The sequence below is a fragment of the Collinsella aerofaciens genome (assembly GCF_040910265.1).
GTDB classification, from domain to species: Bacteria; Actinomycetota; Coriobacteriia; order Coriobacteriales; family Coriobacteriaceae; genus Collinsella; species Collinsella aerofaciens_BK.
This window is the reverse complement of sequence record NZ_JBDGAW010000014.1, coordinates 1-56,129: the sequence shown is the minus strand read 5'-3', so window position 1 is coordinate 56,129 and position 56,129 is coordinate 1. Positions and strand designations below refer to the sequence as shown.

At 59.5% G+C, this 56,129-nt stretch carries 49 protein-coding genes and 1 riboswitch; of the genes, 21 read left to right on the top strand and 28 right to left on the bottom strand.

The genetic code is table 11. The annotated features are described in order from the left end of the window. Positions 1–582: 582 nt before the first annotated feature. From ppk1 to AB5Z14_RS06940, 5 genes are all read left to right on the top strand, one after another. A complete protein-coding gene (ppk1, locus tag AB5Z14_RS06960; protein WP_368130868.1) occupies positions 583–2,979 on the top strand; it encodes a polyphosphate kinase 1 in 2,397 nt (798 codons plus the stop codon). Between the two features lie 98 nt (positions 2,980–3,077). Then, positions 3,078–4,406 carry a 23S rRNA (uracil(1939)-C(5))-methyltransferase RlmD gene (gene rlmD, locus AB5Z14_RS06955; protein ID WP_368130867.1) on the top strand — a complete coding sequence of 443 codons (1,329 nt, stop codon included), beginning with the start codon at positions 3,078–3,080 and terminating at the stop codon, positions 4,404–4,406. 106 nt (positions 4,407–4,512) lie between these two features. Continuing rightward, on the top strand, positions 4,513–5,055 hold the full coding sequence (locus AB5Z14_RS06950) for a DJ-1 family glyoxalase III (protein ID WP_368130866.1): 543 nt from the start codon (positions 4,513–4,515) through the stop codon (positions 5,053–5,055). Beyond that, positions 5,052–5,633 carry a Maf family protein gene (locus AB5Z14_RS06945; RefSeq protein ID WP_117786881.1) on the top strand — a complete coding sequence of 194 codons (582 nt, stop codon included), beginning with the start codon at positions 5,052–5,054 and terminating at the stop codon, positions 5,631–5,633. The genes AB5Z14_RS06950 and AB5Z14_RS06945 overlap by 4 nt, the downstream gene beginning before the upstream one ends. Before the next feature lie 100 nt (positions 5,634–5,733). Then, the gene (locus AB5Z14_RS06940) at positions 5,734–6,735 is read left to right on the top strand and encodes a P1 family peptidase (RefSeq protein ID WP_368130865.1); all 1,002 of its coding nucleotides are present in this window, start codon (positions 5,734–5,736) and stop codon (positions 6,733–6,735) included. 376 nt (positions 6,736–7,111) lie between these two features. On the opposite strand, the gene AB5Z14_RS06935 is transcribed toward AB5Z14_RS06940, so the two are convergent. Both AB5Z14_RS06935 and glf read right to left on the bottom strand, forming a co-directional pair. Continuing rightward, positions 7,112–8,143, bottom strand: coding sequence for a glycosyltransferase family 2 protein (locus AB5Z14_RS06935; RefSeq protein WP_368130864.1), 1,032 nt, complete (start codon positions 8,141–8,143; stop codon positions 7,112–7,114). Then, positions 8,136–9,338 carry a UDP-galactopyranose mutase gene (glf, locus tag AB5Z14_RS06930; protein WP_368130863.1) on the bottom strand — a complete coding sequence of 401 codons (1,203 nt, stop codon included), beginning with the start codon at positions 9,336–9,338 and terminating at the stop codon, positions 8,136–8,138. Before glf ends, AB5Z14_RS06935 begins: the two co-directional genes overlap by 8 nt. A gap of 232 nt (positions 9,339–9,570) precedes the next feature. On the opposite strand from glf, the gene pta reads away from it, so the two are divergent. Continuing rightward, complete coding sequence (pta, locus tag AB5Z14_RS06925; RefSeq protein ID WP_368130862.1) at positions 9,571–10,551, top strand: phosphate acetyltransferase; 981 nt, start codon at positions 9,571–9,573, stop codon at positions 10,549–10,551. A 347-nt stretch (positions 10,552–10,898) separates the two neighbouring features. On the opposite strand, the gene AB5Z14_RS06920 is transcribed toward pta, so the two are convergent. The 9 genes from AB5Z14_RS06920 to rnd form a co-directional block, all read right to left on the bottom strand. Next, positions 10,899–12,077 carry an acetate/propionate family kinase gene (locus tag AB5Z14_RS06920; RefSeq protein ID WP_368130861.1) on the bottom strand — a complete coding sequence of 393 codons (1,179 nt, stop codon included), beginning with the start codon at positions 12,075–12,077 and terminating at the stop codon, positions 10,899–10,901. 164 nt (positions 12,078–12,241) lie between these two features. Then, a complete protein-coding gene (locus AB5Z14_RS06915; protein WP_006234305.1) occupies positions 12,242–13,420 on the bottom strand; it encodes an acetate/propionate family kinase in 1,179 nt (392 codons plus the stop codon). 120 nt (positions 13,421–13,540) lie between these two features. Then, entirely contained in the window at positions 13,541–14,701 is a 1,161-nt protein-coding gene (locus tag AB5Z14_RS06910; RefSeq protein ID WP_368130860.1) for an MFS transporter, read from the bottom strand. Between the two features lie 119 nt (positions 14,702–14,820). Next, positions 14,821–15,711 (bottom strand): LysR family transcriptional regulator, encoded by an 891-nt coding sequence (locus tag AB5Z14_RS06905; RefSeq protein WP_368130859.1) that lies wholly within the window; start codon positions 15,709–15,711, stop codon positions 14,821–14,823. Positions 15,712–15,752: 41 nt separating this feature from the next. After that, positions 15,753–16,088: a histidine triad nucleotide-binding protein gene (locus tag AB5Z14_RS06900; protein ID WP_329737845.1), complete on the bottom strand. Its 336-nt coding sequence runs from the start codon at positions 16,086–16,088 to the stop codon at positions 15,753–15,755. A gap of 49 nt (positions 16,089–16,137) precedes the next feature. Next, complete coding sequence (xseB, locus tag AB5Z14_RS06895; protein ID WP_006234311.1) at positions 16,138–16,404, bottom strand: exodeoxyribonuclease VII small subunit; 267 nt, start codon at positions 16,402–16,404, stop codon at positions 16,138–16,140. Positions 16,405–16,446: 42 nt separating this feature from the next. After that, positions 16,447–17,898 carry an exodeoxyribonuclease VII large subunit gene (gene xseA / locus AB5Z14_RS06890; protein WP_368130858.1) on the bottom strand — a complete coding sequence of 484 codons (1,452 nt, stop codon included), beginning with the start codon at positions 17,896–17,898 and terminating at the stop codon, positions 16,447–16,449. A 115-nt stretch (positions 17,899–18,013) separates the two neighbouring features. After that, positions 18,014–18,718 carry a zinc metallopeptidase gene (locus AB5Z14_RS06885; RefSeq protein WP_368130857.1) on the bottom strand — a complete coding sequence of 235 codons (705 nt, stop codon included), beginning with the start codon at positions 18,716–18,718 and terminating at the stop codon, positions 18,014–18,016. A gap of 64 nt (positions 18,719–18,782) precedes the next feature. Beyond that, positions 18,783–19,916: a ribonuclease D gene (rnd, locus tag AB5Z14_RS06880; protein WP_368130856.1), complete on the bottom strand. Its 1,134-nt coding sequence runs from the start codon at positions 19,914–19,916 to the stop codon at positions 18,783–18,785. Between the two features lie 98 nt (positions 19,917–20,014). Between rnd and AB5Z14_RS06875 the strand changes: the two genes are divergently transcribed. From AB5Z14_RS06875 to AB5Z14_RS06850, 6 genes are all read left to right on the top strand, one after another. Further along, positions 20,015–20,932 (top strand): diacylglycerol/lipid kinase family protein, encoded by a 918-nt coding sequence (locus AB5Z14_RS06875; protein ID WP_368130855.1) that lies wholly within the window; start codon positions 20,015–20,017, stop codon positions 20,930–20,932. Between the two features lie 409 nt (positions 20,933–21,341). Further along, a complete protein-coding gene (locus tag AB5Z14_RS06870) occupies positions 21,342–23,300 on the top strand; it encodes a C69 family dipeptidase (RefSeq protein WP_368130854.1) in 1,959 nt (652 codons plus the stop codon). Between the two features lie 400 nt (positions 23,301–23,700). After that, positions 23,701–24,273, top strand: a complete 573-nt coding sequence (locus AB5Z14_RS06865; protein WP_368130853.1) for a hypothetical protein — start codon at positions 23,701–23,703, stop codon at positions 24,271–24,273. 208 nt (positions 24,274–24,481) lie between these two features. Beyond that, positions 24,482–25,033, top strand: a complete 552-nt coding sequence (locus AB5Z14_RS06860) for a hypothetical protein (protein ID WP_195535865.1) — start codon at positions 24,482–24,484, stop codon at positions 25,031–25,033. Positions 25,034–25,162: 129 nt separating this feature from the next. Further along, positions 25,163–26,914 (top strand): ABC transporter ATP-binding protein, encoded by a 1,752-nt coding sequence (locus tag AB5Z14_RS06855; RefSeq protein ID WP_368130852.1) that lies wholly within the window; start codon positions 25,163–25,165, stop codon positions 26,912–26,914. Continuing rightward, entirely contained in the window at positions 26,907–27,653 is a 747-nt protein-coding gene (locus AB5Z14_RS06850) for an energy-coupling factor transporter transmembrane component T family protein (protein WP_368130851.1), read from the top strand. The genes AB5Z14_RS06855 and AB5Z14_RS06850 overlap by 8 nt, the downstream gene beginning before the upstream one ends. Positions 27,654–27,776: 123 nt before the next feature. Here the strand turns inward: AB5Z14_RS06850 and AB5Z14_RS06845 are convergent, their stop codons facing one another. Together AB5Z14_RS06845 and AB5Z14_RS06840 are read right to left on the bottom strand one after the other, a co-directional pair. Next, the gene (locus tag AB5Z14_RS06845) at positions 27,777–28,523 is read right to left on the bottom strand and encodes an aspartate/glutamate racemase family protein (RefSeq protein WP_368130850.1); all 747 of its coding nucleotides are present in this window, start codon (positions 28,521–28,523) and stop codon (positions 27,777–27,779) included. Positions 28,524–28,607: 84 nt separating this feature from the next. Further along, the gene (locus AB5Z14_RS06840) at positions 28,608–29,864 is read right to left on the bottom strand and encodes a carboxylate--amine ligase (protein WP_368130849.1); all 1,257 of its coding nucleotides are present in this window, start codon (positions 29,862–29,864) and stop codon (positions 28,608–28,610) included. 225 nt (positions 29,865–30,089) lie between these two features. Between AB5Z14_RS06840 and AB5Z14_RS06835 the strand changes: the two genes are divergently transcribed. Then, a complete protein-coding gene (locus AB5Z14_RS06835; protein ID WP_368130848.1) occupies positions 30,090–30,722 on the top strand; it encodes an MOSC domain-containing protein in 633 nt (210 codons plus the stop codon). Between the two features lie 234 nt (positions 30,723–30,956). Then, the gene (locus AB5Z14_RS06830) at positions 30,957–32,090 is read left to right on the top strand and encodes a coiled-coil domain-containing protein (RefSeq protein ID WP_368130847.1); all 1,134 of its coding nucleotides are present in this window, start codon (positions 30,957–30,959) and stop codon (positions 32,088–32,090) included. Between the two features lie 38 nt (positions 32,091–32,128). Here AB5Z14_RS06830 and AB5Z14_RS06825 read toward each other — a convergent pair whose 3' ends face one another. From AB5Z14_RS06825 to AB5Z14_RS06795, 7 genes are all read right to left on the bottom strand, one after another. Then, positions 32,129–33,517 (bottom strand): serine/threonine protein kinase, encoded by a 1,389-nt coding sequence (locus tag AB5Z14_RS06825; RefSeq protein ID WP_368130846.1) that lies wholly within the window; start codon positions 33,515–33,517, stop codon positions 32,129–32,131. Between the two features lie 99 nt (positions 33,518–33,616). Next, positions 33,617–34,039 carry a transcriptional regulator gene (locus AB5Z14_RS06820; RefSeq protein WP_099431495.1) on the bottom strand — a complete coding sequence of 141 codons (423 nt, stop codon included), beginning with the start codon at positions 34,037–34,039 and terminating at the stop codon, positions 33,617–33,619. A 32-nt stretch (positions 34,040–34,071) separates the two neighbouring features. Further along, positions 34,072–34,515: an FxLYD domain-containing protein gene (locus AB5Z14_RS06815; protein WP_035137903.1), complete on the bottom strand. Its 444-nt coding sequence runs from the start codon at positions 34,513–34,515 to the stop codon at positions 34,072–34,074. Positions 34,516–34,678: 163 nt separating this feature from the next. Then, positions 34,679–34,912: a hypothetical protein gene (locus AB5Z14_RS06810; RefSeq protein WP_368130845.1), complete on the bottom strand. Its 234-nt coding sequence runs from the start codon at positions 34,910–34,912 to the stop codon at positions 34,679–34,681. A 119-nt stretch (positions 34,913–35,031) separates the two neighbouring features. After that, on the bottom strand, positions 35,032–35,373 hold the full coding sequence (locus tag AB5Z14_RS06805) for a HigA family addiction module antitoxin (protein WP_195239125.1): 342 nt from the start codon (positions 35,371–35,373) through the stop codon (positions 35,032–35,034). Further along, the gene (locus tag AB5Z14_RS06800) at positions 35,345–35,626 is read right to left on the bottom strand and encodes a type II toxin-antitoxin system RelE/ParE family toxin (protein WP_006234335.1); all 282 of its coding nucleotides are present in this window, start codon (positions 35,624–35,626) and stop codon (positions 35,345–35,347) included. Before AB5Z14_RS06800 ends, AB5Z14_RS06805 begins: the two co-directional genes overlap by 29 nt. Positions 35,627–35,728: 102 nt before the next feature. Next, positions 35,729–36,916, bottom strand: coding sequence for an N-acetyldiaminopimelate deacetylase (locus AB5Z14_RS06795; RefSeq protein WP_368130844.1), 1,188 nt, complete (start codon positions 36,914–36,916; stop codon positions 35,729–35,731). 144 nt (positions 36,917–37,060) lie between these two features. Continuing rightward, a riboswitch (Lysine riboswitch) is annotated at positions 37,061–37,229 on the top strand. A 65-nt stretch (positions 37,230–37,294) separates the two neighbouring features. Here AB5Z14_RS06795 and dapA point away from each other — a divergent pair. From dapA to dapD, 3 genes are read left to right on the top strand one after another with little or no spacing between them, the layout of a single operon-like run. Continuing rightward, the gene (gene dapA / locus AB5Z14_RS06790) at positions 37,295–39,604 is read left to right on the top strand and encodes a 4-hydroxy-tetrahydrodipicolinate synthase (protein ID WP_368130843.1); all 2,310 of its coding nucleotides are present in this window, start codon (positions 37,295–37,297) and stop codon (positions 39,602–39,604) included. Then, positions 39,597–40,337, top strand: a complete 741-nt coding sequence (gene dapB, locus AB5Z14_RS06785) for a 4-hydroxy-tetrahydrodipicolinate reductase (protein WP_368130842.1) — start codon at positions 39,597–39,599, stop codon at positions 40,335–40,337. The genes dapA and dapB overlap by 8 nt, the downstream gene beginning before the upstream one ends. Before the next feature lie 39 nt (positions 40,338–40,376). Next, positions 40,377–41,096 (top strand): 2,3,4,5-tetrahydropyridine-2,6-dicarboxylate N-acetyltransferase, encoded by a 720-nt coding sequence (gene dapD / locus AB5Z14_RS06780; protein ID WP_117797991.1) that lies wholly within the window; start codon positions 40,377–40,379, stop codon positions 41,094–41,096. A gap of 292 nt (positions 41,097–41,388) precedes the next feature. On the opposite strand, the gene AB5Z14_RS06775 is transcribed toward dapD, so the two are convergent. The 5 genes from AB5Z14_RS06775 to AB5Z14_RS06755 form a co-directional block, all read right to left on the bottom strand. After that, the gene (locus AB5Z14_RS06775; protein ID WP_368130841.1) at positions 41,389–42,393 is read right to left on the bottom strand and encodes a nucleoid-associated protein; all 1,005 of its coding nucleotides are present in this window, start codon (positions 42,391–42,393) and stop codon (positions 41,389–41,391) included. A gap of 111 nt (positions 42,394–42,504) precedes the next feature. Continuing rightward, positions 42,505–43,665, bottom strand: coding sequence for a DUF2974 domain-containing protein (locus tag AB5Z14_RS06770; RefSeq protein ID WP_368130840.1), 1,161 nt, complete (start codon positions 43,663–43,665; stop codon positions 42,505–42,507). A 114-nt stretch (positions 43,666–43,779) separates the two neighbouring features. After that, on the bottom strand, positions 43,780–44,730 hold the full coding sequence (locus AB5Z14_RS06765) for an L-lactate dehydrogenase (protein WP_089573042.1): 951 nt from the start codon (positions 44,728–44,730) through the stop codon (positions 43,780–43,782). A 201-nt stretch (positions 44,731–44,931) separates the two neighbouring features. After that, a complete protein-coding gene (locus tag AB5Z14_RS06760) occupies positions 44,932–46,095 on the bottom strand; it encodes a pyridoxal phosphate-dependent aminotransferase (RefSeq protein ID WP_195644743.1) in 1,164 nt (387 codons plus the stop codon). A gap of 118 nt (positions 46,096–46,213) precedes the next feature. Continuing rightward, entirely contained in the window at positions 46,214–48,193 is a 1,980-nt protein-coding gene (locus tag AB5Z14_RS06755) for an NAD(+) synthase (RefSeq protein WP_368130839.1), read from the bottom strand. Between the two features lie 203 nt (positions 48,194–48,396). Here AB5Z14_RS06755 and AB5Z14_RS06750 point away from each other — a divergent pair, with 203 nt between their 5' ends. Together AB5Z14_RS06750 and AB5Z14_RS06745 are read left to right on the top strand one after the other, a co-directional pair. Then, positions 48,397–49,350, top strand: a complete 954-nt coding sequence (locus tag AB5Z14_RS06750; RefSeq protein ID WP_368130838.1) for a hypothetical protein — start codon at positions 48,397–48,399, stop codon at positions 49,348–49,350. Between the two features lie 139 nt (positions 49,351–49,489). After that, on the top strand, positions 49,490–50,788 hold the full coding sequence (locus AB5Z14_RS06745; RefSeq protein ID WP_368130837.1) for a hypothetical protein: 1,299 nt from the start codon (positions 49,490–49,492) through the stop codon (positions 50,786–50,788). A 211-nt stretch (positions 50,789–50,999) separates the two neighbouring features. On the opposite strand, the gene ettA is transcribed toward AB5Z14_RS06745, so the two are convergent. From ettA to AB5Z14_RS06730, 3 genes are all read right to left on the bottom strand, one after another. After that, the gene (ettA, locus tag AB5Z14_RS06740) at positions 51,000–52,679 is read right to left on the bottom strand and encodes an energy-dependent translational throttle protein EttA (RefSeq protein WP_368130836.1); all 1,680 of its coding nucleotides are present in this window, start codon (positions 52,677–52,679) and stop codon (positions 51,000–51,002) included. Between the two features lie 184 nt (positions 52,680–52,863). After that, positions 52,864–53,568: an SdpI family protein gene (locus tag AB5Z14_RS06735; protein ID WP_368130835.1), complete on the bottom strand. Its 705-nt coding sequence runs from the start codon at positions 53,566–53,568 to the stop codon at positions 52,864–52,866. Beyond that, positions 53,561–53,839 (bottom strand): autorepressor SdpR family transcription factor, encoded by a 279-nt coding sequence (locus tag AB5Z14_RS06730; protein ID WP_022094448.1) that lies wholly within the window; start codon positions 53,837–53,839, stop codon positions 53,561–53,563. Before AB5Z14_RS06730 ends, AB5Z14_RS06735 begins: the two co-directional genes overlap by 8 nt. 463 nt (positions 53,840–54,302) lie before the next feature. Between AB5Z14_RS06730 and AB5Z14_RS06725 the strand changes: the two genes are divergently transcribed. Further along, positions 54,303–55,100 carry a tRNA threonylcarbamoyladenosine dehydratase gene (locus AB5Z14_RS06725; protein WP_368130834.1) on the top strand — a complete coding sequence of 266 codons (798 nt, stop codon included), beginning with the start codon at positions 54,303–54,305 and terminating at the stop codon, positions 55,098–55,100. Between the two features lie 14 nt (positions 55,101–55,114). After that, a complete protein-coding gene (locus tag AB5Z14_RS06720) occupies positions 55,115–55,897 on the top strand; it encodes a TatD family hydrolase (RefSeq protein ID WP_368130833.1) in 783 nt (260 codons plus the stop codon). Positions 55,898–56,129: the final 232 nt, after the last annotated feature.

Here is a 56,129-nt window from a genome sequence, read left to right as displayed (position 1 = left end):
GCACGTGCAGACCTTTCGTCATGGCCTCCTACCTTTCTTTCGGGCCCCTGTCAGGGCCGATTCGTTAGCGCCCCTCCATATGAGACGCTGCTTGCTGACAGCTCTAGTTATATCCAAAAATCACCCGCAATTCCACCTCGCCCCCGAACGGTCAACAAAGTGCGATGAACGGTATATCGCATGTGATTCCCCCATGATGTACTTCGGCGTTCTAAAGTAACTTTTCTAAGGTAAACGCTCTTTTTTCTCAAAAATCATTCGCAATTACAACTCCAATCTTTCGATTAGGAATTGCATATCTAAAACGGTTTTATGTATATAAATGACGCTTGTTCGTGTTTCTGTCTGTATTCGATGATATTCAGCTACCTATCATTCTTATTCACACATACTCACCAGTTGAGTGAGGATATAGACCGTTTTTCACAACGCGACGGGCGTCAGCTCTATGGCTTGTCAGCGTAAGAAGTAGGTAAAGATACCGTTCACGCGATACGTCCGTGCCATAGGTCGACTAAATTGAGACAATAGTGAATAGTGTTAGGCAACCGTCCCCTGCGGGGACTGAACGGACAGATGCATATGCCGAGCAAAATCGAAAAAAAGCAAGCCGCCGCAAAGCTGCGCAAACCGCCGCGCGACTTCTCGTACACGCAGAACCGAGAGCTCAGCTGGCTACGCTTTGACAACCGTGTGCTTGACGAAGCCTTCGACGAGACCGTTCCGCTGTTCGAGCGTCTAAAGTTCGTGTCGATTTTCGAGTCCAACCTCGACGAGTTTCTCATGGTGCGCGTGGGCGGCCTGTCCGATCTGGCAGAGCTCAAAAAACAGCCTGTCGACAACAAGAGCAATATGACCGCCTCCGAACAGGTCGATGCCGTCATGGCCGAAATGCCCGGGCTCCTTACCCGATGGGAGTCCATCTTTAAGAGCATCGAGGGCAAGCTCGACGCCCTGGGCGTTCACCGCGCGCGTGTCGATTCGCTTACGCCCGAGGAGCGCACCTTTGTAACCCGCTACTTCCAGGCCTACGTGTCGCCGGTCATCTCACCGCTGGTGATTGACCCGCGCCATCCCTTCCCCAACCTGCGCAACGGCGCACTCTACCTGGCCTGCGGCCTGGACGGCGTCACCGACGAGGAAAGTCTGCTGGGCCTAATCGAGATTCCCGCCTCGATGAACCGCGTGGTCGAGATCCCCTCGCCCGCCGGCACCTACTCCTACATTCTGCTCGAGGACGTCATCCTCGCCTGCCTGGACAGCTGCTTTGGCTCCTATAAGCCGCTCGACCGCGCGCTCATCCGCGTCACCCGCAACGCCGACATCGATCCGGACGGCGAGGGCGTCGAGGAGGAAGAGGATTACCGTCAGCACATGAAGCGCATCCTCAAGAAACGCTTGCGCCTGCAGCCGGTGGTGCTCGCGGTCTCGGGGTCGCTCGAGAAGGCGACGCTCAAGACCATCCGCAAGGCGCTCGAGCTTTCGCGCCGCTCTGTCTTTACCTGCGATATCCCGCTCGACCTAGGCTACGTCTTTGGCATTGAGGGCAAGATTCCCGAGCACCTGCGCAACGAGCTGCTCTTTACGCCGTTTAAGCCGCAGCCCAACCCCACTATCGATATGACCCGCTCCATCCGCGAGCAGGTACTTCAGCACGACAAGCTGCTCTTTTATCCCTATGAGGCCATGAACCCCTTCCTGGATCTGGTGCACGAGGCCGCCTACGACCCCGAGTGCATCTCACTGCGCATCACGCTCTACCGCGTGGCCAAGCAGAGCCGCCTGTGCGAGTCGCTGATCGATGCCGCCGAGAACGGCAAAGAGGTCACGGTGCTCATGGAGCTCCGCGCGCGCTTTGACGAGCAGAACAACATCGAGTGGGCCGAGCGCCTGGAAGAGGCCGGCTGCACCGTCATCTACGGCTCCGAGGGCTTTAAGTGCCACTCCAAGATCTGCCAGCTCACCTATCGCGAGGGCATGGCGCTAACGCGCCTGACGCTGCTGGGCACCGGCAACTTTAACGAGAAGACGGCCAAACTCTACAGCGACTTTATGCTCATGACCGCTCACCCCGGCATCGGCGAGGACGCCAACCTGTTCTTCCGCAACCTGTCGCTGGGCAACCTGCGCGGCGATTACCGCTTCCTGGGTGTGGCGCCCGTCGGACTGAAACCGCTCATCATGCGCGGGCTTGACCGCGAGATCCAGCGCGCCCTCGCCGGCGAGCCCGCCCGTGTGTTCTTTAAACTCAACTCGCTCACCGACCGCGAGGTCATCGACAAGATCGCCGAGGCATCGTGCGCAGGAGTCCGCGTGGACATGATCATCCGCGGCATCTCGTGCCTCAAGCCGGGCGTTCCTGGCAAGACCGAGAACGTGCATGTCCGTTCTATCGTCGGACGCTTTTTGGAGCATGCGCGCGTTTACGCCTTTGGCGTGGACTCGGACATGATCTACCTGAGCTCGGCCGACATGATGACGCGCAACACCGAACACCGCGTGGAGATCGCCTTCCCCGTGCTCGACCCCACCTGCCGCGCCCTGGTGCACGAGTACATGGGCATGCAGCTGCGCGACAACGTGAAGGCCCGCAGCCTCACGAGCGACGGCACTTGGGTCCCCGTGGAGCGTGCAGAGGGCGAGAAGCCCTTCAACTCGCAGGAAGCCCTGCTGGAGCGTGCCTATCGCAACGCCGAGGCCGCGCCCGAGCCCGTCATTGAGGCAAAGCCTGCTCCTGAGCCGCAGCCGGCCACACCCGAGGTTCAGAAGGTCCAGGCGACCGTCATTGAGCCCGAGCCCGCACCTGTACCTCAGCCCGAGCCGCAGGTCACCAAGCCCGCACCCGCGACGAGCGCCCGTCGCGATAAGCCCGCCGGCAGGACCAAGGCCATCGAGCGCCATCGCCCCGGTCGCGTGCGCATGGGCCTGGGCCTGATCGGCCTGGGTCTTAAGACGCTCATTACCGGCAAGACGAAATAGTCGTTTGTAGAAGCAGTTTGTAGAAGCGCCCCGCATTTGAGGAAAGCCTCGGATGCGGGGCGCTTTTCCCTGCTACCATGGTGCGAACAACAACACGAATGACAGGCAGGGATATGAAGCTCACTATAGAATCGATGACCTACGGCGCCGACGGGCTGGCGCACGCCGACAACGGCAAGGCCGTCTTTGTGCAGGGCGCCGTGGCAGGCGACACCGTCGAGGCCGAGGTCGTACAGGACGGCAAGTCGTTCATGCGCGCCCGCACGACCGAGATTCTGGAGCCGAGCCCCGATCGCATTCAGCCTCCCTGCCCCTACGTGGGCATCTGCGGCGGCTGCTCGTGGGGCAATCTCTCACGCACGGCACAGCTTGCCGCCAAGGAGCAAAACCTGCGCTCCACGCTCGAGCGCATCGGCAAGTTCAGCCCTGAGCAAGTCGACGAGCTGGTGCAGCCCATCTGCCACACCAAGGACGACTGGGGCTACCGCAATAAAATCGAGCTCGAACCGACCGTCGTCAACGGTCGCGTGCGCCTTGGCATGCACGGTGTCGACCCCAGCAAAATCGTGACCGTCGATGCGTGCCCGCTGTTCGATAAACGTTTTCCCAAGGCGCTCAAATCGGTCGTCGGCGCACTCAACTATCTAAGCGGCAGCCATGACTTGGGACTCGAACGCGTGGGCATTCGTGCATCGCGCCGTACCAAGGCACTCGAGGTCGCACTCTGGACGCCCACAGGCTCTTTTCCGCGCTCGCAGGTCTCCCGCGTGCTGGCGGACGCCGCTCATCCCACGAGCATCGTGCGCGTGATGAGCAAGGGCGAAAAGAAGGCCCGCCGTGTCTCCAAGGTCGAAATGCTCGCCGGAGAGGGCTCATGGACCGAGAATATCGCCGAGGGTCAGATGCGCTTGTCTGCCCCGTCTTTTTTCCAGGTCAACACCAAGGGTGCCGAGATTTTGATCGAGCTTGTCATGGAAGCGCTCGACCCGCAAGAAGACGAGCTTGCCGTGGACCTGTACTGCGGCGCCGGAACCTTTACCCTGCCGCTCGCCCGCCGCTGCGACTTCGTCGCCGCCGTCGAGGCCTACGGCCCGGCCGTGCGCGACCTGCGCCGTAACCTGGAGATCAACAAGCTTGATAACGTCGACGCCATTGGCGGAGACGCGGTGCGCGAGTTCCCCGACCAGGATGCCGACGTCTTGGTGGTCGACCCGCCGCGCGCAGGCCTCGCCCCCGAGGCGATCGACCTTATCGCCAGCACGAGTGCTCGCGATGTAGCCTACGTGAGCTGCGACCCGGCCACCCTGGCGCGCGATCTCAAACGCTTTGTCGAAGAAGGCACCTTCTCCCCCGTAAAGATCACGCCAGTCGATCTGTTCCCACAAACCTTCCACTGCGAGACCGTCGTCCACCTTAGGCGCAACTAGTCACTCAATCATTGCTCAGATAAATCATTGAGAAATCGAGCGTGGCAAGCGGAGGTCTTCGGGGTATAAGACGGCTAATTGTATGCCGCCTATGAAAGGAACCCTCATGCCCAGCGTTGCCGTTCTCGCCGCCGATGGCTTTGAAACTATTGAATGCTTGACCATGGTCGATGTCATGCGTCGCGGCGGTGTGCGTGCTACGCTCGTCTCGATTATGCCCACACGTGAGGTCGTAAGCTCGCTGCAGATCCCCGTGACCTGCGATGCGCTCTTTGATGAGATCAACTTTGACGAGTACGACTGCGTCGCGCTGCCCGGCGGCTTGCCCGGTGCCACCAACCTGCGTGCCGATCAGCGCGTCTGCGACGTGGTCTGCGAGTTCGCCGCGACCAAGCACGTTGCCGCCATCTGCGCCGCCCCGTTTATCCTGGGCGAGCTCGACCTACTCGAGGGGCGCCACGCCACGTGCTTCCCTGGCTTTGAGAAAAGCTTCCCCGAAGGCGCCTATACCGGCGAGAAGGTTACGCAAGACGGCAACATCATCACCGCCAGCGGCATGGCCCAGTCGCTCCCCTTTGCGCTTGAGCTGCTGCGCACGCTCGCCGGCGACAAGGCCGTCGAGAAGGTCGCCGAGGGCATTCAGCTATGATTTTGGCTTCGCAATCACCGCGCCGCATCGAGTTGATGCGCGAGGCGGGCTATGACATTCGCGTGATTCCCGCAGATATCGACGAAACGCCTTTTGATGGCGAAGCTCCGCTTACACTCGTCGAGCGCTTGGCGCGTGCCAAAGCCGCCGCCGTTGCCGCCGAGCATGCCGAGCCCAACGAACTGACCGTCGCGGCCGATACTATTGTCACCTTCGATGGCAAGATTCTGGGCAAGCCGGCAACCGAGGACGAGGCGCGCACCATGCTCCGCGAGCTTTCGGGCCGCACGCACCAGGTCGCAACCGGCGTCTGCATCGTTAAGGCAGGCGACACGGCCGCTCCGCATGCCGCCGAGAGCCTGTCGTTTGTCGATGTGACCGACGTGACGTTCTATGAGCTTACCGAAGAGCAGATCGAGCGCTATGTTGCCTCCGGCGAACCCATGGACAAGGCCGGGGCCTACGGCATCCAAGGCACAGGCGGCCGCATGCTTGTGCACGATATTTCGGGTGACTTCTACAACGTGGTGGGCTTGCCCATCGCTCGCGTCGCACGCGCGATTCAAAAACTCTCGTAATTGCATCTGGCGCTGGTTATCCCCCAGCGCCTACAATTTTGCCGTACCGTACGGATCCCGACCGGGCATAAGGCCCGGCGGAAAACCGATAGGAGAAAACATGGACACACTGCTCGAAGCCATCGATGTTTGCAATGTCGATGGCTTTTGCTTTGGCAACTATACGGACGAGGAGGCTGGCACCGGCTGCACCGTAATCGTGGCGCCCGAGGGTGCCACCGGCGGCGTTGACGTTCGCGGCGGTGCTCCAGCATCGCGCGAAACCGACCTGCTGCGACCCGAGAACACCGTCGACAAGGTTCACGCCGTCTGCCTTTCGGGCGGATCGGCCTTTGGCCTCGAGGCTGCAAGCGGCGTCGCTCGCGAACTCGAGAGCCGCGGCATTGGTCTGCCCGTCGGCCCCACGCAGGTGCCCATCGTGTGCTCCAGCTGTATCTTCGACCTTGCCTTTGGCGACCCCACCGTACGCCCCGACATAGAGGCCGGCATCGCCGCCGTGCGCGAGGCACTCGACAACACCCCCACCACGCTCGAGCAAGGCAATGTGGGCGCCGGCACCGGTGCCACCGTAGGTAAGCTCATGGGCCCTGCCACCTGCATGAAGGCCGGCCTTGGCACTGCCGCCGTGGCGCTCGGTCCCGTTAAGGTAGGCGCCGTGGTTTCGGTCAACGCCTGCGGCAACGTTGTCGACCCCCTCACCGGCGAGTGGGTCGCCGGCATGCGCGCCGGAGCCGATAGCGACCAAATCGTCGATATGGAACTCGCAGCCTTTGCCGCCGCCGGATCCATGCAGATGCCGCTCGACCGCACCAACACCACCATCAGCTGCATCGTCACCAACATGGAGCTCACTAAGGCCCAGGCCACCAAGGTCTCCCAAATGGCCGCAGACGCCTACGCACACGCCATCCGTCCCACGCACACCACCAACGACGGCGACACCATCTACACCCTCGCCAGCGGCAAACTGGGCGCCCAGGCAAGCGCCGCCGTTCCCCTAGACCTGCTGGGCATGCTCGCCGTAAGGGCTTTGCAAACCGCCATCGTAAACGGAGCCAAAACCGCCAAAACCTCCCACGGCATCCCCGGCGCCGCAAAGTAATCTCACTCGACCGTCGGTCGGAGGCGGGCGGGCATTACGTTTGCTGCTCTACAGTCCTATGCAAGACGAAGGCCACATTAAGTGGCCTTCTTTGCATGCGGAACTCGCGACAAACGTAATGCCCGCCCGCCTCCGACCGACTTCCAATCTAATTCTTTTCAGCCCAGGCCCCTGTGTACCGCGCGTCGAAGATCTTCAAATTCAAATAACCTGACAATCGATTCTTATAGCAGAGGCCCCTTGGCCTTTAGTTTGATACAAGTTCCGCACGAGCCGGAAAGCACTCAATGTGCTCTCCGTGCGAGCAGGACTGTTCGCAGTAGCAAACTAAAGACCAAGGGGCCCAGTCAACCTATCAGCAGCGATTACTCAGCAGCTAGTTGAATTTGAAGATCTTCGAGGCAAGACGGTATAGGCCGAGTGTGGTTTTGTCTCCGGCACGACCGCGGAGGTTAGTGAAGAAGCCGACCACACCGTAACGTGCACGACGATACATACGCTCGTCATAGGCCTTCAAATCATTCCACAGCGTCTTCAGACGCTCATCGGCACAATCCTCGTCGGAAAGCTTGGTCAGCACCGAGCAGATCGCCATCATCATGGTGAAGTAGCCCATCATGTACGAACGCAGACGCGACGACTCGACATCGCCGTACAGGTGGTACGACTCCATCATGATACGCGTAACACGGAACTGCTGGTCCAGACGCTTGACCATCGTGGCCTCGTTGACACTCTGGCCCTCGCGACCGATAAAGTAGCGATAGAGGTCGATGTCGGCGTAGTACATGGTCTTGCAACGCGGCAGCGGCACGTAGGCGTAGATGTTGTCCACATAGAACGTGTGCGGCGGCATGGGCAGGTTGGACTCGCGCAGCACATCCGTGCGATAGCACAGGCTGTGCATGAGCAGATTCTGGTCCAGGCGGAAATGGCCGATCTGGTCCCAGGTAAAGATCTTTTTTCGAGGCAGGGCAAACTTGTAACCAATGGCCGTATGCGTACCCTCGTAAACCTTCTCGTACACGTAGTTCGAGATAAACAGGTCAACGCGCTGGTCGCGCTCTTCAAAGCCGCGCAGAATCGACAGCATGGTCGAAAGGGCAGCGCCGTCAAGCCAGTCGTCCGAGTCGACAACCTTGTAGTAGGTGCCCTGCGCCTCGCGCAGACCCGAAAGGACGGCAATACCGTGGCCGCCATTCTCCTGGTGCACCGCGCGGATGATTCCAGGATAACGGGCCTCCCACTCGTCGGCCTTGGCGGCCGTCTCATCCTTGGAGCCGTCGTCCACCACGATAATCTCGATATCGGTGGCGTAATTGCTCCCCTCCAGAATGGAGGTGACGCAATGGTCCATGTCCTTGGCGGCGTTATACGAGGGAATACCGAATGTTATGACTTTATGCATGGCAGGCGATAATCTCATCCGAAAGATCGAGGGCAGAATTGGTCACGGCGTCCATGTCGTAGTAACGATACTCGGCCAGACGACCCACCGGGTGGAAGTTTGTCAGGTTCTGGACGCGCTCAAGATAGCGCTCGTAGAGCTCGCGGTTCTCGGGCTCAAGAATGGCGTAGTACGGCGTCTCACCCGAGCCAGGCGTATAGGCCTTGGAGTATTCCTTCATGATGGTGGTCTTGCCGGGCAGGACCTGACCGGTCATGTTCTTGAACTCGGTAATGCGCGTGTAGTCCTCGCTCGTGGTGTAGTTGACGGTGCCCACGGGCTGGAACTGATCCATATCGAGCGTCTCGAACTTCATATCGAGCGTGCGGTACGGCAGGGCACCCAGGTCGAGGTTGAACAGCTCATCGAGCGGACCGGTGTAGACGATCTCGCCGCCATAGACCTTGCCGTCAACTTTAACGGTGGTCTCGTCAATCTCAAACAAATCGCGAGCGTCAACGTCGCAGAACACATCGATCAGATCATGATCGAGCATATGCTCGAACAGCGCGGTGTAGCCGTCCTGCGGCATACCCTGGAAGGGGGCCTGCGGGAAGTAGCGATCGTCATCGCCCACAAAAACGGGAACGCGACCAGTGATCGAGGGATCGATCTGGTCGGGCGTCTGACCCCACTGCTTCATGGTGTAATGCAAAAAGACGTTCTCGTAGACGTAGTCGGCGACCTCGGCAAGATCCGGGTCGTTCTTCTTGCGCAGCTCCATAATGGGCACCTTGACATCCTTGCCAAAGGTCTCCACGAGCTTCTGATACAGCTCCTCGCCGCGCTCATCGCCAAAAGCAAGCTTGAGGCTCGCGTGGTTGAAGGGCACGGGCATAAGAGTGCCGTTGATGTTGGCAAGCACCTTGTGCTGATAGTCCGTCCACCTGGTAAAGCGCGATAGGAAGTTGTGCACGCGCTCGTTAAAGGTGTGGTAGATGTGCGGACCGTACTCGTGGATCAGGATTCCAGCCTCGTCAGCGCAGTCGTAGGCATTGCCTGCAATGTGGCTACGACGCTCCAGAACGGCAACGCGATAGCCGATAGTCTCGGCAAGACGGCGGGCACAAACGGCACCAGCGTACCCGGCACCGACGACGATCATGTCGTACGCACCGGCATTAAAGCCTTCAGGCAGGCCTGAGGTAATCTGCATCGATACTCCTTGTCAAAAGCCACACGCTTTTTAACTGGGCTTTTTCTCGAACATACGTCGAGACATATTTATCAGAGCGATTATAGCGCTAATGCGTCCTATAATGAGCTTGCCACACAAGGAAAGCTCAAGCACCGCGGCGTACATAATTGAAAGGTAAACCCGCTAGCAGCGGGTTTATTCGTGAACAGCCGGGTGCCTGGAGCTTAGCGAAACGCTTGTAAGGAGTAACATGAGCGATTTCCTAAACCGTATGAAGTCTGCCGCCAAGGCCGACCTTAAGACCATCGTCCTGCCCGAGGGCGAGGACCCGCGCACCATCGTCGCGGCGAACAAGATCATCGAGGAGGGCCTGGCCAACATCGTCATCCTGGGCAACCCCGATGACATCAACGTTCCCGGCGCCACCATCATCGACCCGCGCAATGCCGAGAAGCACGAGGAGTACGCGCAGAAGTTTGCCGAGCTCCGCGCCAAGAAGGGCGTCACCATCGAGCAGGCTCGCGCCCAGGTGATGGACGCCACCTACTTTGGCACCATGATGGTCAAGATGGGCGATGCCGACGGCTTGGTCTCCGGCGCCTGCCACTCCACTGCCGACACCCTGCGCCCCGCGCTGCAGATCCTCAAGACCGCCCCGGGCACCAAGCTGGTCTCGGCCTTCTTTGTGATGTGCACCGACACCCCGCAGTTCGGCACCGACGGCACGCTGATCTTCGCCGACTGCGGCCTCAACATCAACCCGTCCTCTGACGAGCTCTCCGAGATCGCCATTGCCTCTGCCCACTCCTGGTCCACCTTCATGGGCAACGTCGAACCGCACGTGGCCATGCTCTCCTACTCCACCATGGGCTCCGCCGGCGGCGAGGTCGCCAAGAAGGTCCAGGAGGCTGTGAAGTTCTGCAAGGAGAAGGCTCCCGAGCTCGCCATCGATGGCGACCTGCAGCTCGACGCCGCCATCGTCCCCACCGTCGCCCAGCTCAAGGCTCCCGGCTCCTCCGTCGCCGGCAAGGCCAACGTGCTCGTGTTCCCCGACCTCGAGGCCGGCAACATCGGCTACAAGCTGGTCCAGCGCTTCGCCGGCGCCGACGCCTACGGCCCCATCCTGCAGGGCATCGCCAAGCCGGTCAACGACCTTTCGCGCGGCTGCTCTGCCGACGACATCGTGGGTGTCGTGGCCATCACCGCCGTCCAGGCTCAGATGGCTGAATAGCTTACATATCCCCTCGGGACCCTGCAGGGCAAAGCTCTGAAAACGTCCTCGGACATGCATGAAACCCCCGCTGCGCACTTCGTGCGGCGGGGGTTTCATGCGTCCTGCGGAATGTTTTCAGAGCTTTGCCCTGCAGGGTCCCTGCCGTCACGCAGCAGTCAGGGAATCTGGAGTGGGCGGCGGCTTGGCTACGAGCTGGGGCTGAGGATCTGAACGAATGGGTGACGTTGCTGGGAGCGCAGGCGTTGCCGGCGATGATCACTTTGGAACTGGAATTTCCGCCTGCTAGTAAAAAGGCCTCCGGGCTGTTGCTCTGGAGGCCTTTTTGTCAATTACAAACGAATGCGTTAGTTGTTCTTGGTCAGACGCTCGACGTCGTGGGCGATCATGTATTCCTCGTCGGTGGGGATGACCATGACCGTGACGGAAGAGCCGGCGGCGCTGATGACCTGCGGGCCGTTACCCACGGCCTCGCGGTTCTTGTTGTTGTCGATGCGCACGCCCAGCCACTCGAAGCAGTCGCAGAAGGCCTTGCGGATCGACCAGTCATTCTCGCCAATGCCGGCGGTAAAGGTAATGGTGTCCACGCCCGCCATTGAAGCGGTCATGGAGCCGGCCTGCTGCATGGCCTTGTAGGCGAACATATCGAAGGCGAGCAGGCAGCGCTCGTCGCCCTCGGAGGCGCGCGTACGGATGTCACGGGCGTCGTTGGAGATGCCCGAGATGGCAAGCAGACCAGACTGCTTGTTCATCATGTCATCGACTTCCTGGTAGCTGTAGCCGCCCTCGCGCTGCAGGTAGCACACGGTAGCCGGGTCAATGGAACCACAACGGGTGCCCATCATCAGGCCGTCGAGCGGCGTGAGGCCCATCGTGGTATCGCGGCATACACCGTCCTCAATGGCGGCGAGCGAAGCGCCGTTGCCCAGATGACACGAAAGCAGACGGTGGCAGCGCGAACCCAGGATCTCCTTGGCCATCATCCACTCATAGCGGTGGCTTGTGCCGTGGGCGCCGTACTTGCGCACGTGATACTTGTCACACACGTCCTTGGGCAGGGCGTAGGTGTAGGCGACCTCGGGCATAGTCATGTGGAACGAGGTGTCGAAGACGGCCACGTTGGGCAGCTCCGGATACTTCTCGCGACAATACTCGATTGCCGCCGCCTCGCCGTAGTTGTGCAGCGGGGCAAGCGGTGCCACCTCGAGGATCTTAGCCATGACCTCATCGTCGACGACCGCGGAATCGTCAAAGTACCAGCCACCCTGAACAATACGATGCCCAATGCCATCGATCGTAAAGTCGGTCTTCTCGAGCTCCTCGAGCACACGTGCGATAGCCGAACGGTGGTCCGGGAAGGGGACCTCCTCGGTTTGCTTGGCGCCACCGTTCTCGGAGTGGCCAAAGATGCCCATGTCCGAACCGATACGTTCGCAGTTGCCCTTGGCGAAAACCTCGCGGGTATCGGTATCCAAAAGCTGATATTTAAGGCTTGAGCTACCGGCGTTGACAACAAGTACGTTCATGAGACTCCTTTGCAGTGCGATACGGTCGGCGCAGACCCCTTAAGGCGGCCGCATGTTAATAAGAAGTTATCACAACTTGATAAATAGCTATCAGGCATATCGCCCAACGAGCACAAAAGAGGGGCTGAACGGCGCTCGGTCGTCCAGCCCCTCCCCTCTTGGAATTACTTGCCGTTGACGATGCGCTCGACGTCGGAAGCGATCATGAACTCCTCGTCCGTGGGGATGACGAAAATCTTGACCTTGGAATCCTTGGCAGACAGGCACCAAGCGCCGTCACCACGCAGGGCGTTGCGGGCATGATCCATCTTGACGCCCATAAAGGCCAAGCGGTCGGCAACGCCGGCGCGGACAGCCGGAGCGTGCTCGCCGATGCCGGCGGTAAAGACCAGGGTGTCCATACCGCACATAGAAGTGGCCATCTCGGCAGCCTTGGCGGCAATCTTGTAGACAAACATGTCGAAGGCGAGCTGAGCCTCGGGGTCACCAGCAGCGGCGAGCTCCTCGACGTTGCGGCAGTCGTTGGTCTTGCCGCCGGTCACAGCCAAAAGGCCGGACTTCTTGTTCATCATCTCGTCGACCTCGTCGAAGGTGTAGCCGCCCTCGCGCTGCAGGTAGCACACGGTAGCCGGGTCGATGGAACCGCAGCGGGTGCCCATCATGACGCCGTCGAGCGGGGTCAAGCCCATGGTGGTGTCCATGCACTTGCCGTCCTCGATGGCGCACAGGGAAGCGCCGGAGCCGATATGGCACACGACGACCTTGCGGGCCTCGCCGTTGGTCATCTCAGCGACCTTCTTGGAGATATAACGGTAGCTGGTGCCGTGGGCGCCGTACTTACGGATGTGCAGCTTGTCGCAAACATCCTTGGGCAGAGCGTAAGTCTTGGCGACCTCGGGCATGTTGAAGTGGAAAGCGGTGTCATAGACCGTGACGTTGGGCAGGTCGGGATACTGCTCCAGGCAGTACTCGATAACGTTGGCCTCGGGGTTATTGTGCAGCGGGGCGAGCGGAGCAACCTCGCGGATCTTGGCGAGGACGTCCTCGTCGACGAGGGAGGAATCACCGAAGTACCAACCGCCCTGAACGATACGGTGGCCGATACCCTCGATCTTGACGCCGTTGGCCTCAAGGTCCTTCAGGACGACCTCGATGGCGACCTTGTGGTCGGGGAACTCGATGTTCTCGGTCACCTTCTTGGAGCCGTTGGCAGCATGGGTGAAAGTGCCGCCGGTAAAGCAGACGCGCTCGCAGGAGCCCTTTGCGGACACCTTATGGGACTTGGTATCGATGACCTGATACTTAAGGGTCGAAGATCCTGCGTTGACGACCAGAACGTTCATGTGTCTCCCTACTAACAGGCGGTGTGGCGCCGCCAGGTTACATACGCTTCAATAATAAACCCAAACGCCCTCGCGCTCGGGTTTATTGCGTTGATATATAAGTTATCGGTGCCTAAATACTCATGTCCTCTGGCTTGTAAGACGAAATAACGCGGGGATATACACAAGGGAAGAAATCCCGAGCGCGACAAGCAATATGACTCGAATGCCCGCGATGCCGCTCAACGCAGCGTTGAACAGATAGAAAAGGATGGCACCCACCGCCACCATCTGGCTTTGAACCGAAATCAGTGAACAGCGCATCGAAGGATCGGCTGCTTTTTGAAAAATTGAGTATTTAATTGGAGCAAATAACGAGTACGCGACCGTCTGCAGCACATAGAACACGGGCAGCAAATAAACCGGAGTTAAGGGAATCAAAAACAGAGCTGTCAGGAAAAGACGCACGATGCCGCAAATACGCGCAAAGCGGCCCTTGTCGACATGAGCAATCGCACAGGGCACAATAAGTCCCATGGAGGCCGAGGCAAGGAGCTGAACCGCAATGGTCACACCCGAAGCGACGGCATTCATTCCGCGACCCGCAAGCAGCAGTGAGAAAAAGTCTTCCAGGGCGACAAAAGCAAATGCCTGAGAACAGTCCATGATGAACGCTGAACGAAGAATGCCATTACCCGCAATAGCAGCACCGATCATCTTCGGGCTAATCCCATGTTCAGGTGTCGTCGCAGTGCCCCCTCTTCGCATCTCAGGAATGCAGACAACGACAACCAACGTCAACACCATTGCGATGATATCTGCCGAAAGACCAATGAGATATGCACCGACGGACGAAATGAAACCGCCCACGCAAGCGGAGATGGCATAAGAGGCATAGAAAACAAATCGCTCAACGACATTAAGTCTTACGAGCTGGTCCTGAGAGACGCTGTCAATGTAAATCGCTTCTATGGATCCGCTCACACATGCAACGGCAAAACCTTTAAGAGCGAACGCACCGATTAAAAGCAGAGGAGAACGGACGAGAAGCAGAGCGGCGTAGTATCCAAGCATTCCTGCGACGCCAACGAGACCGCTTGTCTTTCGTCCAAACCTATCAGCAATATAGCCAGTGGGAACTTCAAGGATGAACTTGCTCACTTGGTATGCAATCATCATGCTAGAAATCGCCACCATCGAGAATCCGACGAACTCAAGGTAGACAGTTAGAAAAAACAAGATGGTGCTGAAGTTCGACAGAAAAACGAACGTCATATAAAGCAAAACCGTACGGTTTTTCATGCTCCGCCCTCCCAGAGTCAGCAATCTAAATCGGAATCTTGGAAAAGCATGAGGGCAAAGCTGTCAGCTATGTGTTACAAGGCGTCAATAATCACTTGACGTCTCGAAGCCAATTAATCTCACGAAGCAAGATGACGCAATAGGTGAAGAAATACCGTCTGGTGTCGATCGGTCCAGGTATTTTGTCGATAGCAAAAGTAGATGGGCAAGGCTACGTCACGCGATCCTTCAATGGAGCACTCGCTCACTTCCGATACATCCGACGCAAGAGAGGACCCAGACAAACCCATTATCAATCCCCCGGCTTGAAGAAACTCAGTCTGAGCCCTGTTTCCGTATTCAACATCACGGAAGCGGAAATTAACCAGCTGAGCTTCGGGACATTGATTGATTGCATTGAGACAGGGTGACAAATTAATGGGAACAGCGAGCCTGCCGCCCAGTAACTCACGAACGGTCATAGCGCCCACAGATTGATGACCCGCTGGGCACGAAAGAACCTTGAGCTCCTTTTCACCCAAGTATTTCGAAGAAAGGACACTGTCCCTTGGTTCCTCAAATGAGATGGCCGCATCCGAAATACCAAGCACAAGTGATTCAAAGCATGTAGCCGTTGGCTGATGCCACACATCAAGGTGAATCTGAGGGTGCGAGCGTTCAAACGAGTCATACCAGCTTTCGGCAAAAAGGCGCCCCCGCCCATGAAGGCAGGGGGCGTAAAGACGAAAGTGGCCGTCGGGCGAGACGCCGTCGTCCCTCGATTGAGCGTAGTTTTTGAGATCGTCGACTTGCGCCAGGATCATACGTGCGCGACGTGCAAACTCTCGGCCCGCAGGAGACAAAACGGCCTCCCCCGCCGATCGATCGAGCAAAACAATCTGATACTCAGATTCCAACTTTTTGATTGCCGACGAAACGGCCTGCGGACTCACATGAACGGCGCGAGCTGCTTTGCGCACGCCGCCATAGTTCGCTACCGCTTGAAGGTATTCGAGTTGAGAAAGCTGCATAGATTACTCCAAAGGCAGCCAAGTCGACGGGCTACGCGTCCTCAGATGAGGTTCTCGCCCAGGTTTTTGCCACCGAGGACGTGCATGTGGAAGTGCATGACGGTCTGGCCGGCGTTGACGCCCTTGTTGGAGATGACGCGGAAACCGTCCTCCAGACCCTTGGCCTTAGCGACCTCCTGGATGGCGTGAGCCATGGCGCCCATGGTCTCGGCAGGTACGTTGTCGGCGATGTCGCTGTAGTGCTTCTTGGGGATCACGAGCGTGTGGACCGGCGCCTGGGGGTTGAGGTCGTCGAAGGCGATGACCCGGTCGTCCTCATAGACAACGGTCGAGGGGATCTCGTGGTTGGCAATTTTGCAGAAGATGCAATCGCACATAGCTGGTTCCTTTCTTACAGACCAAGGTAATTATATTTGGTCGAGATGGTTAGAACGAGAGGTTGTCGTCGGTGTTGGCGGCTTCGCCGTCGGCGAGCACGTCGTTGCCGTCGACGTCCTTAAGGAGCACCGAGACCTTCTGCTCGGCATCGGACAGGCGGGTGCGCAGGCTCTTGAGGAGCTCGACGCCGCGGGTATAGCTCTCGAGCGACTCCTCGAGCTCCATATCGCCAGACTCCAAGCTGCGGATGATGAGCTCCAACTCCTGCGAAGCCTGCTTGTACGTAAGCTGCTCGACCGGGGTCTTCTCTGCCATATCTGTTTCCTTTCCTAAAGGTTTATCGCTATGAAACGCGGGTTACTCGACCATATCGACCGTTGCCGCCACGTTGCCGTCTGCCATGCGCACACGAATGGCGTCGCCGGGCTTAAAGGTCTTGGCGCTCGTAGCCACACCATCGTCGCTGTACGCGATGGAATAGCCGCGGGCAAGCACCTTGAGCGGCGACAGGGCATCGAGCGAGGCTGCTGCACGGCCCAGGTCGGACGCGGGTTTGCTGAGCATCGAACGTCCCTGATGCTCCAGGCGGGAACTCGCAAGCGTGAGCGCATGGCGCTTACCATCGAGCCCCGAGGTGCTTGTAACCAGACGCTCGGGCAAGCGCTCAAAGTTGGAGCGGAATGTCCCGACCGAGCGTACTATGGCGCCCGACAGGCGATCGGCAGTCAGCGCAAGCTCCGATTCGCGACGCTCGACCATAAATGTGGGGTCGTTGAGGCACGGGCGACACGCAGCGGCATCGAGCGCATCACCCAAGCGAGCCGTATAGGTATCCCAGGCACGGCGACCGCGCTGATCGAGCATCTCCAGGTCGACCTGGGCCGACCCAATCATCGATGCCATCGCGGCACCCAGACGCTGATGGCGCGCCTCGAGCACATCGGCCAGCTCTGTCATAGCCGGTGCCACGGATTCTGCAGCCGCCGTTGGCGTGGAGGCGCGACGGTCACTCACCATGTCGCAGATTGAGGTATCGGGCTCATGGCCAATACCTGTCACCACAGGCACGGGACAGGCCGCCACTGCACGGGCAAGCTCCTCGTCGTTAAAGGTCATGAGGTCCTCGAAGGAACCGCCGCCGCGCACGAGCAAAATGCAGTCGGGCGCGGGCGTAATGGAAGTGGCGCGGTGCAAGCCTTCGATAAGCTCCGCCGGCGCACCCTCGCCTTGGACCTTGGCGCCCACGCAAACGAGCTCGACGAGCGGGTTACGCCGGCGCAGCGTACGCTTGACGTCGTCGATCACGGCGCCCGAAAGCGAAGTGACGACCGCCACGCGTGAGCAAAACACCGGGATGCGACGTTTGCGGGATTCGTCCATCAGCCCCTCGCGGCGCAGTTTTTCGGCCAACTGCGCCACCTGTTGACGTAGCAGGCCCTCCCCCGCCAGCGAGAACGAGCGAGCGACAAAGCTCATACGGCCCGTGGGCTTGTAGAGATTAAAGCTGCCCTTAAAGCTCACCTGCATACCGTCGCGCAAATCGAAGGTGCGCTTGAGATAGGCGCCCTTCCAGATGATGCAATCGACGGCAGCCGAGTCGTCCTTGATCTGGAAGTAGCAGTGGCCGCTTCGGGCATTGGGGCCACGAAAGCCCGTGACCTCGCCCAAAACGCTCAGCTGCGGAATGGCATCGAGCGCACCGGCGGCGATCTCGACCGCCTGGCTCACGCTGAGCTCTTTACGCTCCCGCTCGTCCGACCCGTCAAACTCGGCGGAAACGGCATTGCCGGTTAGATTCCAGCCTGCCACGCAGCCTCCTTTCGTCATCGTGCACAAGGGCTCCGGCCCTGCGCAAATTCAAGTCCCACACATAGTACAGCGCCGCGGGGACACGAACCCCCGCGGCGCCTGTCAGTCCAAGTTCTTATCGGTTGGAGTTTCTGTTGTAGCGAGCCATAAGGTAGAGCAGCTGAATAATCGAGGTGAGCGCCGCTGCCACATAGGTGAGCGCAGCTGCCGTCAGCACCTTCTTGGCACCGTTGACCTGCTTGGAGCTCATGCCCGACTGCTCAATGTATGCCACAGCGCGGCGGCTGGCATCGATCTCGACCGGCAGCGTAACCAGCTGGAACAACACGCTAAACGAGAAGAAGATCAGCGCGAGGGTCGTGAGCCCCGCGATGTTCATGAACAGGCCCATAAGCAGCACGATGGTCCAGGTGTTCTGAGTAAAGTTGACAACCGGGACCAGGGCAGTACGCACCTTCATCATGGCGTAACCACTTTGACGCTGCGCAGCGTGGCCCGCCTCGTGACAGGCGACGGCAACGCTTGCGACCGATCCACCCGAACGGTTGGCGTCCGACAGATACAGGTTGTTATCCTGCGGGTTGTAGTGATCGGTGAGCTCGCCGGCAACGCTCTTGATGCCCACAGCGTTGCAACCGTTGGCGTCGAGCATGCGGCGAGCGACCGTAGCACCCGTGTCGCCGTCCGAGCGTACCTTGGACCACGTCTTGTACGTCGAGTTGATATAGCTCTGCGCGGCAAGGCCAAGCACCGTACAGACAAGAACAACCAGCAGGTACAGCGGGTCGATGCCAAAGCCGTATCCATAGTAATAAGGCATGCGAATTCCTCCGAATCGAGTTACACGTTGGAGGCATTCTACCCACTCAGGCGGCTAGGCTTCCCTACAGCAGCTCGATCTTTCCATCTTTCACGGTGAGTCCCATGTTGCCCGAAAGCAAATCGTCCAGACGCGAGCCCACAAGCTCAAAGCGCCAGCCTTCGCGCAGGGGGCTCTGCTCGGGATGCTCAATATAGTCGGCCAGGTCATCGCGCGAGGCAATGACTGAGGTCGCCACGCCCGAGCGCTCGGCAACCAAACGAATGAGCGCATACATGAGATCGGTCACGCTCTCCAACTCCGGCGAGATCTGGCGATGCCCGCGCACCATGAGCGGCAGGCGATCGTGCGGGCAGCTCGCACCGCGCTTGATGGCCATAAGCGCGCCGTCCACATCGCGCTCCCCCAGCTGATCGGTGCCGCGGATACTGCGGAACTCCTCGACGCGCACGGGATTGCGCTTGACGAGCGCCAGCAACGTATCGTCGGACATGACCCACTTGCGCGGAATGTTGCGGCGCTCAGCACGGTCCTCGCGCCAAGCGGCAAGCTCGCGCGCGATACCCAGCTGATGACGGCTGCACGAGTTGATGCGCTTGACCTTACGGAATGCCTCGTGACGGTCGGCGCGATAGTGCGACTCGTCAGCCAGCGGACGCAACTCATCGAGCACCCAGTCCACACGGCCCAGTTCGCGCAGGCGGCTCATCATCTCGGTATAGGCGACGATCAGGTACTTGACGTCATCGATCGCGTACTCGATCTGCTTGTCAGTCAGCGGACGGCGCGACCAGTCGGTCAGTGACTCGGTCTTGGGCAGCGAGACGCCGCAAAACGTCTGCACGAGCGCGCCGTAGGAAATCTGCTGGCGCTCGCCCAAAAAGGCGGCGGCGACCTGCGTGTCAAAAATAGGACGCGGCAGCACGCCCACAGTATGGAGCATGACCTCCATATCCTGCGAGCAGGCGTGGAACACCTTGGTCACGTCCTCATCGGCCATAAGCTCGGCGAGCGGCGACAGATCGTCGATCACCAGGGGATCGACCGCGACGCTCTCGGCAGGAGTGGCAATCTGGACCAGGCACAGACGCGGATGGAACGTGCGCTCGCGCAAAAACTCGGTATCGACGGCAATCGCGTCGAACTCGCGAGCGCGCTGGCAAAAGTCGAGTAGAGCCTGATGTGTGGAAATGTACATATCAACCCATCGAATAAGGTTAGGCCCGAAAAACACGGGTAGGATATCGGCATTGCCTTACAACTATACTCGGTTAGTCACAGAACGGGAACGTAAGTATGCGCTGCCTTATCATCCACAACCCGGCATCGGGCCCCAGCTCAGATGAAATCTTCGCATTCACGCACGCCCTCGCGCAGGGCGGCGACGAGGTCGTGATGCGTTTTATCGGCGATGGCATGGAGCCCGAAGACGCCGTGGCGGACGTGCGCGAGTTCGATCGCGTGGTTGTCTCGGGCGGCGACGGCACCGTCTCCAACGTGCTCGACCAGATGCGCGGATGCGGCGTCCCCACGCTCGTCTTCCCCTCTGGCACGGCCTGTCTGTTCTTCAACAACATCGGCAATGCCCCCGAGGCGGCGGCACTCGCCAAGGCCTGCCGTGTCGGCCGCACCGTCAAGGCAGACATGGGCGAGCTCTTTTGGCTCGACGAGGACGGCAACGAGAAGCGCCACGGCTTCATCATCATCGCCGGCTCGGGCTACGATGCCGAGATCATGATGAAGGCTGCCCCCACCAAAAACGACATCGGCGAGATCGCCTACTTCCTGTCCGCACTCGCCACGCCTAATCCCACGGTGGCGCACTTTACGATTGAGCATGACGGCATTGTCGAGGAGCTCGACGGCATCTGCTGCATGGCCGGCAACACCTCAGTCATCCAAAACGACATCAACCTGTTCCCCGACTGCCGCATGAACGACGGCATGGTCGACATCGCGGTCATCGAGCCTGTAAAAACCGTGCAGCTGCTGCCCACCGTGATCACTGCTGCACTCGATCCCGCCGGCAAGGTGCTCGGTCGCCCGCAGTTCAAGATCATCCAGACCAAGGAAGCCAAGATCACCTGCACGCCGTCGCTGGGCATGCAGTTCGATGGCGAGATTATTTCCAGCAACTCCGGCGTCTTTGGCGCCCGCGCACTCCCGCAATGTCTCGACCTGATCGTCGATGAATTCTCGCCACTCGGTAAATAGGAGGACCCCATGAACGACAATCCCCTGCTCGGCTTTATCGTCATTGTTTTGGCCATGCTCGTAGGCTATGCAATCAACGTGATCCACCGTCGGAAGAAGTAATTCCACATTGGTATGATATTCATCCAATTATCGTCTCCCCTACTGTTTATGCATTTGCCAAACAGCGGGGGATTTTTCATTTCGGGTATTTCCAGACGCTTTATTCAGGTGCAGTAATTGCAGGGAGTCTTTATTTGGCTAAAGCTACAAACTGAGTATAATTAACCACTCATCGCATATTTCATTACGCTTATCGAGTAAGTATCTTTCATAGATGAATATTGTTTCCAGTTCGTTACGCTAGTGGGGTGTCTTTATTGGCTGAAGCCCTCTGGCGACAGAGGGCTTTCGCACGCTGGGAGGGATTATGAGGAAAACTCACCCCGTCAACGCGCTCAAGAAGCTAGGCATAGGCCTCGCCTTTGGAGCTGCAACCATCATGTCCATGCCGACCTCTGCGCTCGCCTGCACGCAGATCTACATGGGCAAAAACCTAACGGCCGATGGCAATACGTATTATGGCCGCACCGAGGACGTTGGCACACGTTACCTCAAGCACTATGGCATTGAACCCTCGCATGGTCCCGGCCATATCTACGGCTCAGACGAGTCCGACTTCGCATACACCTCGACCAAGACCACATATCGTTATAGCTACGTGCGCGACCACCCTTCGCAGTGGCACGGACGCTGGGACGCCTACTCCGAAGCGGGAATTAACGAGAAGGGCGTTTCTTGCTCTGCCACGCTGAGCACGAGCATGAATGACGAAGCAAAGGCCGCAGATCCCCTGACCAAAACAGGCATCAGCGAATACGTCTACGCCGGCGTCATCCTTGGCGAGAGCGGCACGGCCCGCGAGGGAGTCGAGCTCATCGGCAGGCTCATTAACGAACAGGGCGCCAACGCCAACGACCAGCTCATCATTGCCGACAACAATGAGACCTGGCTGTTCGCCGCGCTTTCCGGCCATCAGTGGATTGCCATGAAGTTGACCGATGATATCGCGTCGCTCAATCCCAATATCAGCAATCTCAACTTCAAGGTTAACCTCGATGACACCGTAAACTGCATTCACTCCGAAGGCATTAAGTCCCTACCTGAAGAAAAGGGTTTCGCCAAGTATTTCGACGACGGACAGTTCGATGTTGCCCAGACCTACGGTTCGCCCATCGACAAAACTTCCGTTCACGCTTGGTCGCGCTACGTCCAGGGCCGCGATTACCTTGGGGCTCCGCTTACTGAGGGCACCGACTATGAAATCGTCCAGGACACTAGCGAAAAACCGCGCGCTAAGGTTGGCGCCATGGTAAATGAAATGCAGCCGCTGTTCTTCCAACCCGAAAAGTCCGGTTGGAATACTTTTGAACTTATTCGCGCCTTTGGCAATCGTGGCGAAAACGTTCCCGGCCTCAGCGCCAACACCGATGGCGCCTATTGCATCGGCACCGAGCGCAACGGTGAGGCCCATCTCTTCCAGATTCGCAACGGCCTCAACCCTGAAATTGCGACCATCCAATGGGAGATGCTCTCTCGAGCTGAATTCTCCATCGCCATCCCGCTGTACTCCGCCCTGATGACCGAGGTCAGCCCCTACTTCAGCGACCAGACCGTATCTTTCGACCACTGCGACGAAACAGACGTTGTAAACAACGAAGAGCCTGAGAACTCCATCAACTACGTCTTTATGGACATCAGCTCGCTTGCCTTCGAGAATCGTGCCACCCTCGGTGCTGGCGTCCATGCCTATCTTGACGCCCTCCAGAATGAGCTCATCGAGCAGAACAAGGAAGTTGACGCCGCCATGCTGGCCGAAACGACCACCGAGGGCCGCACTGCCCTAGCCAACAAGGCCGGCAAGGCTGCCACCGAGAACACCTACAAGAAGTGCAAGGCCCTGCTCCAGGAGATGCGCGCCTATCAGAAGGCCGGAAACTTCGAACAGCCCTTCACCCCAAGCGATCTGAACACCGAGACCAAGGGCCTCAAGGCGTCCATTACCTACGCCCAGGACGCTCTTGCCACCGACCCGGTCACCCCGGATCAGCCCGGCACCCCCGAGCAGCCCGGCAAGCCCGAGCAGCCCGGCACCCCCGAGCAGCCTGAGCAGCCCGCTAAGCCCGAACAGCCCACCACCAAGCCCGAGAAGCCCGGCAAGTCGGACAACACCACGACCACGGTAACCGCCAACAAGACGAACACCAAGGGCGGCCTGCCCACCACTGGCGATCGTTTTGATGGCCGCATGGTGGCCGTATTCGCCATCGCTGGCGTTGCCGTCATCTCCGCAGGCGGTTATATCCTCTATCGCCGCAACAAGGAGTAATCCCTCGCTGGTGCGGGTGGGACGGCACGGGTCGCCCCGCCCGCTCAGCCCGCCTTTTTGACCGGTGGGAAACACCGTCGAAATCTTTTCAAAAAAGATTTCCCAGTACACACTTCGCTGTGCTATAGTGCAGCGCAACAGCAACTAGGTGCGACCGCGCCACGGCATCACGAAAGGAGCCACCAACATGAAGAACACGATGAAGTCTCTCAACAACTGGTGGTGGCGTGATGCGAATACGATCGGTCGACAGTGAGTCCCTCACGCCTGCACTTGCGCTCTAGGTGATTGGAAGGCCTCCGGTTTCGACCGGGGGCCTTTTTCTATCTCGAGCCCGATCGCATTCGCATCACGCGCCTCCGCTTTTCTCTTGCATTCCCCTTCCGAAAGGATTTTCACCATGCCTCAGAACACCAACGCCACCCAGCCCCGCACCGTCCAGGCCGCTGACCGTGGCAAGCTTGACGTCCGCGCCCTCGTCCTGCTCGCCATCCTGCTTGCCGCCGGCTTCATCCTCAACTTCACCGTCGGTAAGGCCATCTCGGGCATCTCGGGCGGCATGATCAGCCCCGAGTTCATCATCTCGGCCTTCTGCCTCACCATCCTGGTCGTTCGCCCCAACATCGGTCAGGCGCTCGTGATCGGCCTTATCTCGGCCGCCGTGATCCAGATCACCACCACCTCGCCGTTCATCGATTTTGCCGCCGAGGGCATCGCCGCCATGCTTATGGCCGCCATCGTCAACGCCGCCGGCAAGAACGGTCAAGTTAAGCCTGTCGTCGCCATTGTCGCCACCTTCGTGACCACCTTTGTCTCGGGCGTTATCTTCATGATCATCAAGATGGCAATGCTCGGCGTGGTGGGCGAGCTCGCTGCCGCCATGCTGCCTGTCGTCGCCATGACCGCCGTCTTTAACGCCATTCTGGTCGGTGCCCTCTACTTGCCCATCCAGAAGGCCCTTAAGCTCAACTAACCCGCTCGGCTTTACGAGCCACCCCATCTTGGCGTTCATTCGTCGCTCGCGTGCCCAAGTACGCTTCGCTCCTCTTTCGCGCCAACCTGGGGCCCTCGTAAAGCCGTCTCCATGCTCCATTATTCAAAATTAATCCCCTTTTCGATTTAACCCCTTTCGTGGGGGTCTAGGACACTCTTATCTCAAATCCCACCTTAAGGAGAACATCATGGCCACCGACACTCAGGCTCGTACTATTTCTGCCAACGCCGCTTCCGACAAAGGCATCCTCGATATCACCTCGCTCGTCCTGCTCGCCGTCCTCCTTGCCGCCGGCTTTATCCTCAACATGACCGTGGGCAACGCGCTTGCCGCGACGGGCATCAAGCCGCAGTTCATCATTGCCGCCTATGCCCTGGCCATCGCACTCACGCAGGCGAGCTTTGCCCAGGCAGCCATCTTTGGCATCCTGTCAGCCGCCGTCATCCAGATCACCACGTCAATCCCCGGCCTCAACTTTGTGACCGAGCTTGCTGGCGCGCTGACGATGGCGGCGCTCGTCAAGTCCAACATCGGCGGCAACAAGGTCAACCCCTTCATCGCCGGCCTGCTCACCACCCTGGTCTCGGGTGCCCTCTTCGCCGTCCTGGGCACCGTCATAATGGGTGCCGCGCTGCCCACCGCGCTCGCCAAGGTGCCCATCGTGCTCGGCACCGCCGTCTTCAACGCCGTCGTGGTCCAGGCTCTCTTCTTCCCCCTGCGCAAGGTGCTCAACAAATAGCCTGATATGATGGACGGGCCGCGCGTTAGCGGCCCCATCACCAAAGACTGTCCCAAACAGCTAGCATTTGGGGACGTTCTTAAACGACTCGTCATTTAAGAACGTCCCCAATGACCATGAAAGGTATCCATGAAAACGATCATCAACGTCGACGATGTCTCGTTCTCCTATGGTACGCAGACCGAGCAGGCGCTTAAGCACATCTCGCTCGACGTGAACAAGGGAGACTTTATCGGCATCATCGGGCCCTCGGGCGCCGGCAAGTCCACGCTTGCCGCCTGCCTGTCGGGCGCCGTTCCCCACCACTACACCGGCACGTTCTTTGGGTCCGTCATGGTTGACGGCCGTGACACCTGCGAAGTCTCGCTCACCGACGTATCGCAGATCGTCGGCAGCGTGCTGCAGGACATCGACACGCAGATGGTCGCCTCGGTTGTCGAGGACGAGATGCTCTTTGGCCTGGAGAACTTTGGCGTCCCCCACGATCAGATTGAACAGCGCGTAAGCGAGACGCTCGAGACGGTCGGCATCAGCGACCTGCGCGACCGCGAGATCGCTACCCTCTCGGGCGGGCAGAAGCAAAAGGTGGCCATCGCCGCCATCCTCGCTATGCGCCCACGCGTGCTGGTGCTCGACGAACCCACCGCGGCACTCGACCCCGCCAGCTCCACGCTGGTCTTCGAGACCCTGCGCGAGGCAAACCGCGCACTTGGAATCACCATCGTCGTCGTTGAGCAAAAGGTCGCCCTGCTCTCGGAGTATTGCAACCGCGTGCTCGTGCTCAACCATGGCGAAATCGCGCTGCAGGGCGAACCGCACGAGGTCTTCGCGCACGCCGATAAGCTCCGCGCCATCGGCGTCGACTGTCCCCGTGTCACACGCATCTTCAATAGTCTCGAGGCCGATGGTCTGGCAAGCGGCACCCCTTGCTTGGATGTCGATGAGGCTGAACGCCTGATTTCGGGCATCGTCGACCCCGCACACGCGACCAGCGAAGCCCAGGCTCCCGCGGGCTCCCCGCATGCCCCGTCGTTGCGCCCTCATGCCAAGGACGCCGAACCCGTGCTCACCTTCGATCACGTTGAGTTTGCCTATCCCAACGGCGGCGCCGCCGTCCACGACCTCAACCTGACCCTCTACCCCGGCGAGCTCGTGGGCATTGTCGGCCAAAACGGCGCCGGCAAGACCACGCTCACCAAGCTGCTCACGGGCCTGCTTAAGCCCGTCTCGGGCAGCGTGCGCGTTACGGGCCTGGACACCGCCGCGGTTCCCACGAGCCGCATCGCCCGCGAGGTCGCAACGCTCTTCCAAAACCCCGACCGCCAGATTTGCAAGGACACCGTGCTCGACGAGGTCGCTTTTGGCCTGGAGCTTGCCGGTATCGACCGCGCTGAGGCCCTGCGTCGCGCCCAGCTCGTCATCGACCGCTTTGGCCTGCCTGCCGATGAGGCGCCCTTCTCGCTTTCGCGCGGCCAGCGCCAGATGGTGGCACTCGCCTCCGTCGTGGTCGTAGAGCCCAAGATCGTCGTGCTCGACGAACCCACGAGCGGCCTTGACTACCGCGAGTGCATGACCGTCATGGAAACGGTGCGAACCATGGCCGAGCGCGGCTGTGCCGTGATCATGGTCTGCCACGATATGGAAGTTGTCTCCGACTTTGCCGAGCGCATCGTGGTGATGGCCGACGGCCGCATCCTCGACCGCGGACGCACACACGAGCTGTTCTCGAACATCGACCTCATGCAGCGTGCCTACATGGAGCCGCCCCAGGTCATTGAGCTCTCGCGCCGCTTGGCATCCTCCGTCTCCCCCGCTTTTGCGCAGGTGAGCGAGGTCACCGATATCGTTCGCATTACCAAGGAGATGGTCCACCGTGGTTAACGTCATCGACTATATGCCGGGCGATACGCTGCTGCATCGTCTAAACCCGGTCGTCAAACTGGGCCTTGCCGCCGCCATCATCATCGGCATCTTTTTGTCCGACACCTATGTGGCGCTGCTGGGCTTTTTGACACTCACCCTTGCGCTGGGCGCCTACGCCGGCGTCGTCGATCGCCTGTTCTCGCTACTCAAGCTGCTGATTCCGCTCGCTCTTATCATGCTGGTGCTCCAGCTGGCCTTTATGCGCGATGGCAACGTGATATGGGGCTTTATCACCGACACGGGGCTCATCACCGGATCAAAGGCCTGTCTGCGCCTGCTGGGCGTGGCGTTGCCACTCATCCTCATGCTCATGGTGACCAAGCTCAACGACCTTGCCAACGCTTGTGTCGAGATACTGCACGTGCCGTATCGCTATGCCTTCACCTTCACCACGGCGCTGCGCTTTGTGCCGGTGTTTGGCCAGGAGATGAACGCCATCATGGAGGCGCAGACCGCACGCGGCGTCGAGTACGACACCAAGAACCCCATCAAGAAGCTCAAACTCATGCTGCCGTTGTGCGTGCCGCTGCTTATCTCGAGCGTGGGCAAGACCGACGCCACCGCGCTTGCCGCCGAGCAGCGCGGCTTTTACCTGCGCACGCGTGCCAGCTCGTACAAGCGCTATCCCATCAAGGGCCTGGATATCGCCGTCCTCGTCATCAGCGTCGCCCTCATCATCCTGGGATTCCTGTTCTAGCACTCGCAGCGGCAACCGGTACATGCAAAAGGCCTCGGCTCGCGTCAAACGAGCCGAGGCCTTTTGCGTTTCCCCAGATAAAACCTACCAAAAATAACCTGTCCCTTTTTGGTAGGTATGGGACTAGAGGCGGTAGGGGGCGCCGCTGCGAATGATGGATTCACGCACCAGGACGTCCATGGCATCGAGGGTAATCTCGGGCATCTCACGATACTTCTGCAGCACCGAGAGCTCCGTGCAGGCCAGAATGACGCGATCGCAGCCGCTACGGGCAAACTCCCACATCACGCGGTCGAACTTATCCATATCGGGCTCGCGTCCGGCCTTCACGTCGTCGTAGATAAGCGACATCACGTCGGCCTGGCGCTTCTCGCTGGGATAGACGACCTCGACGCCCACCGCCTCGCATTCGCGCCCATAGACGCCCGCGCCCACAGTTCCGTCGGTGCCCATAATGCCGATTTTGCGCACCGGCTCTGCCGGCATGCTCAGGTTGGGATCGAACTCGCACTCCCCCATCACCGCGCCCGCTAGGGCATAGCGCACCGACTCGCGCGGCATGTGGATAATCGGCACCTTCGTAAACGACTGAATCTGGTCGTAGAAGTAGTGTGACGTGTTGCAGGGGATGGCGATGTGCGCACAGCCCAGCGACTCGAGCGCCTGGGCGCACTCCTTCATGGTCGCCAGCAGCTCGGCATGCTCACCGGTCTTGATGGCCAGCGTGCGGTCGGGCATGGTCGACTTGGAAAGCACCACCATGTCGATATGCTCTTGGTCGCACGTAGCCGCCGTATGGCGCACCACCTGGTCGTAGTAATACGACGTGGCCTCGGCGCCCATGCCGCCGATAACTCCCAGCTTTTCCATCGCCGCCTCCTTGGTGACGCCCACGCAATTGCGCGTATCATGCCCGCGCCCGCCCGATGCAAACCGGACGGGCGCCGCACTCATCTATTTGTAATACGTCTTAAACAGTTTAAAGTGGCGCAGCTTGGTGTGCCACATGCGCAGCCAGTGGTTAAAGACAAAGTCGCCCTTCATAAACGAGGGGTCGGCGCCCTTGCCTTCCTTATCCAGGCGATGCACCTTAGCGCGCAACTCGGGATCCTTGACGTACTTGTCGACGACACCCATGGGAACGACCATCCACAGAGCCTCGTCCTGCGCCGTCACAAACTCCGGCTCAAACGGACGGTTGAACACATACTCGTCCACCACATACTTGGCAACATTAAAGCCGCTGTTGGTGACATAGTAGTTGCTGCGGCCCTGGCGGGTGTTGAAGTCGAAGAACTTAAACGAGCCATCGCGTTCGTCATACTTCACGTCAAAGTTGGAATAGCCCACAAAGTGAAGGCCCTCGAGCAGTTTGCGCACGCCGCCCATAAGCTCGTCATTGGGCTCGGTAATGATGCAGGCATGGTTGCCAACGCCATGGGGCTGATGCTCCTCGAGCAGCACGTGGCCCAGGCACATCATGCGCACCTTACCGTTACGGTCGGAATAGCTGGTGAGCACGCGCATGTACTCGTCGTTGCCGGGCACGCGATCCTGCAAGATCAGGTCGTCGGTATAGCCGCTGGCATAGGAGTCACGGATAACCTGCTCCAGCTCGGCGCGATCGGCAATCTCATAAGCCTTCTTCTGGCCCTCGAACTCATGCTGCCACCACATGATGCCGTCGGACGGCTTCAGGATCATCGGGAACGGAAAGTCGATCTGGTCGAGCACTTCGGCCGGCGCCTCGCCTTGCGCGTTGAGCATCTGCGCAGTGAAGGTAAAGGTGTGCGGATACGGCACACCATGCTTCTCGCACAGCTCGTAGAAGATCTCCTTCTTCTGGCACTGCTCGAGCATGCTGTAGGGCGCGTAGGGCGCAACGATGTTATCCGCCAGCTCATCGGCATCCTTTGCCTGAGCCACCAGGGCAACATAGTTATCGCCGCAGCCCATCAGGACGATCGTCTTATCGGCATGCGCCTGGGCAATGCCGTTGACGGTCTTGAGCATCACGGGCATGGTATCGATGTCGACGTTGGGCGTGTAGTCGATAATCTGGCTTCGATACGCAGGGCCCGTCTGGTACTTGCCAAAGACCAGACTCTTGACCTGATACTCTTCGTAGAAGGCGCGCGCCACCGAATAGGCGTTGATGTCGCCACCGAGCAGCACGGGAATGAACTCGCGCTCTGTAAACTGCAATGCCATGGAAACTTCCTATCGTGAACTGCCCGCACAACGGGCGGTCTTAGTGCAACCGGTTCATTCTAGCGTGCCAAACCGCCAGTACCCAAAGCTCCACCGTATCTATGGCAATCGGAGGAGCAAACTCGGCGCAAAGACAGCGCTCACCGCTGTACGACAACGGGCAATGAACCTACCGTTGTTGTAGGATTCAACATATTGTCAATCCCATAAGCGAAAGGCGCACGCGTGCCCCAAGAACATCTAGCCGACAACCCCATCCTTGACGCCGCAAAACGCGAGCTAGCGGAACGCTCACAGACAACCGCTCCCCTACGCACCGCCAGCAACGCCTACGAAGGACCCGCCCGCATCGTCTCGATTAACACGTCGGCGCACAAAGGCACACGCAAGTCTCCCGTCGCCGATGGGCACGATACCGTCATTGAGCAGTTTGGCCTCGCTTCCGATGCGCACGCCGGGCACTGGCACCGCCAAGTCTCGTTTTTGGCCGCAGAATCAATCCGGACGGCGCAGCATCGCGGGCTCGATGTACACAAAGGCGACTTTGGGGAGAACTTCACCACACAAGGCATCAACCTGCTTTCGCTCCCCTTGGGCACACAGCTCAAGATCGGCAACGACGTTCTGGTCGAGATCAGCCAGATCGGCAAGGTCTGCCACACCCGCTGCGCCATCTACTATCTCGCCGGTGATTGCATCTTTCCCCACGAGGGCATTTTCGGTGTGGTGCTTCGAGGCGGAGAGGTGCATGTCGGAGACGATATCCAAACAGTCAAGCTCGGCGACGGCACGTGCTCCTTCACCCCAGCCGAGGCGCTCGAAGAAATTGAGCAGGCACGCCGCGAGGGAGCCCTATAGGTGCAAAACCCCATGTTGGAGTAGCCCTTAAGGCGTGAATCTGCGATCAGACAGAGTTCCGTAACGTTAAAGTTGAACTCTATGGTTTCTCAACAATTCACTATAACTGCAGGTCAAAGCCAAAGCCTCAAGTTCAACTTGACCCTTTGGAACCTTTAAGGTTCAAGTTGAGGTCGAAAGCAGTAGTAGAATACCGTTCGAACCATAACCTACGATTGATTGCAGAGGGATTGGATGCAGCATTCGAATCATCGCGTCGCAGCGCTCATCGCGTCGAAGCCAGCTCGTATCATCACGAGCGCCGCACTCGCTGTCGCACTGACTGCCACGCCGATGCTCTCCCCCGTTGCGGCGTATGCCGCCTCGCAGGCAACGCAGGATCAGCTTTCCGCCGCGCAGCAAAAAATCGAAGCCGCCACGAGCGCCTACAACGATGCCCGCACCAAACTCGACGACCTGCAAAAGCAGATCGACTCCAATGAGGCGAGCATCGAGGAAATCGAGGCCAAGCTTCCCGAGCAACAGGCCAAGGCAAGCTCCGCCATGCGCGATCTATACAAGTACCAGAAGGGCACCAATCCCATCGTGAGCTTCCTGGTCAACGCGCAGAGCCTGGGTGAGTTCATCACCACCTGCAAATACACCAACCAGATCACGAGCTCGAGCGTCGACGAGATCGAAGAGCTCAACAACATGCAAACCGAACTCGAGCAGAACAAGGCCGAACTCCAGCAGGCCAAGTCGCAGCTTGAGGCAGAGCAGAAAAACGCCGAGGATGCGCTAGCCCAGGCTCAGCAGCTCCGCAGCGAGGCGCAGGCAAAAGCCGAGCAGGAAAATGCCGCCGAGCTTGCCAAGCTCGAGGCCGATAAGGCCGCTGCCGCCGAGAAGCTCTCGGGCGAGGGCGTAAGCGGCAGCAATTCCAGCAGCCAGGCCACCAACACCAACACCACCATCGACACCACGGTGAACAACGCTAATACCGGTAACTCTGATTACGATACGTTCATCAACGAGTGGACGAGCCGCATCGATAATTATCTTGCCGGCTCCCCCATGGCAGGCCAGGGCTATAACTTTGCCGTCGCCGCCTGGAATACCGGCGTCGACCCCCGTTGGTCCCCCGCCATCGCCTGCATCGAGAGCACCAAGGGCACTTATTGCGCCAATTCCTACAACGCCTGGGGCTGGAGCGCTCGTGGCGGCGGTTGGCGCAGCTTTGGCAGCTGGAGCGAGGGCATCTCCGCTCATGTTGCCTACCTGGGCGCCAACTACGGCTCCACCCTTACCCCGGCAGCGGCCAAAAAGTACTGCCCGCCCACGTGGCAGGACTGGTACAACAAGGTCGCCGCTCAGATGAACCGCATCTAAGCGCAACTGCAAAGGGCCCCAAACGGGGCCCTTTTCTTTTAGCTGGCAGAGGTGTCAACGATACCGGTCGCATTGGCAACCGCAACCATGACGATCATGCATATAAGCAGCACGCCCAGCGCCTTGAGCCAGAGTTTCGCGAGTTTCTTGCCGCGATAGCTGTCGAGCAGCGCGAATCGCCGGCGAAGGCGGCGCTTGTCGAGCACGGCGAAGTGGAGAAGCACCGTGAGACCGTCGACAAAAAAGAAGTACTCAACCGCAAGGAACCACGTCGGGTAGTTTTGGTTGGCGCCCGTTGGATGAAAGACAGCGAAATGGCTCCCGGCAAAAAAGACGAGAAGCGAGAGGCAGATGAGTATGTTCCAAGCGCGCCCCAAAGGCTCCGGAACGCGAGAAAGCAGACTTTGACGGGCGGGCGCCGGCGATAAGATGTTCTGAGGCTGTTGCGTGGAAGGCGATGGCGGTGGCGAGGCAGTCGATGCGGCTTGTGCCGCCACGGGTGGCATTGCGCCCGGTGCCGAAAACGCGGGACGGCACAGCTCAAATGCCGCGCACACAGCATGTCCCAGCGCCTTCGCATTGGCAAAGCGCTTGGCCGGATCGAGCGCCATCGCCATGCAGATGGCATCGGCCAACGGAACGGGGATAGCGCTCGTCTCGCACTGCTCGCGCATGTCACGTCCCGGCTTAGGATCAGCCCCCGTCAGGCAAAAGAAGAGAAGAGCGCCAAGTGCATACACATCACTGCGCACGCTCGTCTGCCCAAACCCATATTGCTCGGGCGGCGCATAGGGCCGCGTGCCAAACTTAACGGTGTCGGCATCGGCACCGTCGCGCCATACGCGCGCGATCCCCAAATCGATAATCACCAGCGACGAAAAGCTCATACCGGCATTGGGTGCATACCGCACGCCCGACACGATGATATTCGAAGGTTTAAGGTCGCGGTGAATCACCGGCACCGCCGGCTCCCCCGCTGTCGCAAAACCAGCATGGAGCTCTCCCACCGCATCGCAGAGAGCAGGAAATAACCCATGCGCATAATCGGGCGTCGCGCCCAAGCGCCCCACTAAGGCCTCGAGCGTCTCGCCCTCGACATACTCCATCACTACGTCGAGTTCATCGCCCGCACGGCGACAATCGACGATCCGAGGCAAGTGTTCAAAACGGCGCCCGGCACGCTGGGCCTCAAACAGGCGCTCATACGCCCCGCCAATCTGGGCCGATGCGTTAATGCGCTTACGGACGAAGGGGCCAAGCGACCCACCGCCGGAGCCTTCAAAGTACACGAGCTCGGTCGCTTCGACGCCAGAGCGCTTAAGTACGCGATCCACGCGATAGCTGTCGTCGCGATCGAGCGATGCCAGGTGCTCGGCAAGCGCGGCGGTCAGTTCGTCGTCGGAATATGTTGGGTCTTGAGTATCCATAGCGTCCATCATAGCGCAGGGCGCAGACACCTCATGGCATCCGCGCCCTGTTCGTTTACATCGTTGCCGTAGCAGTACCGCCGGCTCAGCCGTCAGCCGCTAACTCACCGTCTCCTCGCCAAATCGATACAGCTCCTCGTTGACCTTTTGGAGGCTGCACCCGCGATCGATGCAAAAGATGATAATCGCATCGCGGCGGTCCTTACAGTTAAGGACGCTTACCCCGGCAGCCGTCAGCGCACGGTTGGTCTCTTTGAGCGTCAGCGCCATCGCAAAGGCAATCTGCAGCACCTTATTGCGGCTCGGATGCCGCGCACCGGTAAAGATCTGATAGCCAAAGGTCTCATTGAGATCGGCCATACGAACCACGCGCGAGCGCTCCAAGCCCTTTTCCTGCAGTAGCCGCTTCAGATAGTCCGAAAGCGACGGGGCGGCAAAGTCGTGTTCTTTGATATAGCCATCGATGTTTGGCGCGTCGAGAAGCTCATTGAGTAACTCGTCAGTCAGCTTTTTATCGGGCATACGACTTCACCTCCCCCAGTGCATGCAACATGCTAGAAACCGCTTACGTCCGAACGCTCCCAGCTGGCGACCTGATCGGGAGACACCGTACCCAGCGCCTCGAACTTCCAGGAGCCGCCCGCCTTCAGATGATTGGTGTTTGCAAGAGCCGTTCCAACCTGGTTACCATCGGCATCATACAGAACATATTCAATCTGAATGTAGCTCTTTTCCTTGTCCGTGTTATTGGTCAGGGTGCCCGTGATCTTATAGGTAAACTGATTGGAAGTGTCTTCAGCCTCGTCAGCAATGGTATACGGTTCTTGCGGTTCTTTTTGCTCCTCAGCCTGCTGTGTCGTCTCGGCAGGTTTTGCCGAATCGCTCGCAGACGAATCGGTTGAGTTGCCGCCCATAGAGCCCACGGCACCGACAATAACCAGCACCACGATGATGCCTAGGACAATCTTGCCGATCGGCTTCTTTCCCTCTTTTGCCATTATTCATCCTTCCTACGATCCGGCTACCGTGCCGGCACACAGCACATCGTAGGAAGGATTGAACTTGAATTCATTAGCTGAGAGCTAAGGTTGCGGTAAACGGCCAATGCAGTTATCCAAACGCCGAGCAAACGCACTTTGCGCGACCGTCTGCCAGCAGTGATCAACCCACCGTGACGGATTCCCCGGTAAAAGCACTGATCATCAACAGGACAAAGAAAACAAGGTAGCTGACACTCAGCAGGTACGCAATGATCAGAAAGACGACCCAGCCGACATTGGTTTTACCGTCGGCACGGCGTTGCTCGCGATTACGGCAAAGCCAAATCGTCACGCCAATGGCGACAATCAGCAACACGAGCGCCGCTGCAGCCAAACCGGCAAGCGCAAACATCATGCCAATACTCAGCACAACAACCGGGAGCAGTAGCAAACCACACCCGCATCCACCCGGACTATATACGGCAGACTGTCGGCGTCGCCTCATCGCCGCGCCACCCCCATCATCTTTGAGCACTACAGTGCGATGGCCTGCTGAACAGGAACGATCTTGTCGAGTTCCGGTTCGATCCGCCTTTTCTCGGCCTCAAGGTCAAACGCCACCTGAGCGCGCAGCCAATAACCATCCGTCAGGCCAAAATAACGGCAAAGACGGAGGTCGGTGTCGGCCGTCACGCGACGTTTTCCCAAGACAATCTGCCCGATACGCTGAGCCGGAATCCCAGTCTCCTTAGCAAGGCGATATTGAGAAATGCCCATGGGAACAAGAAACTCCTCTTTGAGAAGCTCACCAGGAGTCACCGGCGACAGCAAATCGGCCGAAGCCTCATCACTTGTGATAATCGACGATTTCGACATTCCAAGCCATCTCCTGTCTCCACTCAAAACAGACCCGATAGCGCTCGTTAACACGGATGCTATATTGACCGGCACGATCGCCCTTCAAAGCTTCCAGGCGGTTGCCCGGTGGAACGCGAAGATCATCAAGTGAAGCACAAACCTGCAGTTGGCGAATCTTCCTCAACGCAACACGCTCAAAGGGCACGAACCTCCTGACCCGCACACCCATGGCAAAGCGTTCGGTATCCTCATCTTTATACGATGCAATCATAGTATCGCCTTACGTTAGTAACGTCAAACGTTTCTATAGACTTACATCTCTATTATATCGTACGTTTGTTCGTGTTTTCTAGAACAAATAGTCCTTCACGCCTTAGTCAAGCGAAAGCAATCGTTTGTAGACATCGAAGCCTTTGAGTAGGATTTCCTCGTCAAAGAGCATGGTATCGGTATGCAGAGCGCTTGTTGCATAGGCGGGGCAGCCATCCGAATCACTCGGGTTGTCTTGGTCCTCTGGCACGCCCGTGCCTAGCAAGAAGAACACGCCCGGCAGATGGCGCTGATAGAACGCGAAATCCTCGGCGATCAGCAGTGGCTCGTCCACAAGTTGCAGCTCGGACAAGGCAGGCGCAATGTAGGCAAACAACTCGGGGTCGTTGTCGACCGGCGGATAGCCCTCGGCAAAGTCGAGATCATACGTGCAGCCCGTTGCGGCACAGGCATCGTCCAGCACGCGGCGCACGCCTTCGCGCGCCCGGTCGAACATGTCGTCCGTAAACACACGCAGGCTTCCGGCCACATGGGCCTCCCCCGCCACCGCGTTGCAGACGGTGCCTGCCTGCAGCAGGCCGAACTTGCCAATGCAGGGCTCATCGGCACCCAGCTCATCCATCAGATCGCGCTCGGCAACCAAGAACTTGGCAGCCGCCAGCGCCGCATCGTGCGACTCCTCGACCGGAACGCCATAGGTCTTAGCGATATGGATGCTCGCCCCGTGAATGTGCACATGCGTCTCGCTCGAACGCGCTAGCAGCGGACCGGGGCAGCTCGCTAACGTGCCGGCGGGCAGATCGGGCCACACATGGAAGCCAAAAATGCGGTCGGCCCCATAGCGCTCGAACACACCGCTCTCGCATACCGTCTTGGCACCACCGGTCGTTTCCTCGGCCGGCTGGAACACAAAGAGAACATTGCGCCTAATGGCGCCCGGATGCTCGCGAATCGTACGGTCGACATACGTCGCGGCGGCAAGCGCCATGGCCATGTGTCCGTCATGTCCGCAAGCGTGCATCTTGCCGGGATGGGTTGAGGCAAAGGCCGCTCCCGTCGCTTCCGCGATGGGCAGCGCATCCATATCGGCGCGAATCGCCGTGGCATGCGCGGCATCAACGCCGGCGTCGAAGAAAGCGCAGACGCAGCTGGGGCACGGATGGGTCACTTCGCAGGTGAGCGGTGCCAGCACGCCCTCGATATAGGCAATGGTTTGCGGAAGATCGAAATCGAGCTCCGGAATGCGATGGAGATCGCGGCGATAGCGACGGAGTTCTTGGAGCTCGGTCATAGAGGATCCCTTCGTGAGGCACATCTGTTGCAACTTATTGTGATACAGGATTGTGGCGCACATGTTTCCAGCATATCCCTGCATTTTTTAAACGTTATATACGAATACTCTTGTTTGGTAAAGTGCAACGTGGTAGGGTCGTTACCACTTGATAGAGGCGCGGGCACGAAGAACCGCGGGCGAGCCGGCAGGCTTTGACCCCGTGGAGAGGCGAAACCCGCCGAACTGGGCTTTTCGGGCACGAACAACCTGGTGGGCCTGTGGGAAACACCCACAGGACTGTCTGCAGCAATGCGGGAGCGCTATCCGGACATTGGGTCCACGCTATGCGGATTCGATGCGCAGATGGCGCCGTCTGGATAGCGAGGTTTACGGGACATGGCATTGACCCCCAACGAGGCATATGCGGCCAAGCAGCCGTTTGTGGACAAGGAGACACTCGAGCATATCGTCGAGCAGTTCCCCACGCCGTTTCATCTATACGACGAGGCGGGCATCCGCCGCAACATGCAAGAAGTGCGCGACGCCTTTGCATGGAACCCGGGCTTTAAGGAATACTTTGCCGTCAAGGCCAACCCCAACCCGGCGCTCATCTCCATTCTCAACGAATACGGCTGCGGCTGCGATTGCTCGAGCTATACCGAGCTCATGATCGCCCGCTCACTGGGTATCACGGGACACGACATCATGTTCTCGTCCAACGACACACCGGCTGCCGACTTTGAGCTCGCCGACAAGCTGGGTGCCATCGTCAACTTTGACGACATCAGCCACATCGGGTTCTTTGAGCGCGTTGCGGGGCCCATCCCCAAGACGGTCAGCTGCCGCTTTAATCCAGGCGGCCTGTTCCAGCTCTCCAACGGCATCATGGACAACCCGGGCGACTCCAAATATGGCATGACCACCGAGCAACTCTTCGAGGCCTTCCGCATGCTCAAGGCCAAGGGCGCCGAGGACTTTGGCATCCACGCATTCCTTGCCAGCAACACCGTCACCAACGACTACTACCCCAAGCTCGCGCGCATCCTCTTTGAGCTTGCCGTACGCCTGGAGCGCGAGACCGGCGCACACGTCGCCTTCATCAATCTGTCCGGCGGCGTCGGCATCCCCTACCTGCCCGAGCAGCAGGCCAACGACATTCGCGCCATCGGCGAGGGAGTACACGCGGCATACGACGAGATCCTGGTTCCCGCCGGCATGGGCGATGTGGCCATCTGCACTGAGATGGGCCGCTTTATGATGGGTCCCTACGGCTGCCTGGTCACCAAGGCTATCCACGAGAAGCAGATCTACAAGGACTATATCGGCGTAGACGCCAGTGCCGTCGACCTCATTCGTCCCGCCATGTATGGCGCTTACCACCACATCACGGTGATGGGCCAGCCGGGCGGCGCCGACAAGGCCACAGCGCCCGTCACGAACACCTATGACATCACGGGCAATCTGTGCGAGAACAACGACAAGTTCGCTATCGATCGCGAGCTGCCGCATATCGACATGGGTGACCTGCTTGTAATCCATGATACCGGTGCGCATGGCTACTCCATGGGCTACAACTACAACGGCCGCCTGCGCTCCGCCGAGGTGCTGCTGCGCCCCGACGGCTCGGCCGACCTTATCCGCCGCGCCGAGCGCCCGGGCGATTACTTTGCCACGCTCGACGTGCTGCCGTGCGGCCGAGAGCTGCTGGCCAAGTCGCGCGCCGAAAGTGCCCGCCGTCGCGCCCAAGACGAGCGCCTAGCAGTCGCAGCTCAATGGAACAAACGCATCCAGATCGCGGAGGCGAAGGAGAAGAACATGGATATCCGCAATCTCGAGGGCTCAATCGTCGCCCTTGTCACGCCGTTTAAAAAGGACGGCAGTGTCGACTTTGACGCGCTCGAGCGCCTTATCGATTTCCACCTGCAAAATGGCACTGACGCCATCCTCACCCTGGGCACCACCGGCGAGAGCGCCACGATGACCGACGACGAGGACAACTCCGTTGTCGCCGCCGTGGTCAAGAAGGTTGCAGGCCGCGTCCCCGTTATTGCCGGCTCGGGCTCTAACTCCACGCAGACCATGCTCACCAAGTCGCTCACTTACCAGGGCCTGGGCGCCGATGGTCTGCTGCTCATTACCCCCTACTACAACAAGTCTAACGAAGAGGGCATCTACCAGCACTTTAAGACCGTGGCCGACGCCGTAGATATCCCCTGCATCCTGTACAACATCCCCGGCCGCTGCGGCTGCGGCATCAGCGTGCGCAACGTGGAGCGCTTGGCCGCGCACCCCAACATCATGGGCATCAAGGAGGCCTCGGGCAACGTCGCCTACGCAGCCAAGATCGCCCACCTGCTGTCCGATGACTTCCGCATGTACTCGGGCGAGGACGCACTCACCGTTCCGCTCATGAGCCTGGGCGCCTCGGGCACCATCAGCGTGTGGGCCGATGTTCAGCCGCAGCTCGTGCACTACATGTGCCGTGCCTATCTGGACGGTGACGTGGAGCGCGCCCGCGACATCCAGATTGCCGGTCAGCCACTCATCAACGCCCTCTTTAGCGAGGTCAACCCCATCCCCGTTAAGGAGGCGCTCGCTCAGATGGGTATGATCGAGGCAAACTACCGTATGCCGCTGTGCCCCATGGCCAACGACACACGTGCCGCACTTACCGATGCTCTGAAGGGAGCTGGTCTGCTTGATTAAGACCGTCATTATGGGAACGGGCCGTATGGGCTCGCTCATCCGCACCACCGCCGAGGGCGTTGTCGACGCCGCCGGTCAGCCCGTTTTTGATATCGTCGCCCAGATCGGCTTCGACTTGTCCGAGCTCGAGAGCGCACCGGCCGGCGATGTAATCATCGACTTCTCGAACGTCGTGACCTTCGATGCCGTTGTCGCCTATGTCGAGCGCACGGGTGCGGCGTTGGTCTCGGGCACCACAGGCTACACCCCCGAGCAGATGGATCGCCTGCGCGAGCTGGGCCAGAATGCCCGTGTCATGCATTCGGGCAACTACTCTATCGGCATCGCTGCCCTACGCCATCTGGTTGCCCAGGCCACGCGCGAACTGCCCGGCTTTGACTGCGAGATTGTCGAGACGCACCACAACCAAAAGGTCGACGCTCCCAGCGGCACCGCTAAGCTGCTACTCGACGCTGTAGTCGAGGCCGAGCCCGAGGCAGGTTACCACCCTGTCTACGGTCGCGAGGGCATGTGCGGCGCTCGCGATCCCAAGGAAATCGGCATGCACTCGCTGCGCGGCGGCACCGTCGCCGGCGTGCACGAGGTGAGCTTCTTTGGCCAGGACGAGGAAGTCACGCTCACGCATCGCGCCACGAGCCGTCAGATCTTCGTCAACGGCGCTCTGACAGCCGCGCAGAAGCTCGTCACCCGCGAGCACGGCTTCTATACGTTCGACCAGGTCATGTTCGCCTAACCAGTTATCTACCGTACCCACGCAAAGGAGAAACAGCATATGAGTAACGCAGCCGAGATGGATGCCCAGGAGATTATCAATTACATCGCTACCGCGCCCAAGAAAACGCCCGTCAAACTGTACGTGCGCGAAAAGCCGGGCATGAAGGTCCAGTGGGGCGATGCGCACGTCTACGGCGGCCGTCGTGGCAAGACCGTCTTTGGCGACTGGGATGAGCTCAAGGCCATCCTCGATGCCAATGCCGACTCCATCGACTACTACGACGTCGAGAATGACTGCCGCAACTCCGCCGTCCCTATGCTCGACCTTAAGGGCATCAATGCCCGCATCGAGCCGGGCGCGATCATCCGCGACCGCGTCGAGATCGGCGACCGTGCCGTCATCATGATGGGTGCCATCATCAATATCGGCTCCGTCATCGGTGAGGGCTCCATGATCGACATGGGCGCCGTGCTGGGCGGCCGCGCCACCGTGGGCAAGAACTGCCACATCGGCGCTGGAACCGTGTTGGCAGGTGTCGTTGAACCCGCAAGCGCCACGCCCGTCATCATCGAGGACGATGTCATGATCGGCGCCAACGCCGTGGTCCTGGAAGGCGTGCGCGTAGGCAAGGGCGCTGTCGTTGCCGCCGGCGCCGTGTGCGTCGAGGACGTCCCCGCCGGTGCCGTCGTGGCCGGTGTCCCCGCCCGCGTCATCAAGATGCGCGACGAGAAGACCGACAGCAAGACCGGTCTCGAGGAAGGCCTGCGCCAGCTTTAATAGTTACGCGGGTTTACCAACCCGCGTAACGGCTCGACGCTACACCTTTGGTTCCGTCGTTCTAACGAACGACGGACCGGTCGACGCTACAAACGCCCCTAAGCGGCAATCTGACGTTCAATCGTCGGTCGCGTACCAAAGTACGCTTCCCTCCTCTTTCACGTCACCTTGCTCGCTTAGGGGCGCTTTCGCTGACTTATGCTCAGCCTGCAACTCAATTGAGCTCCAAGCAAAAAGGCCGAAGACCCAAAGGGCTTCGGCCTTTGCTTTCCTGCTGTAGGCGTAACGCAACTTATCGATTCTCGATGCTGCCGATGTTTTTGAGCTCGATGGAGATGAGGCCGTTGGGTTCGTTGACGAACTCGATGTACTCGGAGTTCGAGCCCATCTCGGCCGGAAAGCTGATCTCGATGCCCGTATCGGTACGAATCTTGTGGTTGCGCACGGCCGCACGCTCGACCTGCTTGCGCTCCACGGGAACGCGCTCGGGGACCTTCTCCTCGGTCAGCGCCGCGCGCACGCTTTCCTTGATGACCGGCTCGTCCTCAAAGACCTCATCGACGATATCCCAGGGCGGCAGCTCCTCATCGTCCTCAACCTTCTCGGCAACGGCAGCCTTAACCTTAGCGAGCGCTACGGCTGTATTGGCACCGTGCTCCTCGGCGACTTCCTCGACCACGCGCGTCACGGTGTCGATGACCTCCTTGCCCGACACGCCCGTATCGCACTGCAGCAGACCGTCGGGAATGAGCATACGGTCTTCGCCGGCAATCTTGCGCTTCTTGTCCACATAGCCGATCTCCATGGTGCTCGCGCGCACGATGGCATAGCTCGGCACCTTTTGCGATGGATTCGGCAGGATAGCATAGTGGCGCGCGATGTCGTTGCGTACCTCGCCCTCCTCGCGGCCCACCTCGTGCATAAAGGCCTGTTTGGAGCCCAGCAGCATCACGGCAAACCAGCGGGCATCCTCGTCGTCGTCAAAATCGGCCACGAGCACATCGGTGGACTCGGCTTTCTCGGCCTTGGTAAGCTCGGAGGAAATGAACTCCGCAATCTGCTGCGACAGGTCTACGAACTCGCGCTCGCCAAAGAAATAGTCCTTGAGCTCGCCGCCAAACGCAGAGTTCTCGGCAAACGTGGCGCGCTTATTGTCGGCCGAGGTTCGTGCGCGGCGCAGATGCGTGGTCACAAAGTTGCGCACGGTACGGCTCTCGATATCGAGCTCGCGCTGGCTCATGACGTTGACGGCAGAGTCAAAGTCCAGGATATGCAGAATCGAGTGATTGATTTTCATATACGGCATTCCGTTCTAGATCGATTTCGGCACGAACCAGTATAGCGGTCGAGCCCGCCCCAGGCGCATCGAAGCTTGGTGCATCGGGGACAGGTTGCTTTGCACCAATAGTTAGCGCAGGAGCTCGGACTGCCAAGCCTCGAGCTGTTCTGCCAAACTCTTGCCGGCAGCGGGCATGTCGATCTGGGGTCGTTTGGGCAGCAGTGCGCATTTAAGGATTGCCACGATGGTCTGCGAGACAAAGCGTCGCGTATCCTCGTCAAAGCCTTGCGCAGCCTGGAGCATCACGGGCAGGCTCTCGCGCAGATTCCCGGCGATATCCGCAAACCGCTCAGCACCCGTAGCCTCAAACACGGAGAACAACGCATCTACAAAACGCTCGCGCTCGCTAGGTGACACTGCAAGCAGCATCTCGCGAATGGAGTCATCAACGTATCGAGCACCGGCGGACAGGCGCTCACAGTACACGAAGTCGCGATCATCAACCACCCAGCTAAAGGGATTATGCTGCAGCAGGCTGAACTCGGTGCTCTCAACGATGGCATAGTCCTCCTGCGTCTCGAACATCATGCCAAAGATCGACGACCGAGGTAGCGTCTTGTCGATTCGACCGGAAAGATCGGCAAAGGCGTTGCCGTTCAGAAACTCCTCGACAAAGCCCGGACCATCATGGGAATACACTCGTTCGATTCGCTCACGGGCGGCATCGGAGCACATCGCCGCACCGTACACCGCAAGGTTTCCACCCTTGGAATGACCTCCGCACAAAAGCGGCCCGTCAATCGCATCCGCCGCCTCGTCCACATAGCGCGCCGCAGATTCCTGGGAGGGCACAGGACACCGGAACGCCATGTTAAAGTCCTCTTTCCAGCCCACAATCGTACTGTCGGTCCCCCGGAAGGAAAGATAGCTAAACCCCGCCGGAAACCGGAACGCCATGGCTGCAAACTGCTCTGTCGCCACCACATCGCTCACGGCACGATAGCCGCAAACGTACACGCCACGGTAGCGAGGGCTTGCTGCCACGGCCTCCAACAAGGCCCTGCTCCCCTCTGGATCCCACAGGTCGCCAATCATGTCCCGGTAGCACTCGGCACGCAGCAGCTCGCGTACGCCTAGGCCCTGCCAGTTCGTCAGCTCCGCCATATCACCCGGCAAACGCAAATAGGACAACCACGCAAAGACCAGGCTATCCACCGCACAGAACGGCCGTTCCTTAAACGAATCAAACGTCGTCTGGGCATAGGTCAAAAAATTAGGCGAATCCGACATGGCGCTCCCATCAACTATGGCGCATTGGGGTCAGGTTACTTTGCATCAAAAAGGCGCCCGGGCCGTGTGGACCCGGACGCCTTCATTGTAGCCTGTTGCCCAAAAGAGCTTGATTTAGCAGGAGAAGTCGACGCTGTCGATGATGTCCTTGAGGGCCTTGGCGGAGGCAGTGAGCTCATGCTGCTCGTCATCGTTCAGCGGCACGGGGACGCGGCAGACAACGCCGTCGCGGCCAACGACGGTCGGCATGGAGATGGCAAGATCGGACAGGCCGTACTCGCCCACCATGAGCGAGGAAACGGGCAGAACGGTCTGCTCGTCACGCATGACGGCAGTGCAGATGCGCTTGACGGCCATGGCGACGCCGTAGTAGGTGGCGTGCTTCTTCTCGATGATGGTGTAGGCGGAGTTCTTGACGTCCTCGGCGATGCGTTTCTCGGCAGCCTCATGCTCCAGATGACCGTGAAGCTCGCAGAAGGTGTTCAGCGGAACGCCGGCAACCTGAGCGCTGGACCAAGCGACAAACTCGGAATCGCCGTGCTCACCCATGACATAGGCCTGGACATCGCGCGGGTCAACCTCGACGTGGGCACCAAGCATCTGCTGCAGACGGCCGGTGTCGAGCACGGTACCGGAGCCGATGACATGGCCCTCGGGCAGGCCGGACATCTTGATGGCGGCGTAGGTCAGAACATCGACCGGGTTGGAGACGATGAGCAGAATGCCGTCGAAGCCGGACTTCTTAATCTCGGGGATAATGGACTTAAAGATGCTGACGTTCTTGTTGACCAGGTCCAGGCGAGTCTCACCGGGCTTCTGGGCAGCGCCAGCGGTGACGACGATCATGGCGGCGTCGGCGACATCGGAATAATCGCCGGCGTAGATCTTCATCGGCTCGGCAAACGTCATGCCGTGCGCGATATCCAGGGCCTCACCCTCGGCGCGGTTCTTGTCCACGTCGATGAGGACCATCTCGGAGAACAGACCACTCTGCATCAGTGCGAACGCCGAAGACGAACCAACGAAACCGCAGCCGACAATAGCGACCTTCTTCTCGTTAACCATTAGAAACTCCCATCTCTCTCCACAAACAAGCCGCCCGGGAACGACCCGAGCGGCTTGCCGTAATCCCAATACATCCAATCGGGACTTTGATTATGCTCCTATTCGCAGCCAAAAATCGACCGTTTACCGAAATTGTTTGCAGAAATCGTAAAATAACTGCACGAAATCGGTTTCGAGCTATTGACGAGCCGAAATACCTTTCTAATACAGGCCCGCCTCGCGAATGGCCTCGACAGCCAAAGCAATCTGGTCGGGCGGCAAGACCAGCGCCATGCGCACGTGCCCCTCGCCCGAAGGACCAAAGCTCGCGCCCGGCGTCACCACAACGCCGGCCTTCTCCATGAGCTCCTCGCAAAACGCCATGGAATCGGTGCGACCACCGGGAAGCTTGGCCCACACAAACATAGAGCCATGCGCGTTGGGACGCTCCCAGCCCAGGCCCTCAAGACCGTCGCACAGGGCATCGCGGCGCTCCTGGTACTTCAGACGCTGCGCCTCGACCTCATCGCGCGGACCGTTCAGGCAGGCGATAGCAGCCTTCTGGATCGGAAAGAACATACCAAAGTCGATCTGACCGCGCAGCTTGGCAAAGGCAGAGACCACGTCCTCGCGGCCGACCAAAAAGCCGATACGCGCACCGGTGACGTTAAACGACTTGGAGAGCGAGAAGAACTCCACGCCCACCTCGAGCGCGCCGGGATACTGCAAAAAGCTTCCGCCCGGCTCGCCGTCGAACACGATATCGGAGTACGCATTGTCATGGACGATGAGCAGGTCGTGCTCGCGGGCGAAAGCGATAATCTCCTCATAGACCTCGGGCGTACCCACCGAGCCCACCGGGTTCGCGGGCAGCGACACGATCATATACTTGGCGCGATCGGCCACCTCGGGATCGATGCCTGCCACGTAGGGCAGGTAATTGTGCTCGGCAACCAGCGGATAGTACTCGAGTTTGGCATCGGCGATTTTGGCGCCCGCCTCAAAGACCGGGTAGCACGGATCGGGAACCAAAATGGTGTCACCCGGATCGAGCAGGGCCAGGCCCAAGTGGCCCACGCCCTCCTGCGTGCCGTTGCACGACTGCACCATGGACGGCGTAATGCCCGAAACGCCAAAGCGACGCTCATAGTAATCGCACACGGCCTGCTTGAGTTCGGGCAGGTCGCGCAGGGCATATTTCCACATCTCGGGGTCCTGGGCGGCCTGGATCAGCGCCTCGACCACGTGGTCGTACGGCTTAAAATCGGGCGTGCCCACGCTCATGTTGTAAATGGTCTTGCCCTGAGCCTTCAGCGCAAGCAGTTTGTTGTTGAGCGAGGCGAAGACCTCCGCGCCAAAGCGGTCGAGACGCTGCGATGCCTGCATGGTGCCACCTTTCGATATGAAAAACGCGGCGCTCCGACAAGAGCGCCGCGCGATACGGGCCATCAGATTGCAAAAGTGTAACGCTTGCAACCCCCGTATTGGTTCAATTTAGCCAACCTTAGTCAACTGGATTGAGCGCGTCGATCTGCGCAAGCCACAGACGCGAGCTGGCGTCACTCGGCATACGCCAATCGCCGCGCGGGCTGAGCGTCACCGAGCCCACCTTGGGACCGTCGGGCAGGCAGCTGCGCTTAAACTGCTGGGCAAAGAAGCGACGATAGAACGTACGCAGCCACGTGTGGACGGTCTTGGCGTCGTAGACGCCCTCGAAACTCTTGAGCGCCATGCGGTAGATCTTGCCCGGCTCAAAGCCAAAACGCAGCAGGTAATAGAGGAAGTAATCGTGCAGCTCGTACGGGCCCACCAAATCCTCGGTCTTCTGCGCAATCTCGCCGTCGCCCGTGGGCGGCAGAAGCTCGGGGGACACCGGCGTATCGAGGATGTCGAGCAAGACCTCGGCAATACGCCCGCCAAAGACATCAGCCGCGTAGCGTACCAGATGGCGCACAAGCGTCTTGGGCACGCTCGCGTTGACGGCGTACATGCTCATGTGGTCACCGTTATAGGTAGCCCAGCCGAGCGCCAGCTCCGACAGGTCGCCGGTGCCGATGACAAAGCCACCGGTCTGGTTGGCCAAGTCCATCAGAATCTGCGTACGCTCGCGGGCCTGGCTGTTCTCGTAGGTCACGTCCTGCACGGCCGGATCGTGCTCAATGTCCTTGAAGTGCTGCTCCACAGCCGCGTGGATCGAAACCTCGCGGAAGCTCACACCCAAGTCGCGAGCGAGCGACTCGGCATTCGACTTGGTGCGATGCGTCGTGCCAAAACCTGGCATGGACACGGCCGTGATACCGGTACGCGGAAGCCCCAGTGCATCGAAGGCGCGCGCGGTCACAAGCAGTGCCAGCGTGGAGTCCAGGCCGCCCGAAAGACCGATGACTGCAGCCTTGGTGCCCGTATGGGCCAGGCGGGTCTTAAGGCCGGCGGTCTGCAGGCCGAGAATGGTCTCGCAGCGCTCAGCCAGGTCACCATGGTCGGCCGGTACAAAGGGCGCGCGCGGGAAAACGCGGTCGATATCGCAGGCATCGCGCAGGACAGGCTCTTTGGCCAGCACGCCCTCAAAAGAGAACTCAACGGTCGTGGCCTCCGGCGCATCGCCCGCGCGTGTCCACGTCGTCGAGCGACGGCGCTCGGCAACCAGACGGTCAAGATCGACGTCGGCGATGGCCATGTCGCAGGTAAGCAGCTTGGTCGCGGCGAGCTTGGAGCCGTTTTCGTAGACGAGGTTCTCGCCCGCAAAGACCATATCGGTCGTGGACTCGCCCTCGCTCGCATCCGCGTAGGCATAGGCACAGTACAGGCGCGCACTTTGGTTAGAGATAAGGCTGCGGCGGTAATCTGCCTTACCGATGATCTCGTCAGAGGCCGACGGGTTGAGAATCACCGTCGCACCGGCAAGCGCCATCTCGGTCGAAGGGGGCGCCGGCACCCACAGGTCCTCGCAGACCTCAATGCCCAGCGCCAGGTCCTCGGTGCCCTCATCGCAGCAACGGTAGACAAGCCCCGAGCCCAGCGGGACCGGACCCTGACCGGCAAATTCAAGCCAAACGGGATCGGTGGGTGCCGGAGCAAACCAACGGCGCTCATAGAACTCGCCATAGTTGGGCAGATACTTCTTGGCCGTGAGGCCCAAAAGCTCGCCCGCGCAGCACACGGCGGCGCAGTTGTAGATATTCTCGGCAACTGTAACGGGAAGACCGATAGTAAAGACAATCGGCAGCTCACGAGTCTCGTCGAGGATATGCACCAGAGCAGCCTCGCAGGCATGCAGCAGCGTGCGGTTATGGAACAGATCGGCCGCGGTATAGCCGGTCAGGTTAAGCTCGGGCAGCACCAGAGCACGAACGCCGCGCTCGGCAGCATCGCGAACAGCCGCCAGCGCCACCTCAGCATTGCCCTCGACATCGGCGACGCGAATCTGCGGCGACGCCGCCGCCACACGCAAAAAGCCATCAGACTGAGAAAGGTGAAGATTCATAAGAATGCTCCCGTGCGTAGACGCCATTCACAACAATTAGCAAGCCCTATTGTAGTTCAACCGCCGGGTGCAACCGCACCCCACCAACTTGGTGAGCTATTGATGAGTTGATGGTATCTGTTAAATGTCACGTACGATTCACATCTGGTGGGTACCCTGATGGCTACACGAAACGAAGCAGATTTACACCGGGAGGACCCCGTATGACAACCAAGTACACCGACGCTCCGCGCACGCGCGTCATGACGCCGGCATCGCTCAACAACGGCGTGCACGAGAACCATTCCATCGGACAGACCATGGCCATCGCGCCCAAAAAGGGCCTGTTTGACGACATTTCCATTCCTCAGATCATCGCCGGCGCCGCAGCCGCCGCCACGAGCGTCGCGCTTGCCTCCAAGATTGGTATCGCGGGTTCAGTAATTGGTGCCGCCGTGAGCTCGGTCATCACCGTTGTGTCCTCGCAGGTCTACCGCCACTTTATCTCTGCAAGCGCCAAAGCCCTCAAAGGCACGCACGCCGCCGTCGACTACCCCGCCGGGGCCTATGAGCCCGTTGAGTTTGATGCCGAGGAGCACCTGGGCGGCGCCGCGACTACGCAAGAGATGCGCCAGATTGCGGGACGCGCGACCACGGCGCGCGTCGCCCCTGACAGCCTGCGTGCCAAGGCCGCGGCAGAGCGCAGCCAGACGCAAAAGAAGGTCATCGTCTTCTCGATCGCCATCGCCATCGTCGCGGTCATCGCCTGCACCGGTGCCATCCTTATCACCACCGCCGGCGAGGGTCTGGGCGAGCGCCCCGAGCCAATCCTTTCGTCGTACACGACCGAGCACGATGCGGATAGCTCCGGCCAATCGCAAAGCCAGCAGAACAACTCGCAGGGCACCTCCGCATCCACCGATTCGTCCTCGAACACCCCCGATCAATCGCAGGGCGCCGATTCCTCTGCGAACAACAGCGGTACGCAATCCGGCACGACCGACTCAAGCCAAACGACTGACGGCTCTCAACCGAGCACGGGCGACCAGACGAGCGGCAATGCATCGGGCACGGGATCTACCGACAACGGCAACACCAACAGCTCGAACAGCTCGGGCGGAACCGCGTCCGGCGCGGCATCTGACAGCTCGAGCCAAGGCACGGCATCGGGCAACTAAGCACGTTTGCCTCTCATAGATAACCGACCTGCATAACGGGCGCGAACCGGCAAACGGTCGCGCCCGTTTGCCTTGGGCGCCGAGATGGCAAGCCCCGTGCGATGGTAAGATGCTTTGGTGTGTAAAGAGGAGATTTGCCATGAGCAAGACAATAGTTAGGCCCACGCTATCGCTGGGCAACCACATCTATCTGTATCGCCTACTGCGCGATGCAATCGGATGCGGCAAGCAAACGTTTATGACGCAGGTCGAGGAGGCGCTCGCCGCAGGCGACATGGCCGCTTATGACCTGGGCTTCGAGTCCACGCGCGAGCTGCTCGAGGAGCTCGACGACTGCATTAAGCTGACCGTCTTTAAGGGCGGTCGCCTGTATGCCACCGTCATCGCCAACGAGGCCTGGGATGCCGCCCTTGCCAAGGGCGAGGACAAGCCCAAGGCAGCCAAGGGAGCCAAGCAGTCCTACAAAAAGAAAAAACACGGCGAGAAGGACCTCAAGGCCGTGCGCCCCAAGCGCGTTAAGCGCGCCGAGCCCGAGCCCGTGGCCGAAGTCGCTCCGAAGTCCGTGCCCGAGACAGAGATCGAAGTCGCTATTGAGGTAACAGCAGAAGCCGAAACCGAAATCGCCGTCACGACCGATCCCAAAGTCATATCCGAGCAGGAAGCCACTGCGGATCCCAACGAGGCTCCCAAGTCGACAACCGAAGAAGCCGCTAACCAATCCGAGACGCCTGCGTTCCAAAACAGCGATGTCTTTGGCGACGAGGCCGAGGACGATCAGCCCAACGATCAAGACGCTACCGAGTCGACACCGGAGCCCGAGACGCCGCAGCCCGCCATCTCGCTCACGGTCGTCTATGACCCCGAGAACGCAAACGCCGGCATCACCACCATGGCATCCACACCCGTCGAGGCAAAGCCGAGCGTCGAGAACGAGAATGCAACGCAGGTTGAAGTTGAAACCGCAGTTTCAGACGCGTCCGTTACTGCGGAGCCCGCAGATTCCACAGCCAAGCCGGAAGAGGCGCCGGAACCCGCGCCCGTCGCCGAGCCCGTGCCCGTCCCTGTCTGCGACCAGATTCCCGCTCCCGCACCGACCTCGGTCCCCGCTGTTGCCCCGATCCCCGAGCCCGCAGCGCCGACCATCCCCGAGGACTTCCCCGTTGACTTTGCGACCGAAGTCTTCTGCCCCGGCCCGCTCCTGCACCAGCTGTCGATCTATCTTCCCTACGGCGCCGACACGCTCGGCATCGTCGGCGAGTACTACTGGATCGCCCGCGAGCGTGGCATCATCGACGCCGCACGCAACCGTGCAAGCTTCCCGCTACGCTACACGCAGGCCGGCGAGCGCCACGAAGTCACCGTGCGCATCCGCCGCAACACCACCGGCGGCCTCGGTGCCACCTGGACCATCGACAAAGTCGAAGAATCCGCCGAATAGCAAAACGCGGCGAACGTCACAAAACATTCGCCGCGTTTTTATTTTTCCAGGTTGAGCATAAGTCAGCGAAAATGTCCCAGAGCGAGCAAGGTGACGTGAAAGAGGAGCGCCGCGTACTTTGGTACGCAAGCGACGATTGAACGTCAGATTGCCGCTCTGGGACATTTGCAGCGTCGAGCAGCTACGCGGTTTGGTAAAACCGCGTAGCAAATTAGTCACGCGTCAGCTTGCGGTGAATACGATGCGGCTGGGCTGCGTCCTCGCCCAGGCGCTCAATACGGTTGGCCTGATAGGCCTCGAAGTTGCCCTCGAACCAGTACCAGTTGCCCGGATTCTCGTCGGTGCCCTCCCATGCCAGGATATGCGTGGCAACACGGTCCAGGAACATACGGTCGTGGCTGATGACGACCGAGCAGCCCGGGAACTCGAGCAGTGCCGCCTCGAGCGAGGACAGCGTCTCAACGTCCAGGTCGTTGGTGGGCTCGTCGAGCAGCAGCAGGTTGCCGCCCTGCTTGAGCGTGAGCGCCAGGTTCAGACGGTTGCGCTCACCGCCAGAAAGCACACCGGCGCGCTTCTGCTGGTCCTGGCCCTTAAAGCCAAAGCTCGCCACATAGGCGCGGCTCGGAACCTCGGTCTCGCCGACCATCATGTGGTCCAGACCGTCCGAAACGACCTCCCACAGGTTCTTATCGGGGTCAATACCGGAACGGTTCTGGTCGACGTAGGAGATCTTGACAGTCTCGCCCACCTCGAGCTCGCCCGAGGTCAGCGGCTCCAAGCCAACAATCGTCTTGAACAGCGTGGTCTTACCGACGCCGTTGGGGCCGATCACGCCCACGATGCCGTTGCGCGGCAGGGTGAACGAAAGGTCGTCGATGAGCGCGCGACCGTCGAACTCCTTGTGCAGGTGATGGGCCTCCAAGACCTTGTTGCCCAGACGCGGGCCCACGGGAATGCGGATGTCGGTCCAGTCGAGCTTCTGGCTGGCACGAGCCTCGGCCTCCATCTCCTCGTAGCGGGCCAGACGGGCCTTGTTCTTGGCCTGACGAGCCTTCGGCGAGCTGCGCACCCACTCGAGCTCGGCCTCCATACGCTTGGCGAGCTTGGCATCGCGGTTGCCCTGGGCCTCGATACGCGCGGCCTTGGTCTCCAGATACGTGGAGTAGTTGCCCTTGTAGGGATAGAGGTGACCACGGTCGACCTCGCAGATCCACTCAGCGACGTTGTCCAGGAAGTAACGGTCGTGCGTGACGGCCAGGACGGCACCCTGGTAGTTGTGCAGGAAGTGCTCGAGCCACAGGATCGACTCGGCGTCCAGGTGGTTCGTGGGCTCATCGAGCAGCAGCAGATCGGGGGCCTCGAGCAGCAGCTTGCACAGGGCCACGCGACGGCGCTCGCCACCGGAGAGCACATTGACCGGCATATCGGAATCGGGCAGCTGCAGGGCGTCCATGGCCTGGCCGAGCTTGGAATCGATATCCCAGCCGTCGGCGGCGTCAATCTCGTCCTGGAGCTTGCCCATCTCGGCCATGAGGGCGTCCATATCGCAGTCCGGGTCGCACATCTCCTCGCCGATCTTATTAAAGCGATCGACCTTGGCAATCATGTCACCAAATGCCATGCGCACGTTCTCGATGACGGTCTTGTCCTCGTCGAGCGGCGGCTCCTGCTGCAGAATGCCCACGGTGTAGCCGGGGGTAAGTCGAGCGTCGCCGTTGGAGACTTCCTCGATGCCGGCCATGATCTTGAGCAGGGTCGACTTGCCCATGCCGTTGGGGCCCACGACACCGATCTTGGCGCCGGGATAGAAGCTCAGGGTCACGTCGTCAAGGATCACCTTGTCGCCATGGGCCTTGCGAGCCTGATACATCTGGTAGATGAACTCCGCCATTTGCCTGTTTTATCCTTTCTGCCTGCCGTTTCCCAATTCTTGTTTCGCTTTAGTGGAAACGAAATGCGGAAACCAACTCTGAAACTAAACGAAAAAGGGGCATGGTTGCCCACACCCCCTAATACTACCTGGGAAAAGTCCCCTGGAGCATATTTTGACCTGCGTACGCTAGTTTTCCGCAACCTTAGCGAACGGCCCGCTGCGACTTGCGCCACAGTAGATACGAGTAAACATACACGGCCCCAACAGAGCCAAGCGCCAGCACCGCAATCACCGCGGCGACGACTTCACTCGAAAGCACGCTGCCTGCCACGCCCATCACAATCAGGCCAATACCCAGCACCATAAAGCAGGCGCCGCCAAAACGCTGCGTACGGCGCCAGTTCTCGGGATCGGCAAGCGCCCAAGGTGTCTTGATACCGAGCGTATAGTTCTGCTTCACACGCGGCAAGTAGTTGCCTACGCCGATGAACAGCAAACCGACAACACCGGAAATCAGCACGTTAACCGAACCGACCGCCGGCACCACGCCCCAGACCGTAAGCTCTCCCAGCCAGCTTACGGCGCACATGAACAAGGTGAAGGCGATTACGAAGCCCTGATAGAACTTGCCCGAGGTTCGATATGCCTCACCTTTGGGATCGATGCGCGGCACCACGCAGAACATTGCAAGAAGTGCCAGAGGCAGCACGCCGAGCGCGGAGGCCATCCAGCTAGGGCCCCAACCGTCGACGGCGCCGTTCGCTCCCCAGTGCGTGGGAATCTGCGCAGGCAAGCTCGGCATCACCATGAGGTGCGCTACGACATTGGCGACGCACAGAGCGACCAGCGCAATCCACACGCGCGACGATACCCCCGTGGGGTGAATGCCCTTGTTTTCGTTATTCATCCTTATCACCTTCCGTGTTTGTAAAGCCCATAAACCAGCCAATTAAATCCTGCATGACGGTGGTATTTAAGCTGTATACGATGTTTTGGCCATGACGTTCGTCGGTCACCAGCCCGGCATTTTTAAGCGTCGCCAAATGGTGGCTCAGCGAAGGCTTGCTGATGTCAAAATGCTCGGCAAGCTCCCCCGCCGTGCAATTGCCCTCGCGCAGCAGCTCCAAAATACGCCGCCGCGTCGGATCGGCCAGTGCCTTAAAACCCTCTCCCGGCATAGAACCTCCTCTCACCAGTTCGTTCGACGCGCACACTATACTCGATATTTAGATGTTTGTCTAATTATCTAATTAAGCAATAGCCATAGAACACTCGTTCGCTTTTAGTTACAATACCGTTAGAAGCAGATGGGCCAGCTCCCCTCTACCAGAGAAGGAGATGGACTATGAGTATTGACGATGTCCTGACGTTGTTATTGCTTGTAATCGCGGCTGTGGAGCTCGGCATCCACATTGGAGGTCGAATGAAATAGCCGCCCCCGCGTAATGCGAAGACGGCCACTTCTCACGCCATAAACGTGTTTCGGAGTTGGCCAACCCGCGGCCACGGGTGCCATCTGCTTCAATCTTATGCGAATCCCCGCTTCATTTCAACATGCCCCAAGGCCTCAAATGGAGGCAGAATAATACCTATAATGGCGATAGCCAATTACGTTAATTACTTCCCCATCGGAGGATATCTATGACCGAAACCGCAGCCGCCGCTCCCGTCGAGACGCGCGACACCAAGCTCGAGATCATCATGGGGCGCGAGGCGCTCGACAAGCTCGCCGACGCCACGGTGTTGGTGCTCGGCTGCGGCGGCGTGGGCTCTAACTGCTGCGAAGCGCTCGCCCGCGGCGGCATCGGCCATTTCGTAATTCTGGATAAAGACATCATTGCGCCCAGCAATATCAACCGTCAGGCCATCGCGTTTCACAGCACCATCGGCAAGCGTAAAGTCGACGTCATGGAGGCCATGATCCATGACATCAACCCTGCCGCCACCGTCATCAAGCGCACCGAATACCTGCTGAGCGACAACATCGACGAATTCTTCGCGAGCGTTCTGGAGCAGACAGGTGGCACGCTCGACTACGTTATCGACGCCATCGATACCATCTCGGCCAAGCTCACCGTCGCCAAGTATGCTCAGGACCACGACATTCGCCTGGTGAGCTCCATGGGCGGCGGCAACAAGCTGCATCCCGAATGCCTGCGCTTCGCCGATATCTTTGACACGGTGCGCGACCCCATGAGCCGTATCATGCGCAAAGAGTGCAAAAAACGTGGCATCAAGAGCCTGCACGTTCTATTTAGCTGCGAGGAGTCGGTCAAGACTCAGCGCCGTGACCCCTCCAACATCCACGAGCGCACCGAGCTCGGAACCGCCAGCTTTATGCCGCCCATCATGGGCCAGATGATTGCCGGCGAGGTTATTCGCAAGATCAGTGGACGCGGTACCGAGCGCGTTCGCGCCGACGGCCAGCGCCTGGACTAGCAAGGCACACCGCGATGAAGCTGCAGTCCTTTGATGCTCACTGTCACCTCGACCTGATGGCCAGCCCGAACACCGTTGCCCACGAAGCCGCAGCGATGGGACTGGAGCTCTTTGATTGCGGCGTCGATCCACGCGATTTCGCGTCAGCATCCGAACGCGCCAGTAGTAGTCCCAACGTTATTGCAGGGGTGGGCCTCCACCCCTGGTGGATTGCCGACGGCCGATGCGGAACCGCCGAGGTCGGCCTGCTTTGTGAACTCGCCATCCGGGAACGGTTTATCGGCGAGGTCGGGCTCGATTTCTCGCCACGCTTTGCAGGCACCGAGGGAAACCAGACGCAGGCATTTGAACGGCTATGCCGAACGTTATCGCAGTCCCCGCTACCTGGACGCGTTCTATCCATTCACGCCGTTCGCGCGGCGGGAGCAACTTTGGACACTTTGGAGTCGAACGACCTTCTAAAGGACGTCCCCAACTCCCCCACCATTATCTTCCACTGGTTTAGCGGCACCTCAGATGAGTTTGTCCGCGCACGCATTGCGGGCTGCTACTTTTCCGTGAATGAACGCATGCTTGCGACCAAACGTGGGCGCGAATACGCGCGACAGATTCCACTTGATCGCTTGCTACTCGAAACCGACGCGCCGGCCGAACCAGACGCGGAAACATCCGCGCGACAGCTCGTCGATTCACTCATAAGAGTATCCGAGGTCATTGCTGCGCTTAAAAACTGCCCCGAGGAGAGCATCAAGTCGGTCGTCCTGGAAAATTCCCACTCCATTTTCGACTTCCGCTGACCTCGGTGGGCAAAAAATGCCAAATATGAGTACTGTTGTAAAACTGGTCACATTATTTTGCACCAAAACAACGACCTGATAATGTACAACTGTTCATTATCAGGTCGTTTTAGCATACCCAGGGACATATTAGACGGCTTTAAGTTGTCCGCAGAGGTCGCGCGCGCAGACGTGGTGTAAGAGCGTCCTGAGGTCCGTCGCTGCAAGTCCCGATGTTACTCCTTCTTGAGGC

Excerpts from the sequence above, each read along its gene's own strand:
- AB5Z14_RS06830 (WP_368130847.1), top strand. The coding sequence starts at position 30,957 with ATGCAGCATTCGAATCATCGCGTCGCAGCGCTCATCGCGTCGAAGCCA.
- AB5Z14_RS06760 (WP_195644743.1), bottom strand. The coding sequence starts at position 46,095 with ATGCAGGCATCGCAGCGTCTCGACCGCTTTGGCGCGGAGGTCTTCGCC.
- AB5Z14_RS06800 (WP_006234335.1), bottom strand. The coding sequence starts at position 35,626 with ATGATTGCATCGTATAAAGATGAGGATACCGAACGCTTTGCCATGGGT.
- AB5Z14_RS06860 (WP_195535865.1), top strand. The coding sequence starts at position 24,482 with ATGGCCACCGACACTCAGGCTCGTACTATTTCTGCCAACGCCGCTTCC.
- AB5Z14_RS06770 (WP_368130840.1), bottom strand. The coding sequence starts at position 43,665 with ATGTCGGATTCGCCTAATTTTTTGACCTATGCCCAGACGACGTTTGAT.
- dapD (WP_117797991.1), top strand. The coding sequence starts at position 40,377 with ATGAGTAACGCAGCCGAGATGGATGCCCAGGAGATTATCAATTACATC.
- AB5Z14_RS06735 (WP_368130835.1), bottom strand. The coding sequence starts at position 53,568 with ATGAATAACGAAAACAAGGGCATTCACCCCACGGGGGTATCGTCGCGC.
- AB5Z14_RS06720 (WP_368130833.1), top strand. The coding sequence starts at position 55,115 with ATGAAGCTGCAGTCCTTTGATGCTCACTGTCACCTCGACCTGATGGCC.
- ettA (WP_368130836.1), bottom strand. The coding sequence starts at position 52,679 with ATGGCGGAGTTCATCTACCAGATGTATCAGGCTCGCAAGGCCCATGGC.
- AB5Z14_RS06935 (WP_368130864.1), bottom strand. The coding sequence starts at position 8,143 with ATGCATAAAGTCATAACATTCGGTATTCCCTCGTATAACGCCGCCAAG.
- AB5Z14_RS06750 (WP_368130838.1), top strand. The coding sequence starts at position 48,397 with ATGACAACCAAGTACACCGACGCTCCGCGCACGCGCGTCATGACGCCG.
- AB5Z14_RS06775 (WP_368130841.1), bottom strand. The coding sequence starts at position 42,393 with ATGAAAATCAATCACTCGATTCTGCATATCCTGGACTTTGACTCTGCC.
- AB5Z14_RS06920 (WP_368130861.1), bottom strand. The coding sequence starts at position 12,077 with ATGAACGTACTTGTTGTCAACGCCGGTAGCTCAAGCCTTAAATATCAG.
- AB5Z14_RS06840 (WP_368130849.1), bottom strand. The coding sequence starts at position 29,864 with ATGGCATTGCAGTTTACAGAGCGCGAGTTCATTCCCGTGCTGCTCGGT.
- AB5Z14_RS06755 (WP_368130839.1), bottom strand. The coding sequence starts at position 48,193 with ATGAATCTTCACCTTTCTCAGTCTGATGGCTTTTTGCGTGTGGCGGCG.
- AB5Z14_RS06765 (WP_089573042.1), bottom strand. The coding sequence starts at position 44,730 with ATGGTTAACGAGAAGAAGGTCGCTATTGTCGGCTGCGGTTTCGTTGGT.
- AB5Z14_RS06945 (WP_117786881.1), top strand. The coding sequence starts at position 5,052 with ATGATTTTGGCTTCGCAATCACCGCGCCGCATCGAGTTGATGCGCGAG.
- rlmD (WP_368130867.1), top strand. The coding sequence starts at position 3,078 with ATGACAGGCAGGGATATGAAGCTCACTATAGAATCGATGACCTACGGC.
- AB5Z14_RS06730 (WP_022094448.1), bottom strand. The coding sequence starts at position 53,839 with ATGCCGGGAGAGGGTTTTAAGGCACTGGCCGATCCGACGCGGCGGCGT.
- dapA (WP_368130843.1), top strand. The coding sequence starts at position 37,295 with ATGGCATTGACCCCCAACGAGGCATATGCGGCCAAGCAGCCGTTTGTG.
- AB5Z14_RS06805 (WP_195239125.1), bottom strand. The coding sequence starts at position 35,373 with ATGTCGAAATCGTCGATTATCACAAGTGATGAGGCTTCGGCCGATTTG.
- AB5Z14_RS06940 (WP_368130865.1), top strand. The coding sequence starts at position 5,734 with ATGGACACACTGCTCGAAGCCATCGATGTTTGCAATGTCGATGGCTTT.
- AB5Z14_RS06810 (WP_368130845.1), bottom strand. The coding sequence starts at position 34,912 with ATGATGTTTGCGCTTGCCGGTTTGGCTGCAGCGGCGCTCGTGTTGCTG.
- AB5Z14_RS06795 (WP_368130844.1), bottom strand. The coding sequence starts at position 36,916 with ATGACCGAGCTCCAAGAACTCCGTCGCTATCGCCGCGATCTCCATCGC.
- AB5Z14_RS06745 (WP_368130837.1), top strand. The coding sequence starts at position 49,490 with ATGAGCAAGACAATAGTTAGGCCCACGCTATCGCTGGGCAACCACATC.
- AB5Z14_RS06950 (WP_368130866.1), top strand. The coding sequence starts at position 4,513 with ATGCCCAGCGTTGCCGTTCTCGCCGCCGATGGCTTTGAAACTATTGAA.
- ppk1 (WP_368130868.1), top strand. The coding sequence starts at position 583 with ATGCCGAGCAAAATCGAAAAAAAGCAAGCCGCCGCAAAGCTGCGCAAA.
- rnd (WP_368130856.1), bottom strand. The coding sequence starts at position 19,916 with ATGTACATTTCCACACATCAGGCTCTACTCGACTTTTGCCAGCGCGCT.
- pta (WP_368130862.1), top strand. The coding sequence starts at position 9,571 with ATGAGCGATTTCCTAAACCGTATGAAGTCTGCCGCCAAGGCCGACCTT.
- AB5Z14_RS06815 (WP_035137903.1), bottom strand. The coding sequence starts at position 34,515 with ATGGCAAAAGAGGGAAAGAAGCCGATCGGCAAGATTGTCCTAGGCATC.
- AB5Z14_RS06875 (WP_368130855.1), top strand. The coding sequence starts at position 20,015 with ATGCGCTGCCTTATCATCCACAACCCGGCATCGGGCCCCAGCTCAGAT.
- AB5Z14_RS06845 (WP_368130850.1), bottom strand. The coding sequence starts at position 28,523 with ATGGAAAAGCTGGGAGTTATCGGCGGCATGGGCGCCGAGGCCACGTCG.
- AB5Z14_RS06855 (WP_368130852.1), top strand. The coding sequence starts at position 25,163 with ATGAAAACGATCATCAACGTCGACGATGTCTCGTTCTCCTATGGTACG.
- AB5Z14_RS06915 (WP_006234305.1), bottom strand. The coding sequence starts at position 13,420 with ATGAACGTTCTGGTCGTCAACGCAGGATCTTCGACCCTTAAGTATCAG.
- AB5Z14_RS06905 (WP_368130859.1), bottom strand. The coding sequence starts at position 15,711 with ATGCAGCTTTCTCAACTCGAATACCTTCAAGCGGTAGCGAACTATGGC.
- AB5Z14_RS06820 (WP_099431495.1), bottom strand. The coding sequence starts at position 34,039 with ATGCCCGATAAAAAGCTGACTGACGAGTTACTCAATGAGCTTCTCGAC.
- AB5Z14_RS06725 (WP_368130834.1), top strand. The coding sequence starts at position 54,303 with ATGACCGAAACCGCAGCCGCCGCTCCCGTCGAGACGCGCGACACCAAG.
- AB5Z14_RS06870 (WP_368130854.1), top strand. The coding sequence starts at position 21,342 with ATGAGGAAAACTCACCCCGTCAACGCGCTCAAGAAGCTAGGCATAGGC.
- AB5Z14_RS06885 (WP_368130857.1), bottom strand. The coding sequence starts at position 18,718 with ATGCCTTATTACTATGGATACGGCTTTGGCATCGACCCGCTGTACCTG.
- xseB (WP_006234311.1), bottom strand. The coding sequence starts at position 16,404 with ATGGCAGAGAAGACCCCGGTCGAGCAGCTTACGTACAAGCAGGCTTCG.
- glf (WP_368130863.1), bottom strand. The coding sequence starts at position 9,338 with ATGCAGATTACCTCAGGCCTGCCTGAAGGCTTTAATGCCGGTGCGTAC.
- AB5Z14_RS06865 (WP_368130853.1), top strand. The coding sequence starts at position 23,701 with ATGCCTCAGAACACCAACGCCACCCAGCCCCGCACCGTCCAGGCCGCT.
- AB5Z14_RS06910 (WP_368130860.1), bottom strand. The coding sequence starts at position 14,701 with ATGAAAAACCGTACGGTTTTGCTTTATATGACGTTCGTTTTTCTGTCG.
- AB5Z14_RS06825 (WP_368130846.1), bottom strand. The coding sequence starts at position 33,517 with ATGGATACTCAAGACCCAACATATTCCGACGACGAACTGACCGCCGCG.
- AB5Z14_RS06900 (WP_329737845.1), bottom strand. The coding sequence starts at position 16,088 with ATGTGCGATTGCATCTTCTGCAAAATTGCCAACCACGAGATCCCCTCG.